We start from the raw sequence: 45,965 nt of genomic DNA on the forward strand, positions 1-45,965 counted from the left end.
AGATAGGTCAGAGGTGGAAGCATGGTGACATGTGGAGCTGACTGATACTAATCGATCGAGGACTTAACCACATTATTGGTGATTACTCGAATTCTTCTTCTTCAATCATTATCTAGTTTTGAGGGAACAAAAATTTCCTCTTGAAAAATTTTAAAATAAAGATATAATAAAATATGTCTTTAATAGTCTGGTGTTGATGGCGAGAAGGTCACACCCGTTCCCATACCGAACACGGAAGTTAAGCTTCTCAGCGCCGATGGTAGTTAGGGGCTGTCCCCTTGTGAGAGTAGGACAACGCCAGGCTGTAATTTTTATTACTATTCCGCAGTAGCTCAGTGGTAGAGCAACGAGCATATCTCCTAGATTATGCTACGAGTTGTACTCATCGAGCCGCTACTTGGATAAGCTTGCTGAGATGAGGACATTCGGCTTAGCTAGACAAGGTTGAGGAAACTTACCATATTATTCCGCAGTAGCTCAGTGGTAGAGCATTCGGCTGTTAACCGAACGGTCGTAGGTTCGAGTCCTACCTGCGGAGCCATTAGGAGAGCTGTCCGAGTGGCCGAAGGAGCACGATTGGAAATCGTGTAGGCGGGCAAAACCTGTCTCAAGGGTTCAAATCCCTTGCTCTCCGCCATTATGTTTTATAATATGGCCCATTGGTCAAGCGGTTAAGACACCGCCCTTTCACGGCGGTAACACGGGTTCGAATCCCGTATGGGTCACCAAGTTTTTTTTACGGAACGTAGTGGAGTAAAAAGAAACTTCCTTTAATCTTTTACGGAACATACTGTAGTAAAAGAAACAACCATATTCGGAGGATTAGCTCAGCTGGGAGAGCACCTGCCTTACAAGCAGGGGGTCGGCGGTTCGATCCCGTCATCCTCCACCAAAACTTTTTTGCGAAACGTAGTGAAGCAAAAAGAGTTTTCCTTAATTTTTTTACGAAACGTAGTGAAGTAAAAAGAATCTTCCTTATAACCTATGAAACATTATATTATTATCGCGGGGTGGAGCAGTCTGGTAGCTCGTCGGGCTCATAACCCGAAGGTCGCAGGTTCAAATCCTGTCCCCGCAATAATCCATCTTTAAGTGGTCCCGTGGTGTAGCGGTTAACATGCTTGCCTGTCACGCAGGAGATCGCGGGTTCGATTCCCGTCGGGACCGCCACTTATGGCTCAGTAGCTCAGTTGGTAGAGCAAAGGACTGAAAATCCTTGTGTCGGCGGTTCGATTCCGTCCTGAGCCACCATTTTAATTGTTTGCTCAGTGTAGTATGTATACTGGGATTTTATTATGCCGGTGTAGCTCAGTTGGTAGAGCACGTACGAATATGCTTCTCGATTTATCATCAGCATACTGACCGATAAGCTTCTAGATTTAACTTTCTGAGGTCAGGATGACGATAACTAACTTTGTAAATATACACTATCAAATTAAAATAATATTATGCCGGTGTAGCTCAGTTGGTAGAGCAACTGACTTGTAATCAGTAGGTCGTGGGTTCGACTCCTATCGCCGGCATTGTTAATTTATAAATATGTCATGTTACTAGCATGAATGAATATAATAAATTATCCGGAGGGGTAGCGAAGTGGCTAAACGCGGCGGACTGTAAATCCGCTCCTTAGGGTTCGGCGGTTCGAATCCGTCCCCCTCCACCATTATAGGGGTATAGTTTAAAGGTAGAACGAAGGTCTCCAAAACCTTTGGTGTGGGTTCGATTCCTACTACCCCTGCCAATTTAATATTATGGCGATTGTGGCGAAGTGGTTAACGCATCGGATTGTGGTTCCGACATTCGTGGGTTCGATTCCCATCAGTCGCCCCATATAAATGGGCTATAGCCAAGCGGTAAGGCATCGCACTTTGACTGCGACATGCGTTGGTTCGAATCCAGCTAGCCCAGCCATTTATGCGGAAGTAGTTCAGTGGTAGAACACCACCTTGCCAAGGTGGGGGTCGCGGGTTCGAATCCCGTCTTCCGCTCCAACGATTATGGCGGCATAGCCAAGTGGTAAGGCAGAGGTCTGCAAAACCTTTACCACCGGTTCGAATCCGGTTGCCGCCTCCATAATTTTGAATTAAGCTAGATTAGCCGGGGTGGCGGAACTGGCAGACGCACAGGACTTAAAATCCTGCGGTAGGTGACTACCGTACCGGTTCGATTCCGGTCCTCGGCACCATTATAAAACAAAATAGCTTAATTAGCCGGTGTGGCGGAATTGGCAGACGCGCACGACTCAAAATCGTGTTCTTTCGAGAGTGTCGGTTCGACCCCGACCACCGGTATTCAATTTTTATTTTGCGGGTGTAGTTTAATGGTAAAACCTCAGCCTTCCAAGCTGATGTCGTGGGTTCGATTCCCATCACCCGCTCCATACATAGGTATTAACGCAGTGTTTCGTTTCAGAAAGAACGAGGTATTGCGTTTTTTATTTATGCTTTTTTCATGATCTTATCTGGAACTAGGTTTGTAACTAGGCTTGTAACAAGCTTAAACTAACAACAAATGAACTTATTAAAGGTGAAAAAAGCGCTTCTATATTAGACCTATGTGTTATTGAGAGAAATAAAGAAAGAAAAGAGATGTTTTTATTAACATCCCCTGATTTCATAATGTGCTTCCCCACCATGAATTTGAATAAACATATTCATTAAAGATTCCACCATCTTACTGGCACTTTCTTTGTTCATAGAGGGTCTTAAATATACGACATGTATAGCGTTTTTAGTGCTTTCTGTTACAGCTGTTCTTACAGAGTCGACAAAAGGACTTCCAAATGCTCCGTTCTTATCAGAAGAAACGATAAGGTTATGTAATGAGTTTTGTCTGCCGTTTAAACCTGTGTACTCCTCAAGTTCTTCACCAATCTTTATTTCCACATTTCCATCCATTTTTTCAAGGTCATATATTCCCAGTGGGATTTCATATTCTAATGAAAAAAAGTTGTTCAAATCTATAGCGCTATTTACCGATTGCAAATAGTTTTGTTTCTTAACTCTTCTATATAGGGCTTCAGCTGAATGACGGTAACGGTTTGGATCTTTACCAATCGTTTTAAAAATAGTTCTCCATTCCTTTATACCGTCTAAATCGGTTACACTTTTATCTTCCAGTTCGAAAAATAAAGATTCCTGAAACAGTTGAAGTCTTCCTTTTAACATTTGTGGGGAAGGTCCAACATCAATATGTTTATATTGAATAGTACCTATTTTAAAATCAGGTATAAGTGAACATAATTGTGTAGATAACTGAATTTCCAAGCATTCCACCTCCAAAAAGTCTTGAAAATAGTTTATCATATTAAGCAGTGTTTTCTAAATTTAATAGATTGACTTTATATATAACCAAACGGTAAAGGGGGGAACTAATATGAATGTAAAAGAGCTCAAAAAGGATATTATTGCTTACAGTAAAACAATTGGGATTGATAAGATTGGTTTCACTACAGCATCCACTTTTGATGAAATGAAAAATAGGCTATTGCAGCAACGAGAACTTGATTATCAATCGGGTTTTGAAGAGCCTGATATTGAGAAGAGAGTTAACCCAGCCTTATTAATGGACGAGCCGCGCTCTATTATTTCCATAGCTCTTGCCTACCCATCTAAAATGAAAATAAGGGTGGAAAGTAAAAAAGGAGAGAGAAGAGGAATTTTTTGTAGAGCTTCTTGGGGAACAGACTATCATGTTGTATTAAGAGACCGCTTAAAAAAGTTAGAGAATTATATTCTTAGCAAAGTTCCTGAGGCAAAATTTAAATCAATGGTGGATACAGGAGAGTTAGTTGATCGGGCTGTTGCTGAAAGAGCAGGGATTGGATGGTGTGGAAAGAACTGTGCGATTATCACACCTGAGTTTGGTTCATATGTATATTTAGGTGAGATGATAACAAATATTCCATTTCATTCAGACAAGCCCATCGAGAACCAATGTGGAGACTGTAATAAGTGTGTAGATGCTTGTCCTACAGGAGCTTTAGTTCAGGGAGGACAATTAGATTCTAATCGATGCATTGCTTTTTTAACACAAACAAAAGGGTTTCTTCCTGATCAATTTAGAGAGAAAATAGGGAACCGATTATATGGTTGTGATACGTGCCAAACGGTCTGCCCAGAAAATAAAGGGAAGGACTTTCATATCCATGAAGAAATGGAGCCTAACCCTGAAATCGCAAAACCATTACTAAAACCGCTTCTTCATATCAGTAATCGGGAGTTTAAAGAAAAGTACGGACATGTTTCGGGCTCTTGGAGAGGAAAGAAACCTATCCAGAGGAACGCGATACTTGCGCTTGCACATTTCAAAGATGAAACAGCCGTAGGAGATTTGATCACCGTTATGAAAAATGACACTAGACCAGTGATAAGGGGAACAGCGGCATGGGCTCTTGGAAAGATTGGTGGAGAGGAAGCCATGAATGCTTTACAAAAAGCTCAAATAAACGAGTTGGATGAAGATGTGATTGAAGAAATAAATAAAGGTTTAAACTTTTTTATGAAAAAAGAGAGCTAAAAAGCTCTCTTTTTTGATTTATTCTTGAGTTCCCTTTCATATGTATGAATGGAAAGGAGTGACTCTGAAGTGAGGAAACAATTACAAGAACATCTAGAAAAAAGGGTACAGCAGTGTGTGGCCTTAAATAGAGATCAAAATCCTGTTTGCTTGAAAATGGAAAAGAAAAAGGAATGCTTATCAAATAGAAGTGGAGAAATTGTAAAAGCTAAAGCATTAGGAAAAATCAAGAATAAACTAAATGACTCAGATGTTGAGAAGGTTTTTTATCATGTTCATTTTCAATACTTAATAAACCATAAAGGAAATATTTATATAGAGGAAGAAGTTGAAGAAAGAATAGCAGAGTTTTACAAAGGTGTATTGGTTGATGATGAAGAAATTAATGTATATGAATTAGATGGAACAAATGAAGCAACTGAAGAGGAATTTATAGAAGATACGAGTGAGAGAACCTCATATATGTATGATCGTTTAAAAGCAGTCAGATATGCAGAGCAATGGTGGAATAGCTATAACCCTGCTTTTAGAAAATTTGAGGTTGACTGTACCAATTATATTTCACAGTGTATTCATGCGGGTGGAGCTCCCATGATTGGGTATCCGAATAGAAGTAGTGGTTGGTGGATGAGACGTGATAATTGGGCTTATACGTGGACGGTGGCACACTCTCTAAGATGGTTTTTACCAAACTCTAAACAAGGTCTTAAAGGGAAGGAAGTAAGTAGCCCAAAGGAGCTCAAATTAGGTGATATTATTTGCTATGATTTTCAAGGGGATGGACGGTTTGATCATACTACCATTGTAACTGCGAAGGACGCTGACGGAATGCCACTAGTTAATGCACATACTACCAATAGTCGAATGAGGTATTGGGCATATGAAGACTCAACAGCTTATACTCCTAACATTAAATACAAATTCTTTCACATTTTAGACTCAACAACAGGGGTGAAGGGATCTACGTAGAACTGGAGGGAGTGACATAGATTCAGTAATATAGAGTTAATAGTGGTATAATAGCCAGAGATATTAGTTTTTTGAGGTGAAAACATGGCAGTACATGTAGTTTTATATCAACCAGAGATTCCGTCAAATACAGGGAATATCGCTCGTACTTGCGCTGGAACGGATACTAGCTTGCACTTAATTAGACCACTTGGATTTTCTACAGATGATAAAATGTTAAAAAGAGCAGGATTAGATTATTGGGAACATGTGAACATTAGTTACTATGATTCCTTAGATGAGTTTTATGAAAAAAATGCAGGTGGGGAATTCTTCTATCTAACAAAGTTTGGACAAAAAACTTATTCAACTTTTGACTATAGTGACAAAAATAAAGATTATTTTTTTATTTTTGGAAAAGAGACAACGGGGCTTCCAGTTGAGGTTAGAGAAAAAAATATAGATCGTGCTCTAAGAATTCCTATGACTGAAAATGTTCGATCTCTAAATCTTTCTAATACTGCCGCTATACTAATATATGAGGCATTAAGACAACAGGATTTCTTACATTTAAGTTAACATCCTAAATATACAAAAAAGCTGCTGAGTGTATCAGCAGCTTTTTTATCATTTAATTATTTATTCATACCTGGCTTATCGTTGTAACCTGCAGTAAAGATAGCAGCTAAGAATGCAACCATAACACCAACAATTAAAAGTGTACCCATCTATATGTAGCCTCCCTTTTAATAAAGTAGTCCCAGTTTTAATGCATATAAACTTATTATAGCCTATTAATTTAAATGTGTGAATGAAAAGTGTGGATAATTTTTTACAATAATATTTTTAATTAATTCCAATTTATTATGAGAGTCTCTTCCCTGAAAGCAAAGTCATTATTTCTATGTAGTAATAAAGTTTGCTTTTTAAGAAGTTTGAAAAAAAGGACAAACCGGGCAACCTTTGTTTCTGCATGTTCACTTGCCCAAGCGCATAGATTATATTAATCGTCTCTGACAAAGCTACAGGGGAGGTCCTTATGGATATTTTAAAAAAGATTGAGATGCACAGATATGAGGAAGAGAAGTTAAAATGGGAAGGTACTTTTCGCGAGTATTTGGATATTATTAAGGAAAGACCAGAGGTTGCACAATCAGCACATTCACGAATTTATAATATGATTAAAGATGCGGGTGTTGAAAGAGACGGTGGAAAGAAGAGATACGAATTTTTTAGTAACCAACTCTATGGACTAGATGAAGCGTTAGAAAGATTAGTGGAAGAATATTTTCACCCAGCAGCTAAAAGGCTGGATGTTAGAAAAAGAATTCTTCTGTTAATGGGGCCTGTAAGTGGTGGTAAATCGACATTAGTTACGATGTTAAAGCGTGGGTTAGAAGCATATTCACATAGTGATAAAGGTGCTATTTATGCAATAAAAGGTTGCCCGATGCATGAAGATCCATTGCACTTAATTCCTCACCATTTAAGAAAAGACTTCTTCGATGAATATGGCATTCGAATCGAAGGTAATTTATCTCCTCTAAATACGATGCGTCTTGAAAAAGAATATCATGGACGAATTGAAGATGTAGTTATCGAAAGAATCTTCCTGTCTGAAGATAAAAGGACTGGGATTGGAACATTTAGTCCATCTGATCCGAAGTCACAAGATATTGCTGACTTAACAGGTAGTATTGATTTCTCCACCATTGCAGAGTATGGTTCTGAATCAGATCCACGTGCTTATCGTTTTGACGGAGAATTAAATAAAGCAAATCGTGGAATGATGGAATTCCAGGAAATGTTAAAATGTGATGAAAAATTCTTATGGCATTTATTATCACTAACACAAGAAGGAAACTTTAAAGCGGGTAGATTTGCATTAATCTCGGCAGATGAGCTAATCGTTGCTCATACAAACGAAACGGAATATCGTTCTTTTATTTCAAATAAAAAGAATGAAGCATTACATTCACGTATCATTGTTATGCCGATTCCATATAACTTAAAGGTAAGTGAAGAAGAGAAAATCTATCAAAAAATGATTAGTGAAAGTGATGTTTATGATGTTCATATTGCTCCACATACGTTAAAAGTAGCAGCGATGTTTACGATCCTCACAAGACTAAAAGAGCCGAAAAAGGGGGACATTGACTTAATTAAGAAAATGCGCTTGTATGATGGGGAAAGTGTAGAGGGGTATACTTCTGCTGATGTGGAAGAATTGAAGAAAGAATATGCTGATGAGGGAATGAGTGGAATTGATCCTCGTTACGTAATAAACCGAATTTCTTCAACTATCATTCGCAAGGAAATGTCCACGATTAATGCACTAGATGTGTTGAGGTCTTTAAAAGAAGGGCTAGATCAACATCCATCAATCACAGCAGAGCTGCGCGAGCGTTATTTAAACTATATTTCTCTTGCTCGTAAGGAATACGATGATCTTGCGAAAAAAGAAGTTCAAAAAGCATTTGTATATTCTTACGAGGAGTCTGCGAAAACATTAATGGATAACTATCTAGATAATGTTGAGGCTTTCTGTAATAAAGCAAAACTTCGAGATGTATTAACAGGTGAGGAAATCAATCCGGATGAAAAACTGATGCGTTCGATCGAAGAACAAATTGGTATTTCAGAAAATGCGAAAAAAGCATTCCGTGAAGAAATTTTGATTCGAATTTCTGCTTATGCTAGAAAAGGGAAGAGATTCGATTACAATTCACATGATCGTCTACGTGAAGCCATTCAGAAGAAATTATTTGCAGATTTAAAAGATGTAGTGAAGATTACTACATCTACGAAGACCCCAGATGAACAACAGTTGAAGAAAGTTAATGAAGTAGTTGCAAGGTTGATTGATGAGCACGGATACAACTCAACTTCTGCAAATGAGCTATTACGCTATGTTGGAAGTTTATTAAATCGATAATCTCAAGATGGGCTGGCAGCTTAGCTGTCAGTCTTTTTTGTAAAAGTAATTAGGTGTGTTCGCAAAAATATATGTTTTTTCGCAAAATTATTTCTGTTATCGCAAAAATAATTTATTTTTCGCAAGATTATTTCTGTTATCGCAAAAATATTAGTATTTTCGCAAAAATAACCTAAACCTGGCACTCTTCTATGAAGATTTTTAAGGTACCAGTAGAGAATTTCCATTTAGTCTATAAATTTTTCAACCAAAGTGGACATGTTTATGTGTCACTCTCCTAGGGTAATACATTATTGAGGTGATAGAAATGAAAAAAGCAGAGTTAGATAAGAATCATACTCCCCAAAATAGTTCAATGGCAGTTAACATCGAAGAGATGAAAGACCTCGGTAAACAAATGGAGAACCTACGTACAAATAGAGAGTTATTAGAAGATAAGAAAAAACCAGATCCCGCTCAGGATCAAAAATAACCTTCACCACATGGTGGAGGTTATTTTTTTTACTAGGCTCCTAGAACCGATTGACGATATTACTCTCGTATTGTAAAAAATTTTTAATCTATTAACTATCATATTCTCCTTTCACTTTTAATAGTCATAGTAGTAGAAGTCTTGAGAGGAGAGAGTAGGTTGAAAAAATTAGTTTGGTTTATACTTGCTGTATTTACACTACTTATAATCATTAAGGATGGCGAAGCGTTAGCAGTAGAAAACAATAACAACAACGATAAACAAGCGCTTTCATTCCATAAAGATTTAGAATTGGTTGATGACCATATTTCTTATATACCAATCTGGTCATTTGTTGATGCTATAGATGCAGAATTAGTGATTTCGCAAAAAACAAAGAGTGTAAAATTACAAATTGATTCAAACTGGTTGTTATTTTCAACGGAGGAAGAAAGAGTAGAGACTTCTGATGGAAGAACACTATCAAATAAACTTTTATACAAAGATGAAAACATATATCTCCCTTTGCAATTTGTTTCAGATTACTTCGGATATAAAGCAACATTCATGACCCAAGAAAAAAACAATAATGATAAAAAAGTTATTGAGGAAAGAGATTACATACAGATTGAAAAAGAAGTGAGTAAACCTGAAAGGAAAGAGAAAGTAAAGGTAGAAGAACAGAAACCTGTCGTCTATTTAACCTTTGACGATGGACCTAATGAGCATATTGTTCCTATCCTAGATACATTGAAGGAAAAGCAAGCCAAAGGTACATTTTTTATGTTAGAACCATTAATGAAGAAGTATAGCAATGAGGTTATAAGATTAGTAAATGAGGGACATTATCCGGCCCTTCATAGTGTAACGCATGATAAAGACAAACTTTATTTAGGAGATCCTTTAAATGTAGCTAAAGAGATGGAAAAAACACGTAAAACTTTACTTGAAATTACGGGTGTTGACTCTACATTAACTAGAGTACCTTATGGAAGTAAACCGTTTATGAAGGACTCACTAAGAGATGGATTAGTAACGAAGGGGTTTCAAATGTGGGATTGGAATTTAGACACATTTGATTGGAAATATCAAAGTTCAAATCCACAAATGATTTTTCAAAATGTAAAAAATGGGGTAAAAGCTTTAAAAGGAAGTAAGGAACCATTAGTCATACTAATGCATGTTAATAAAGGGACAGCTGCCGTGCTGCCTGATATCATTGACTACTTGCATGGTCAAGGCTATGAGTGTGCACCTTACAATCCAAATTCCCATTTTATGATGAACTTCTGGAATGACGAAAGATTATAATAAGCCTTATTTAAAACAGGCTTGTCCATTTATAGGCTTCTGTCTAATTGTCAAAATTATTTGTAAATTATTTTGATTTTCTGCATAGGATAGAGTAATCAACGATTCAGTTGTGTTTTAAACACTCGGGATATTGTATGTAACAAAAGTTTAAAGTGTGCAAAAAAATTTTAAGGAGGGGTTAAAAATGACAGATGTCAATAACCATCAGTTTGTGATTTCGAGAGAAGATTGGTCCCTCCACCGCAAAGGCCACGATGACCAGCAGCGCCATCAAGAGAAAGTTCAGGAAGCGATTCGAAATAATTTACCTGACTTAATCACGGAAGAAAATATTATATTATCAAACGGTCGAGAAGTGGTAAAGATTCCGATTCGTTCACTGGATGAATACAAAATTAGGTATAACTATGATAAAAACAAACATGTTGGCCAAGGGGATGGAGAAAGCCAAGTTGGAGATGTTGTTGCTAGGGATGGTTCTAGCGGTCAAAAAGGACCAGGAAAAGGTCAAGGAGCCGGAGACCAAGCAGGTGAGGACTACTTTGAAGCAGAGGTATCCTTAATGGAAATTGAAGAAGCCTTATTTAAGGAATTAGAACTACCAAATTTAAAACGTAAAGAGCGAGATGAAAATGTAGTAGAAGATATTGAATTTAATGATATTCGGAAAACAGGCTTAATGGGTAATATTGATAAGAAGAGAACCATGATGACCGCTTTTAAGCGAAATGCAATGTCCGGAAAGGCAAGCTTTCATCCAATTTATAAGGAAGATTTAAAGTTTAAGACGTGGAACGAAATTGTAAAGCCAGACTCAAAAGCGGTTGTACTTGCCATGATGGATACAAGTGGATCCATGGGAATCTGGGAAAAATATATGGCTCGAAGCTTTTTCTTCTGGATGACTAGATTCTTAAGAACGAAATATGAAACGGTTGAAATTGAATTTATTGCCCATCACACAGAAGCGAAAGTGGTGTCAGAAGAGGACTTCTTCTCAAAAGGTGAGAGCGGTGGTACGATATGTTCATCCGCCTATCGAAAAGCTTTAGAACTCATTGACCAAAAATATGATCCAAGTAGGTTTAATATTTATCCTTTCCATTTTTCAGATGGAGATAATTTAACATCTGATAATGCCCGATGTGTAAAACTCGTTGAAGAATTAATGAAAGTATCCAATATTTTTGGATATGGAGAAGTGAATCAGTATAACCGCCACTCGACCCTCATGTCCGCGTATAAAAACATCAAACATGAAGACTTCAGATATTATATCCTCAAGCAAAAAGCTGATGTATTCCATGCGATGAGAAGCTTTTTTAGAAAAGAAGAGAATAAAATGTATGCATAAAAAGGAGAGGGCTTTTACCTCTCTTTTTCTTGTGCCCAATTTTAACACTACCTCCCTCTTAAATGCCTGAATTTTTTGACTAATAATATTAACTAATTTATATTTAAATTAATCCAATGGATTTACTTAGAATTTATAAAAAGGTGGTTTTTATGGGAAATAAACCAAAAGAAATTTCTAAAGATGGTAATTTTATAAGGCAAACCAATCATTTTACAACTCCTTTTGGTAAATCCCCGGAGGAGCTTCCGATAGAAGCTGGGAAGTATCGACTTATATGGTGTGCAGCATGTCCATGGGCACATCGTACAGTAATTGTTCTGAATATCCTTGGACTTGATAATGCGATAAGTTTAGGAAAGGTAAGCCCACTACGTCCAAGAGTAGGAAGAGTTGATTGGGAATTTGCATTAGATGCCGGAAATGTTGACCCAATACTTGGGGTACAGTATGTAAGCGAATTGTATCTCGCAGCCGATTCCGAATATGCTGCGAGACCAACTGTACCTGTAATGGTAGACATAGCGACTAGAAAAGCAGTAAATAACGACTATTTCAGGCTTACGAATTATTTTGAAACGGTATGGGGGCCACTTCATAAAGAGGATGCGCCGAATTTGTATCCCGAACACTTACAACAAGATATTGATAAGATGAATGAAGTCATATTTCATGAAGTTAACAATGGTGTTTATAAATGTGGATTCGCCCACTCGCAGGAAGCTTATGAGTCAGCCTATGATACACTTTTTACAAGATTGGACCAGCTAGAAGAACACCTTTCTACACGACGTTTCTTATTTGGAGATTATATAACTGACTCTGATGTTCGATTATTTACAACATTAGTACGTTTCGATGCAGCTTATTACACAGCATTTAATACAAACCGCACTCTAATTCGAGAATTTCCAAATCTTTGGGGATATGTTCGGGACTTATACCAAACTCCTGGTTTCAGGGATACAACTGATTTTGATGCCATAAAGAAACATTATCATTTATCTATTACTATTAACCCCGAAAAAGCAGAACTATCTATTTTACCTAAGGGGCCAGATGAATCTAATTGGGAAACTCATCATAACAGAGAGAGTGTAAGCGGAAAAGAAGAAAAATTCCTTTATACCAAATAGGAGGTGGTTCTATGAAAATACGAAATGCAGTAAAAGAAGAAATACTCTTTATCCGGAAACAACGTATACGTGCATATAATGATCATGAGAAATTGGTACCGGAAGATCATTTTAAAGCATTGCAGAAAGCAATATCATCTGATGCAGATATCCAAGCAGGGGTGGAGCTGATTGTTGCAGAGGAGGGTGGAATTATACTTGGAAGTGTAGCACTAGTTCCACCAAATAGTGATGCTTATGAAGGATTTTTGGATGAGTTAAATCACGCCGAAATTCGTTTACTCGCCGTAGACCCAGAAGCACGTGGAAAAGGGGTTGGAAAGGCTCTAGTCAATGAGTGTATTCAAAGAACAAAACAAAAAAATCAAACAGCTATTGGATTACACACGGGAGAATTTATGAGTAGTGCCATAGTATTATATGAGAGTTTAGGATTTGTACGTTGTCCAGAATACGACTTTGAACCTGCAAACGATGGAATAATTGTAAAAGCGTTTAAACTCGAACTAACATAGATAGATTTTTAAGATTGGAATGCAATATAAGTTCCCGCAAGGTATATCTAAAGAATACCGTATTAATTTGTTTCTAAAAGTTTTAAAATGCATAAAAAAGAGAGGGTGATCCTCTCTTTTTTGCTTTTATTCCTTCTTATCCTTAATTGGAATAAAGTTTAGAATTTCCTTCGTCTCGAAGCTATCGATGAGCCTGTTTTGCCAATCGTAATAATCAATTCTTTCTTCTAGTTTCTTAATATCCATAAGAGCATGCTCGCGGATATCTTCAGGAATGTTTGGATCTGCAATAAGTTCCTTTAAATTGGCCATGGATTTTTCCATTGCACTGCTATTCATCGTAATAGCTGTACGCCATTTTATCGTAAAGAAATCAAAAAAACACTGATACCAGTCTTCTTTTATTGTATATAAATCCTTCCTTTCACCCTTTACCCAGACCTTTTCCACCATATTCAAATCAAGTAAGCTTCTTACTGAGGTGCTCATACTTGTTTTACTCATTCCGAGTTCTTCTTTCATTTCATCAAGTGTAAGCGGTTTATCTGAAAAAAAAAGGAGACCATATAGACGTCCAGCAGAAGGAGTGATTCCATAAAGGTTCATATTTTGAGCAATTGCATCTATAACCATCGTTCTAGTTCTTTCTAATATTTCATTTTCTTTCATTCATATCACATCCAATAAAAGTTGTTATCACTGTTCAGATTCTAGACTACATATTCATTAAAGAAATGTAAAGTACCTTCATATGAAGGAATAAGGAGTAATTGGGAGGATTATTAAGGAAATCTTCTGTATATTTTGTACAGTAAATTCTGTACGTATTATACAAACGAATAAGACTGAATATGCGGTTTGAACCGAAATAAATAATAAGTCTATAATTAAAAGGTCAGAAGTGACAAATTAAAAGAGGTGAAAGAATGGAAGAAAACTTTATAAAGATTAAAGTCAATGATGTTACCAAAATATTTGGTAAGTCTCCTAAAAAGGCTTTGCAGCTCATTAAGGAAGGGAAATCAAAAGAGCAAATATTAAAAGAAACAGGTTCAACAGTTGGTGTGAATCAAGCATCTTTTGAAGTAAGAGCTGGCGAAATTTTCGTCATTATGGGTTTATCGGGGAGTGGTAAATCCACCTTAGTCAGATTACTTAATCGACTGATTGAGCCTACATCTGGTCAAGTTCAAATTGATGGAAAAGATGTAGTGAAGATGAATAAGGAAGAATTAAGGGAAGTAAGAAGGAAGAAAATTAGCATGGTCTTCCAAAAATTTGCCTTATTTCCACATAAAACAGTACTTGAAAACACCGAGTACGGTTTGGAAATTCAGGGTGTTGAAAAGAGTGAAAGAAGTAAGAAAGCTTTGGAAGCGTTAGAATTAGTAGGCTTAAAGGGGTATGAAAATCAGTACCCAAGTCAATTAAGTGGTGGAATGCAACAACGAGTGGGATTAGCGAGAGCGCTGGCAAATGATCCTGATGTACTTTTAATGGATGAAGCATTTAGCGCATTGGATCCATTGATTCGAAAAGACATGCAGGATGAGTTGCTAGAATTACAATCTACCATGGAAAAAACGATTGTATTTATTACCCATGATTTAGACGAAGCCCTTCGAATTGGTGACCGAATTGCGCTTATGAGGGATGGAAACATCGTACAAATAGGTACACCTGAAGAAATATTGATGAATCCTTCAAATGAATATGTTGAGAGATTCGTAGAGGATGTTGATCTTTCTAAGGTACTTACTGCTGGGCATGTTATGAAGCGTGCTGAAACGGTTCAAATAGATAAGGGTCCACGTGTCGCACTCAAATTAATGAAGGATTTGGGGATTTCTTCTATATATGTTGTGGACAAACAGCAAAATCTTCTTGGTGCAATTACTGCAAAAGATGCTTCAAAAGCAGCTGAATCAAATCATCCGTTAGAGCTTTACATAGATAAGGATATTAATGTGGTTGGAACAGAAACGTTATTAATTGATTTATTTGAAAAAGTTTCCACTTCAAACATCCCTGTAGCAGTTACAGATGAAAAGAGACGATTAAAAGGAATCTTAATTAAAGGAGCTGTAATCGGTGCTCTTACGGGTAACGAGCAATATATAAATGAGGTTGCTGAACCTGAGGCAGTAGCAGCTAAGGAGGTGTTGTAAATGGATGGGATTTTACCGAAGCTTCCTTTAGCCAGTTGGATAGATGTGTTAGTTGATTGGATGACTAAAACCTTCGAGGGATTGTTTGATGGTATATCTGCTGGCGTTGAATTCTTTGTTGAAGGAATTGTTTCTGGATTTGGCTTTATACCTTCTTTTCTATTCATTATTCTCGTAAGTTTACTAGCTTGGAAGATTTGTAATTGGAGAATTGCTTTATTTTCATTACTAGGTTTGTTTCTAATTGATAATTTAGGATATTGGGAAGAAATGTTAGAAACGCTGGCTCTTGTATTGACGGCGGTGTTGATTTCCATATTAATTGGGATTCCAGTTGGGATATGGGCATCACAAAGTGAAAGAGCAAGACAAGTAGTTATACCTATACTTGATTTCATGCAAACCATGCCAGCTTTTGTTTACTTACTACCGGCAATCTTTTTCTTTAGTATTGGGGTGGTACCAGGGGTGATTGCATCTGTTATTTTTGCGATGCCGCCAACCATTCGTTTAACCATTCTTGGAATAAAACAGGTACCAGCAGATTTAATTGAGGCAACCGAAGCATTTGGCTCTACAACCAAGCAAAAACTATTAAAGGTACAACTGCCACTTGCTATGCCAACTATTATGGCAGGGATTAATCAAAGCATCATGTTAGCTTTATCGATGGTGGTAATAGCATCTATGGTTGGGGCTCCAGGACTAGGTACAGAGGTATACCGTGCCGTTACGCAAATTAAAACAGGGGTTGGGTTTGAGGCTGGTTTAGCAATAGTTGTTATTGCTATTTTACTAGATCGCATCACTCAAAATATTGGTAAGAAAAGAGAAGGGGGAACATTTTAATGTTGAAAAAATTAGTAGGGGTAACAACAGCATTGGCACTAACTTTTAGTTTAGCCGCTTGTGGTGGAGAGCAAACAGGAGGTTCATCTGATTCTGTAGGTAAACAAGTTGATTACAAAATTGTAGGCATTGACCCAGGCGCAGGATTAATGAAATTAACGATTGATGAGGTTTTACCTGAATACGGACTTGATGATTGGAAAGTAGTAGAGGGTTCAGGTGCTGCTATGGCGGCCGCTTTGAAAAAAGCATATGACAAGGAGGAACCGATCATTGTAACGGGTTGGAGCCCACATTGGAAGTTTGCAAGCTATGACTTAAAATACTTAGAAGATCCAAAAGGTATTTATGGTGGAGCCGAGGATGTTAACACGATTGTTCGTCAAGGTTTAAAGGAAGATCATCCTGATGCATTTAAGCTTTTAGATCAATTCAAATGGGAGCCAGAACATATAGAAACAGTGATGAATTTAATTCAAGAAGGAAAAGAGCCAGCTGAGGCAGCATCTATGTGGGTAAGCGAAAATGAAGAGCTAGTTAATACTTGGACTGAAGGGGTTAACAAGGTTAACGGAGAAGAATTTAAGATGCTTTATGTTGCATGGGATGATGTAATCGCTAGCTCACATGTTGTACAAAATGTACTTGAAAGCATTGGATATGAAGTAGATTTAATTCAAGTTGATGCAGGGCCAATGTGGGCTGGTGTAGCAGACGGTAGTGGTGATGCAATGGTAGGTGCATGGTTGCCAACAACACACGCTGATTACTATGCTGAATACGAAGGAAAGTTTGAAGACTTAGGTGCAAACCTTACTGGAACGAAATTAGGATTAGTCGTACCAGCATACATGGATATTGACTCAATTGAAGATTTAAAAGAATAAATGTAAAAAATACCGAAAAGAAAAGATAGCTAGAGCCATAGCTATCTTTTCTTTTTAAACAAACAAGTGTTTTCAGTTGTCTACTACTTAAGAGTACATCTTCAATTTATTGTGATAACGTCCTATTGGTATCACAGAAGGAGAATCCGAAACAGGATCGTTTATTACCGTACAATGAAGCCCAAAAATTTCTTCAATCAATTTGCTAGTAATCACCTTTGAGGGCTCACCATCTGCAACAAGCTTCCCTTTATGAAGAGCAAAAATATGGTCCGCATATCGGGCGGACAAGTTAATATCATGGAGAACCATGACGATGGTAGTTCCGTGTTTACGGTTAAGGTCTGTTAGCAAATCGAGAATTTCTACTTGATAGGTGATATCTAAATAGGTGGTGGGTTCATCAAGAAATAATATATCTGTTTGTTGCGCGAGAGCCATGGCAATCCATACACGCTGTCTTTGACCGCCTGAAAGCTCATCAATATTACGGTCAGCAAATTCTGTTATGTTCATCATATCCATAGCCTCGGCAACAGCTTCGTAATCCTTTTTTGACCAACCCTTTAAAAATGTTTGATGTGGATATCTTCCTCGTCCAACTAAATCTGCAACCGATATTCCTTCAGGCACAATAGGGGATTGTGGCAAAAGCCCCAACACACGGGCTAACTTTTTTGGTGGAATCTTATTAATGGGTATTCCATCCAACGTAACCTGCCCAGAAGTAGGTTTAATAAGTCTAGCCATCGTTTTTAGAAGGGTAGATTTCCCGCATCCATTAGCACCAATAATAATGCTTATTTTATTATTTGGAATAGTAATACTAACATCATGCAGAATGGTTCTATGATCATAACCAGCAGTAATAGCTTCGGTTTGAATAGTATGCGATTTTTTCATTATAAATCTCCCTTTCGGTTCATCCGGATTAGCAAGTAGATTAGATATGGTGCACCAAGGATACCAGTGATTACACCTACAGGGTATCTTGCAACGAATGCGAATTGTCCAATAAGATCTGAAGCTAAGACTAATATGATTCCAACAAGTCCTGCTGGAATAATACCTGAAAATCCAACACCCACTAGTCTTTTTGCGATAGGTCCAGAAAGGAATGCGACAAAGGCGATGGGTCCTGTTGTAGCAGTAGCTAGCGCAATGATCAGTACAGAAGTGATGATGAGCACAAGTCTCGTCTTATCTGTGTCGACTCCTAGTGAAGTGGCTGCTTGCTCTCCAAGTTCTAGCATGTCTAATCGTTTCCCGAATGAGATGATGACAGGAGAAAGAATTAGAACGGTAATGATAAGAGGATAAAGATTCTCCATTTTAGCTCCGTTTAGACTTCCGCTTAACCATCTCATTGCAGTAGGGAGATCGTGTTGCTGTCCAATCAGTAATAAATAAGAAATAGTAGCATCTAGCATGGCTTGAATTCCAATTCCAATTAATATTAATCTACCAATGGAAAAAGAAGTTCTCTTTGACAATAGAAAAATTAATAACACTGTAGCAAGTCCACCAACAATGGAAGCAGTGGAAACAACCGTGTTACTTGCATGAAGAACAATGATACAAAAAACAGCGGCTGCACTTGAACCGGCTGTTATCCCAATGACATTCGGATTTGCTAAAGGATTTCGTAACATGGTCTGAAATACATGACCAGCCACTCCGAATGCAAATCCAGCGAAAACACCTGCGATCATTCTCGGCATACGGATTGTCCCAACTGCAAATGATGCACCTTTTACATCCTCTCCTAGCAGAACACGTAGGACATCCTGTACAGGATAAATCATGTTTCCTAGCATAAGCATAGCACAGCAAAGAGCTATGGCAATGACCACAAGCAAAGAGCTCACGAATATATAACGACGACTTCTCTTTTTTCTACCTACCATAATTAGATTCATAGATTCATTTATCATAGCGCACGCATTTTCGCTTTCATAGTTAGTAAGATGAGAATAGGGGCACCAATAAAGGCTGTAACGATACCTACTTCTAGTTCACCAGGGCTACCAATAAGCCTACCGCAAATATCTGATAATGTTAAAATAATGGCACCAGAAAGAGCCGACATCGGAATAATATAACGTAAATCAGGGCCAATCATCAGTCGTATAATATGTGTAGCTAACAAACCTATAAAACCAATAGGACCAGCTAGTGCTGTCGCTGCACCACACAACAAAACTCCGCCAAAGGCTGCAATCAGTCTAAGTGTACCCGTACGCACTCCCAAACCTGTTGCCACTTCATCACCTAATGCTAATGCATTCAGTGCTGGAGAAGTTAAGAATGCAATAAGAATACCGACAATAAGAAAAGGAAGAAAAGTAGAAATAGAGCTCCAGTTTCCAGATCCAACACTACCTACCTGCCAAAAGCGAAATTGGTCCATAACGTTAGAACGGGGAATCATAATGGCGACTACTAGAGATGATAATGCTGCGCTAGTAGCGGCACCCGCTAAAACGAGTTTAAGGGGGGTGGCACCGCCACTCCCCATAGAACCAATTCCGAATACAAAAATGGCAGTTAAAATTGCTCCCGCTAATGCAAGCCAAATATATTGACTAGCAGAACTGATATTTAAAAAGGAAATTCCACAGACTACAAATAGAGCTGCCCCTGTGTTTACTCCTAATATACTAGGGTCTGCAATGGGATTGCGTGTAACAGATTGCATAAGCGCACCAGACACTCCCAATGCAGCACCACACATAAGACTAAATAAAGTTCTAGTAATTCTTTGGCGAACAACATTTGATTCGTGAGACTGTACATCGGGGGAGAACAACCCATTCATGAGGTCAGTCCACCCAATGGTACGAGAACCAAAGGCAAGAGAAGCCAATACACAAATACCGAGTAAGATAAGCAGGAGTGTAAGAACTCCTATAAAATTCTTCGGTATGAGTAACTGCTTATTTTCTAAAACGGATACTTTATTCATTATTTTAGCTTGCTAACAGCTTCTGAAATTAAGTTTAGATACTCATCAATTGAATAGGCAATTGATAGAGGATTTGGATTCCCAGCTGCTGCAAGTGGAGTGTTATTTCCAATAATAGCAACAGATCCATTTTGAATTGCTGGTACTTTTCCAAGGATTGGATCAGCTTGAAGTGCTTTTAATGTATTCTCATCTCCATATGAGATTAATACTTCGACATCTTTAAGAGCATCTGCATTTTCAGCACTTAATTCAATATAGAAACTATTTGGATCTGCGATATGAGTCTTCAGGCTTTCAGGGTATTCCATACCTAGCTCACTAAGGAACTCTCCACGAGGATCTGCAGGAGTGTATACATAAAACTTAGACAAATCTGCAGCATTAATCATAGCAAAAGCAGCTTTTTTGTCTTTAATTTCAGAGAATTCATTTGCTTTTTCCTGAATTAATTTCTCTGTATCAGCAATAAGTTGTTTACCTTCTGCTTCCATTCCCATACCTATGGAATTAAATTTAATTTGGTCGCGCCATGAAGTTACCCAAGGGCCAGTTTCATATGCTACAACTGGAGCAATTTGACTTAAGGTATCATAGTCTTCTTGAGTGATTCCTGAGTATGCCGCAAGGATGACATCTGGATTAGCATCTGAGATAGCTTCGAAATCTAAACCATCAGTATCTTGAAAAATATTCGGTTTTTCTTCACCAAGTTCTTTTAATTTCTCCGCCGTCCAAGGTAACATACCGCTATCATCTTGAACTCCAAAGTTTGCAGCTGAGAAGCCTACAGGTACAACATCTAGTGCTAGAACAACGTCATGGTTTGCCCATGAGACAGTAACAATGCGTTCAGGTTTTTCTTCAATAATCGTTTCGCCAAAAGCATGCTTAATTTTAATAGGATATTGTGTTTTTGCTTCTTGTGAATCAGCTGTTTCCGTATTAGATGTTTCGGTCGAAGCTGTTTCAGACTTTGATTGCTGATTTGAGCAACCAACTAGTGCAATTATCAGCAAAGCAATGAGAAGTGTTGTGATTAATGATATTTTTTGTTTTGCCTTCATGTGTGTAACCATCCTTATCAAAAGTTTGTTTGATAATAATTCTCATTATCATTAACGTTAATATATATCCATTTTGATGAGGTTGTCAATAAGTTATTTTTCTGTAAGTAGCAGTAAACAACTAAAGAAATATACAGTGCCTTTTTAGTAACCTAGGAACCTGGCCAATGTAAAACTATTAGATATTGACAGATAACACGATCCATTTTATAAGCGTGCCTCTTAAAATATGGCTCTTTTCTAAAACTTTGTTGCTTCTCACGTATATAAATCTGTCTATAAAATATACATGCTATCTTGGGCTTTAGAGGTTATAAGTTTTAGAAAAAGCCTTACCATCTAACTTTGTAGCACACTTTAATTATTAAAGGGTAAAAATCGGCACTTGGATTTTTACAAAAACAAGAATCATTACGAAAACAGCCTAAAAATATTTATTGAAAAAATTATTAAAGCAGAGTATTCTTATTGATAATGATAATCAATTGCGTTTTATGCGCAAGGGAGAGTGCAATTATGAGTGTAGACTTATATGATGTAACGGTTATAGGAGGGGGACCAGCGGGCTTATATTCCACTTTTTATAGTGGCTTAAGAGAAATGAAAACAAAGCTAATTGAATTTCAGCCTCAATTAGGTGGAAAAGTGCACGTGTACCCTGAAAAAATGATTTGGGACATAGGTGGGATTACTCCAACACCTGGAGCAAAACTAATTGAAAAAATTGTTCAACAAGGGCTTACTTTTAACCCGACAGTCGTGTTAAATGAAAAAGTTGAGTCAATATCTAAAAATGAGGCAGGTCACTTCGTCTTGAAATCAGCTTCTGGACGAGAACATTTTTCTAAAACAGTCATTGTAGCTGTAGGAAGCGGAATCCTGAATCCTCAAAAATTGAATATTGAGGGTGCTGAAAGATTTGAAGTATCTAACCTAAACTATACTGTAAAATCATTAAAACAGTTTGTAGATAAGACAGTCATTATCTCAGGTGGTGGGAATACGGCCATTGATTGGGCGAACGAACTAGAACCCATTGCAAAAAAAGTCTATTTAACTTATAGAAAAGGTACCTTAGGAGGGCATGAAGCTCAAGTTACACAGTTAATGAACAGTTCAGCTAAATGTCTCTTCCATACTAGTATTACGAAACTAATTGCTGGTGACAATCATGAAGTGATTGAACAGGTAGAACTTACGAATCACGAAACAGGTGAAGTCACTTATTTATCTATTGATGAAGTCGTTATTAATCATGGATATGAACAAGACACAAGTCTACTGAAGAATAGTGTATTAAACATAAAGATGGAAGATGATTTTTATATTTCAGGAAGCTCTACCTGTCGAACTTCCGTTGAAGGGCTATACGCTGCTGGTGACATCGTTAAATATGAGGGGAAAGTCCATTTAATTGCAGGTGCTTTTCAGGATGCAGCTAATGCAGTCAATCAAGCAAAACAGTATATTCAACCAAACTCTGAAAAATTTGCAATGGTTTCTTCACACAATGAAGTTTTCAAGACTAGAAATAAACAGCTTGTTAAAGAATTAATAAAGACAGCAGAAATAAAATAGGAGAAATTCTCTTAAAATATCAGGCTTTTTATTTAGGATTGATATTTTATTCTTACGTAGGGAGGAAGTCAAGCCTGCTACGACTTTTCGTCTACTGGTCCGAACCTTCCTCTATTTTCTCTAGGAGTCAAGTAATCAATGGTTCAATATTGTAAATATAAATTCTTGCAAGCTTAGTAAAAAAAACGGAAAATTTAAACCGGGGCATTTACTGATTTTAATACACTATGAGCAACTTCATAACAATCAACTAACTCTTCTCGACTTACAGCTTTTGGATTATGTTCAAATGTCACATGAAATGTATTATTCTTTTTAGCTATGTAAGATAAATAACTAAGAGAATTACCGTAATTTTCAAGCTCTTCATGGCTTGGCAACACTGGAAGATGTCGTTGGGTTTCTTCCCCAAAGCGAACGTTGCTGTAGTGTACTAAATATACATACTTATATATTTGATCTAACCAAGCATAGGGGTTGAAATCAGGAAAAGTTCTCTTATTATGTTCCATTCTTTGAGTGTCTATAACTAAACCTATATCTGGATATTCTTTGAACATTTGATTAAAAATCTCTTCGTACTCTCCAAAAAAGTCATACTCTAAAACGATTCTCTGATTGTGCTTATTTTGAAGATTTGCTATATCTTGAAATAAACGCTCACTAATATAAGTGAAATTATGTCCACCAATCTTTTCAGAGTAATAATATGCATGTGGAGGAGGCCCATTCCAGTAGCGTCTATCAACCACTGGTGAATATATAGGAGGAAAAGGATAGTGTAACAATAGATAATCAGCTCCATACTCGGAAGCAATGGCCACCTGCTCTTCCACACTCTTTATTGCTTTTGAATATACATCATCATCTAGTGAGGTTACTTCTGGAATAGTTTTGTCTTTTCCAAAAACAGGAGTGTGGATGCCGAATTGTATGTTCTTGTTACTACAAAACAATGCGACTCTTTCTAATTCATCTCGATCTTCATATTGGCTAATTTCAAGGCCGTTTATTAACTCATGATGGTATAAATCCCAATCCTTTTCGCTAAATTGATACCACATTCCCATCTGTAATCTTCTCATTTAATGATTGCTCCTATTCTCTTCCTAATATTGAAATTGCCACAATTATTATCAAGTAATCTAATTCTTTAGTATTTCTCTAATTCTATTAACCTTATAACGCTATTCATAAAAAGATTCGTTCACCAGTATATGTTCCTCTTTATAGTTATTTATATCTTTTACTTCCAAGAACTTTAGCATATTTTTAAAGTAATTTATATTATCATCTTTAATTTCAGACAGCCTATTTATGTCACCTTTATCTAAAGGATAAATGAAAACAGGCACATCTCCTTGGCTTGCCAGCATTTCCTTCAATTTCTGCAGCTTCTTTAAGTCACCGCTTGTTTCAATCCAATGTGATTTCCCATCAATTAGACAAGCAATCTTTATTTCAAATGTAGTATCCCTTCTACCCACACGATAACTAGGAACAAAAGCTATCTCATCCATCTCTTTCCATTCTATGAATTTAGGAATAATCTGAAAATAAGGACTTGCTTTTACACCATCAAGAGTTACTAAATAATAATTAAAAAACAACAAAACCCAAGCCATAAATGGGACGGTCATCAATAATAAAAATCGTTTTCCGCCTTTTACAAAATAGAGGCAAGCAAAAAACCAGAAGATGATAAACATCATAACTAATATCGAAACGCTAAACTCAGTAGCAAAAGCAATCGCATCATCAGTACTAAAAAGCCATTCTTTTATAACCATCGGGCCGACAAAAAAGAAGGCGAGTAAGCATATACCTACGATGATTAATGTAATAAAACCAACACAGCTAGTAAATGTACTCATTGGAGATGTTTGCTTTTCTTCATAGGTTATTGATTTCTTTTCTTTTCTTATATTAAGATTCATTTGACACCTCGTAGTTAGCGATATAGAAAGGCAATATTAGTATATTCGACACTTTTTGCATTCTTCCTTTATATGGATGTCGGTTGCAAGTATATTAATAAACTCTCAAATAATAATTCCATTTAACATTTAAAAAGTTCAGTGGTTCTTTCTATTATTCTGCTATATTAGGTATAATAAAAGGAAGGAGAATGGGACTCATCCTTTTCGAAAGTTTGGATTAATTTAATGATAGTTTTATATAATCGATAGTTTTACTAAACAACAAGCTGCTAACTAAAAGGCGGGAGAAAATTGAAAAATTGGTTAAAACAATCGTATGCTCAAAAAATAATGGCAATTGGCATACTGATTTTAGCTCTATACTTATTAAGGCATGTCATTAATCTCATTTTACTGACATTTATCTTCACCTATTTATTTCACACTATTTATTCGGTCCTAGGAAATCGAACAAACATTTATCCGAAGTTTGCCTTACTCCTTGTTTACGGGACATTTGTTTCTCTTATAGGATTTATTGGATATAAATATGCTCCCATCATTGTGAAACAAATTGGAGATATATTTATGCAAATATCGGATTTCCGCCTTACAGACTATGAAGAAAACATTCATCCTACCCTTTACGAGGCTTTGGTGGGATTAGATATTGGTCACTATGTAAGGGAACTGGGCAATAAGGTTTTAACAAGTATTGCGGGTATAAGCAGTTTTGTTTTACAAGTTTTGATTGCATTGGTTCTTAGTTTCTTTTTCATTCTGGATAAAGAAAGAATACTGTTATTCTTAAAAAAGTTTGAATTTAGTAAGGTAGATTTTCTCTATAAATACTACAAGGAATTTGGCCAAAACTTCCTCAACACTTTTGGTAAAGTGGTACAGGTACAAATCATTATTGCAGCAGCTAACGCTGTATTATCTTTTATCGGGCTATGGATTATTGGATTTCCTCAGTTGTTAGGTCTAACGATAATGATCTTCTTTTTAGGGCTTATTCCCGTCGCTGGGGTCATTATTTCCCTTGTTCCTTTATCCATTATTGCTTTCCAAATTGGCGGTGTTGTTAAGGTTCTCCACGTATTGGTTATGGTAATGGTTGTGCATGCAGTGGAAAACTATTTTTTAAATCCAAAGTTGTATTCTCTCAAAATGAAACTTCCGATTTTCTTTACTTTTGCTATTTTAATTATTTCTGAACACATAATGGGTGTTTGGGGGTTGTTATTAGGAATTCCATTATTCATGTTTGCACTAGACATGTTGAAGGTACCAACCGAAGGAAAAGACGAATAGTTTCTCATAGAATTAATCATGAAAAAGAAGACCTTCTCAAAAGCGTACTAATGTTTTTGAGAGGGTCTTCTTCATTAGATATCTGCTAACCACTATAAATGAAAAACATATAATATTAAGCTAAATTATTTTCCAAGCCTTTTGTAACATGTTTTTTCTTCTTTTCAAACGCAAGATGAAAGAATATGGCACCTATAAAAGAGCCAAACGCAGAGATGAGGCAAAGGTAAAGGTAGCCTTGATAATCTCCTACTATTGACACAATATACATAGCAACTGGTCCTAGTAAACTAATAGTTAATGAATGAACCATAAATCCTAAGCTATTGGTTAAACCTCTTACCTCAGGTGTCACTTTTTCCATCATGAGCTTCGATACGATTGGTGTCAGTCCAAAATTTGCTGATCTGAATATGATAAAGGCAATGATTGCAGTCCATAAATTTTGTGATAAACCTAGAATAATAACAGCCGGGATAGATAATAGATTATAAAGGGAAACGGTTTTTACTTCAGAAATTTGATTAGTAATTTTAGGATTAATAGACATAAAAATTACAGTAGCAAGCGTGCCAGCAGCTAAAACGATACTGATATTAGATGTCGATAAATCAAACTTATCCAAAAAGAAAAGATTGATAAACGGAGCAATGATTCCCAAACTAACACCAGCAAGAACTTTTGAAAAGCTAAATTTCACAATAGGCATGAGTGATTTTGGATCACTTTTAACCAAAGTTACAAATGAACGATGGGATTTTTCCTCCTTCTCTGGTACATTCCTTCTTTTAATAAAAAATAACGGGATCGTACATAAAATCAATAAAATAACGGTTATGGAAAGGGTGAAACGAAGGCTAGTTGTTTCGGAAAAATGGAAGATAGCTTGAATATTGTCTGAGATTATTCCGCCAAGTAAGGTTCCTAAAAATGTAAAAAATGTTCCAGTGCTAAAGGCAAATGTGAATAAATCCTTCCTTTCGATCTCATTGGAATACTCTGTTAGCAATGGAACGAAGGTAACGATAGATGAAGCATTTCCTAAACCAATTAAGAATCCCCATACTAAAAGTTCATCAGGAGTATTGGCAAATAAATTTCCAATAAGGGCAATAATGAAGATGCCTACCCCGACTAATACACCTTTTTTAGAACCTAAACGGTCAGAAAATAAGCCAGCTGGAATATAAATAATGGCCTGGGCAAAAAAGTTAAGTCCTAAAATCTTTCCAATCATGATTTCATCAAAAACGATGCTTTGTAAATATAGGTTATACAAAACTAAGTGAATCCCTAAACCTAAACAAAACGTAATATTCCAGATAAGAATGGATTGAATATTTTTTGAATAGGTCCGATATTGAGTCAGCAGTGTAAAAGCCTTCATTGATAATTCTCCTTTGTTGTAATTAATTTACATATTATCTTCGATGTAATACCATAACAAGTAGGCACTTTTTTGTTCGTTTCCATAAAAGGAGGGGAATTTTGTGAGAAAAAAAATGTATAATTGTCCCGTTGAACTTACGGTTGAAGTAATGGGAGGAAAATGGAAGTCCAGAATCCTTTGGCATATTAATAAAAAGCCTTATCGTTACGGAGAATTACGTAAATTAATACCTAACATCACACAAAAAATGCTTACTCAAGCCTTAAGAGAGCTAGAAGAGGACGGTTTAATTGTACGAAAGGTTTTTGAGGGTAACGTCTTGAAGGTTGAATACTCTTTAACAGAATATGGCCAAACAACTACTCCATTGTTAGAGTTAATGAGTCAATGGGGGAAAAATCATAAACACAGAATAGACAGGTTAAAAGCAGAAGAGAACAAGGTTGAAATACATACCATTAATAAAAAATAGATTCATTACCAGTTTATTTGTATCAATATTTATTTGGATTTATATCCTAAAGTTTAAAAGGGAGTGCTTATCGCACAATCCCTTTTTTAATTGTTTAAAAGAAATTATAATTCTTCGCATTGTGGATAACTCTTTAACAATGATTGTCCACGTCCAGCTCCAGCGCCTAGCCCCTCGAGGGAATAAATTAATAGCCATTTATTTCTCGGTCAAATAACCTTCAACCCTAAAAGTCGAAAAGCAGACTTTTAGGGTTGAAGAACATTTGCTTGTCGGGGCTGACCGAGGCGCTTGCGCTTTTGTTCTGGAAAATAAAAAAATCTTCCAATGCGGAAGATCATATCATCTTAAATTGGGAAATCCTTGCTGGCGCAGAGCCTCATAAACCAATATAGCTGCTGTATTGGAAAGGTTAAGTGAACGAACATTATTATTCATTGGTATGCGCAAAAAGTGATCTTTATTTTTATATAATAAGTCTTTTGGTAAGCCGGTTGTCTCTTTTCCAAACATAAAATAATGTTCCTTCGATTGATCACTAAAATCAAGATTTGAATGTGTATTTTCACCAAAGGTCTCTATGTAGTAAAACTCACCTTGATTTTTTGAAAAAAAGTCGTCCAATGAGTCATAATACGTTATGTTTACGGAATCCCAGAAATCTAACCCTGCTCTTTTGATCATTTCTTCATCTGTAGAAAAGCCAAGTGGCCGGATTAAATGTAAGGCTGTATCCGTTGCTGCACAAGTGAGTGCAATGTTTCCAGTATTAGCAGGAATATCAGGTTGATAAAGAACAACGTGTATCGCCAAGAATGGTCACCTCTGTCGTAATTTTTTCACCAAATTATAGCATATAGAATGTGCAGATTAGTATTTATAGTCCTATCTTTCTTGCTAAATCGATGCAATTTTTATGTTAAATAAAGAAACATATATTCCTTTTTAAAGAAATGTGCTTGTTTGTGGTAAACTTGTCATAGTATCATTAGTTGTTATTATTGAATGATCGATTTCTACTTAATAAAAGGGTGAATTAATATTGAAGCTTAATAAAGCATTACCTATACTATTTGCAATAATGTTTCTTGTCATGGTTGGCTTTGGAATCATAATCCCGGTAATTCCATTTTATGCAGAAGAGTTAGGTGCTTCGCCTACTGAACTTGGTTTACTAATGGCCATCTATTCTTTAATGCAATTTATTTTTGCTCCTATGTGGGGACGTCTTTCTGATCGAATTGGTCGTAAACCAGTTATAATGATTGGTATTATTGGACTTTCTCTATCATTTTTTATTATGGCCTTTTCTTCACAATTATGGATGCTATTTGTTGCAAGGGTCATTGGTGGATTTTTATCAGCTGCTAATATGCCAACTGTAATGGCTTACGTTGCTGACATTACATCAGAAGAAGACCGTAGTAAAGGTATGGGGATTATTGGGGCGGCTACTGGACTTGGGTTTATTTTTGGACCAGCCATTGGTGGAGTGTTTACAAACATTAGCTTACATACTCCTTTTTACATAGCGGGGACCTTATCTCTTATTACGTTATTATTTGTATTTTTTGTACTGAAGGAATCTTTACATACTTCTAAAAGTAATGTTAGCTTGAAAGATAAACTGTCATTGGGTAAAGCAGTTCGTGAGCCATTATCGATGTTATATTTTTTACAGTTTTTTATCTCGCTATCTTTATCTGGATTAGAAGCAACCTTTGCCTATTTTGCAGCAAAAAAAGCGGGAATGGATTCCATTTCATTAGGTTATATCTTTATGATTATGGGACTAGCTAGTGCGTTTGTTCAAGGTTCAATGGGGAAATTAACGAAAAGATTTGGAGAAGCTGCTATTATCCAGGCTGGTATTCTCATTTCAGCGGCTGGTTTCGGTCTCATCCTTTTAATTGAAAACTTTACTACTGCCGCCATTTTCTTAGCTATTTTTGGTGTCGGTAATGGTGTTATTCGACCTAGTGTTTCCTCTATATTAACAAAGAGATCAAAAGCAGGTCACGGAGTTACGACTGGATACTTATCTTCATTTGATTCTCTAGGGAGAATAATAGGCCCGATATTAGGAGGCTATCTGTATTCCATTACAATTGGATTACCTTATATATCGGGTATTTTCTTATCCCTGTTTGCATTTATCCTATTTAAAGTCTACACTTCGAAATCATACCGAGGATCTTTATCTTAAGTATGTTATTGTTTCAAGGCGCATTGATACTAATGTCAATGCGTCTTTTATTTCCTTTTTTACGCTCTTTATATACCCTGTATGGTATAATGGTAACTAATGACGTTACTTAAATGAACAATACGTATATAAATGAAAGACTATAGGGGTGGGTAAAAGATGTCAGATAAAATTGATGATGCCAAAAGTAACGAGAATCCGCATTCAATTTTCCACAGATATATCAATTCAGTAGGAGAACAGCGATCTTTATATAAACGGACGTTGTTTATCGTTGTACTTTCACAAATCTTTGGTGGAGCAGGTTTAGCGGCAGGAATAACGGTAGGCGCTCTTTTAGCACAAGATATGCTAGGAACCGATAGTTTTACAGGGATTCCTACTGCTTTATTTACACTTGGTTCGGCAGGAGCAGCACTTCTTGTTGGAAGGCTTTCTCAACGTTTTGGTCGGCGTATAGGATTAGCAACGGGATTTCTAATAGGTGGTATAGGGGCAATAGGCGTAATCCTATCAGCTGTAACTAATAATATTTTTCTTCTGTTCGCTTCTTTACTCATTTATGGAGCAGGGTCTGCAACAAATTTACAGGCACGCTATGCAGGTACCGACTTAGCAGAAACGAGTCAGCGAGCAACAGCCATTAGTATTGCGATGGTCTCTACAACACTTGGTGCTGTTGCTGGTCCTAACTTGGTTAAGGTGATGGGGAGGTTTGCAACTGAGTTGGGGCTTCCTGCTTTATCTGGACCATTCATTTTAGCCGCTGCCACATATATCCTTGCAGGTTTAGTCATTCTATTTCTTTTAAGGCCTGATCCTCTTATTGTTGCTAGAGCAATTGCAAAGGATGAGAGAGATAAAAATAAGCATCTTTTGAATAATAAAACAGATTCATATTCCATAGATAGACGAGGAATTATACTTGCCGCTGTATTAATGATATTAACTCAATTGGTGATGGTCGCTATAATGACAATGACCCCCGTTCATATGGGGAAACACGGACATGGTTTGAGTGAAGTGGGTATGGTTATAGGATTCCATATAGGTGCGATGTACCTTCCATCCCTTCTAACTGGAATTCTAGTGGATAAGCTAGGGCGTACTTTTATGGCAATAGCTTCTGGAGTCACGCTACTTGCCTCAGGTATTTTGGCCGCCTTTGCACCTGGACATTCCATGATTTTAATCACCTTAGCACTCATTTTACTAGGTCTTGGTTGGAATTTTGGTTTAATAAGTGGAACTGCTATTCTAGTGGATTCTACTAATGTGTCTAACCGGGCAAAAGTGCAAGGAAAAGTGGATGTTTTAGTTGCTTTATCTGGAGCATCTGGCGGAGCGTTATCAGGAATGGTCGTAGCTCACTCTAGCTATGCAACTCTCTCACTTGCTGGAGGTTTTCTGTCTCTTTTGTTAATACCAGTGGTAGTGTGGTCCTTATACAAAACTAATCAGGAAGAAGTTAGTCCCACCTGATATTGAATAAAGTATTAAAATAGAAAAGCGGTCCCTGAGGGGCCGCTTTTTAAATAGGAATATGGAAACTTGTAAATCCTTTAATTATATGAGGTTTTATAAGATTCTCTATGGTGGTGAACATACAAGTTGAATTATTTTATAAAATTTCTTATCTGATAATTATAGATTAACTGATCCAGTTCCGTGCTCGCTTTAATGGTCTCCCTATGATTAAATCCTTTATTTAAACCAATTTTAATCATTTTTTGCTTCATATTTTCTATTTGATTTAACAGTTCACGTTGTAGTACATCCGTATGCTGTAATATGTTTACTTGTTCCGTTTTCACCATATGATAAACCTCTCCTGAGAGTATTGTTATAAACAGTATTATGTAAAATTTATTTTAAAATTTAAAGAGGTTCGACAAAGGTTGTCAAAAACATACAATAATAGGCATTATATACTTAAAAAAACGGAGCAGCCTCTAATTAATCATTCTAATGAACATCACATGTTTGAGTGACAAGCATGGTTTGATATAAAATGACACTAGGAAAAATATTGAAGGAGGTCGATTTAGTGACATACATATTATTACTTGTGGGCTTTGCCTTATTAATTAAAGGTGCTGATTACTTTGTAGAAGGCGCATCTAAAATTGCCCAATCCCTTAGAGTCTCTCCATTACTGATTGGGTTAACAATTGTTGCCTTCGGTACGAGCTCACCGGAAGCAACAGTCAGTATTATTGCTGCTTTAGAGGAAAATGCAGGAGTAGCAATTGGAAATGTAGTTGGAAGTAACATATTTAATATTACATTTGTTGTAGGTATCGCTGCATTTTTAAATCCATTAAAGGTTGAAAGTGAAACGATCAGAAAAGAAATTCCGTTTACGTTACTAGCTAGTGTGGCATTACTTGTTTTAATAAGTGATGTTAGCTTAGAGATGCTAAGTGATAACTTTATAACTAGAAGTGACGGTTTGGTTTTATTACTTTTCTTTGCCATCTTTTTATACTACATATTTGAAGTTGCAAGAAATAGTCGAGAACAAGCAAAAGGGAAAGATGAATCTGTTGCTACAGAGGGAATTTCAAAGGGGAAAAATATTCTTTTTACATTAGGAGGATTAGCAGCGATTATTTTTGGTGGAGACATGGTTGTAGATAATGCTAGAGAAATTGCATTATCTTTTGGGATGAGTGAAACCTTGGTTGGTTTAACGATTGTAGCCATCGGTACATCTTTACCTGAATTAATTACCTCCATTACAGCAGCTATTAAAAAAGAAAGTGAAATTGCTCTAGGGAATATTGTCGGAAGTAACATATTTAATATTCTCTTTGTATTAGGTTCAGCCTCTGTTATATCGCCACTCGCTGTCGATAGTGCAATTCTTACTGACGTATTACTAATGATTGGTTTGACAGTTGTTCTGTTATTCTTTTCAAGAACCCATTATAAAATTGGGAAGTCAGAGGGGATTATTTTAGCTGTAGCATATGTTCTATATATGGTTTATATTATTATAAGGAATTAAAACTGTAGAAGAGCTCGGATGATATTTACTTTCATCCGAGCTCTTGAATTAGTTTTCAATTTTTTTTACTTCAATATAATGAATCTGGTGACCTTCCATTTCGTGTACCTTAAATAGATAGCCTTCCGATTCAACCTCAGTACCTGTTTTTGCCTCAAAATTCTGAGTTAGTAACCAGCCACCGATAGTATCGACTTCTTCATCAGATAAATAGGTTCCAAGTAAATTATTTACATCATCCACAAGTAGTTTAGCATCTAAAAGATAATGGTTATCTTTGATTTTACGAATTTCAGGTATTTCATCTTCGTCAAATTCATCTCGAATTTCACCAACAATTTCTTCAATGATATCTTCTACAGTAACTAAACCAGAAGTTCCACCATATTCATCCATTAATATAGCTATATGTGTGCGCTCCTTTTGCATTTTAACTAACAAGTCATGGATAGGAATCGTTTCAATAACCCTAATGACTGGGTTTACGTAAGGGCTTAATATAATATTTTGTTCTTTAGTTTTATTAAATAGGTTATCAGTTAGAAATTCTTTTACGTTAATGAAACCTAAAATGTTATCTTTATCACCGTCTACCAAAGGATAACGAGTGTAGTTTTCAGTTTTAATTATATTCATAATGTCATCAAGAGTTTCGTCTACGGATATAGTGATAATCTCTGTACGTGGCACCATGATTTCTTTTGCTATTCTCTCATCAAATTCAAAAATGTTATTCATGTACTTTAGTTCATTTTTATTAATTTCGCCACTTTTATAGCTTTCAGATAAGAGAATACGTAACTCTTCTTCAGAGTGAGCCATTTCATGTTCAGAAGCCGGTTTTAAACCAAAGATTTTTAATAAAACTCGGGCAGATCCGTTTAGTACCCAAATAAAAGGATACATTAACCGGTAAAACCAGATAATTGGGACGGCAAATAATAGTGTAACAGCCTCAGCTTTTTGAATAGCCACCGTTTTGGGAGCAAGTTCACCAACTACAACGTGTAGAAAAGTTACTAAGGAAAAGGCAATACCAAATGATAATATGCTAGTTACTGATTCATTTATATTAAAGTTTTCTAGCAAAGGCAGTAATAACTTTTCAACAGTAGGTTTTCCTAGCCATCCAAGTCCTAAAGCAGTGACAGTGATACCTAATTGACAGGCTGACAAATATTCATCTAACTGAGTAACAACTTTCTTGGCGGAAATAGCACCCTTTTTTCCTTCTGCAATGAGTTGATCAATTCTAGAAACACGGACTTTAACAATAGCAAATTCGGTTGCTACGAAAAATCCAGTTAAAGCTATTAAAAGAACAATTAAAAATAGATTTATAGTGGTCAATAAGTAGCCTTACTAAGTAAGGCGTACACCTCCTGATAGAATATTGTAGATTGATACATTAACCAAGTAATAATAATAGTGATTGAATTAAAGTAAGACTCTCGTGTGAAACATTCTTTTTGATAAATTCTTGGTTTTTTAAATCACTTTTATCTAAGTTTTCTAATAGTTTTGAAACATCTTTTTCTAATCCCTGAATTCTAAGCCTAAGCTCTAATACATCAATCTCTTCCGTATCTTTTTCAAGTAACATTTTCTTAATATCTTCTAAAGACATACCTTCATTTTTGGATTTCTCTATTAATCTTAATCTCTCGACAGATTCAGAGTTATAGTAACGATAATTAGAAGAGGAACGTTCTGCTTCTAGTAATCCAAGATTTGTATAATAGTCTACAGTTCTCTTGGTAACATTAGCTTTCTCTGCAAGCTCTCCAATTTTTAGTTTAACTGTCCCAACGTAATCACTCCAAACTGTAACGTGATGGTTATATTATATTATTTTCATATATAACTAACAACAATAATGCTTATAATTCGACGGAAAACTATTACAACTAGAATTAGTATGAAATGATTATTTTATTAAAAAATGTTATTCTAAATAATGGTCATAAAAGCTTTCGCTAAAAGAGCAGTGTCTTTATAATCAGAAAAAGTAGGTGTACATATTGGCAAAACAACATAAAAAAGAAAGTCTCATCCATATTATCTATCGTTATATCATGATTTTCTTTGGGGCTGGTTTAGCAGCCGTTTCCATTGAGTTATTTTTAATTCCAAATTCAGTTATTGATGGTGGGATTATTGGTATCTCTCTTATTCTAAATCATTTAACAGGAATAGGGTTTGGAATCCTTGTCATAATTATAAATCTCCCGTTTTTGTATGCAGGCTATAAACACATTGGACGAAACTTTTTTATTTCCTCTTTATTTGCAGTAATAGCTCTTGCTGTGGTGGAAACCTTATTGCACCAATTTGGGCCAGCTACAAACGAACCGTTATTAGCAACGGTGTTTGGGGGCTTAATTTTAGGAGCGGGTGTAGGAATTGTCATTCGCCATGGTGGTGCTCTTGATGGTTCTGAAATACTTGGAATCTTATTTACGAAAAAGCTACCTTTCTCTGTTGGAGAGTTTGTCATGTTTTTTAATGTCTTTGTATTTGCATGGGCAGGCTTTGTACTAGGTTGGGAACAAGCCATGCTTTCTGTAATTACTTATTATATCGCTTTTAAAACGATTGATTTGGTCATACAGGGACTTGACGAGACAAAGGCTGTCATCATTGTATCTGATCATTATGATGAATTATCTGACGCTATTTCACAAAGGTTAGGTAGGGGAGTAACGAAGCTTAAAGGGAAAGGTGGATATAAGGATCAAGACAAAGATGTATTATATGTAGTTGTAACGAGATTAGAGGTTACAAAGTTAAAAAATATTGTCCATGAAATTGATCCAAGAGCATTTACTACTATTATGAGCACGCAAGAAGCTCATGGTGGACAATTTAAATCAGCAATTCATTAATTTTGGTACGGTCATTATCCTAACTAGAAATGAAAAAAAGGCTATCATAGGAGATAGCCTTTTTCTAATTTGCGGTTTCATGTTCTTTCATTTTATTTAGAATTTCCTTGAGTTTAGGTTTACTCTCACGAGAGGTTAAGATATATAAAATATCTCCTTCATGAATAACGGTATTCCCTTTCGGAGTAACTAATTGGTCTTTTCTGATGATGGCATTTATTAAAGCACTGCTCGGAAGTTTAATGTCCACAATCTTTTTATCTGCAATTATATTGTCTGCGGAAACGATAAATTCTATTATTTCCGCATTTGCCTTTCCAATAGAAACTAATTCTAACGTATGCATGGGTGTTACTTTTTCAGGTCCTGTTAACCCTAAGCGTCCAGCTAGGTAAGGAATAGAAGTACCTTGCAACAATGCAGATAGTAAGACAACGAAGAACACTACATTAAAAAAGATTTGACTATTTTCTAGTCCTGCAATCATCGGAAAAGTGGCCAACACAATGGGTACTGCTCCTCTTAATCCAGCCCAGGATAAAAAGATTTTTTCTTTAGTATTGAACCCCATCTTAATGGTCGAGAGGAAGACTGCAATAGGACGAGCGATAAATATTAAGATTAACGCTAACAAAAGCCCGCTTATAACCACATCAAAAGTAAATAATTGTGAAGGAAAAACTAACAGTCCTAAAATGACGAACATCAAGATTTGCATCATCCATGCAAAACCTTCATTAAATTTAAATATAGAGTGACGATAGGTTAAATCTGAGTTTCCGATAATAAGTGCGGCTACATATACCGCTAAAAGGCCACTTGCATTAATTAGGTCAGTCAATCCATAGGTTAGCAAAGCAAAGGCCAAAGCAAATACAGGATAGAGCCCACTAGAATCCAAATTTATTTTATTAATAGCAAAAGTAGCAAGTTTTCCAAATAGTAAACCAATTAACAAACCAATAATCATTTGCCAGAAGAAAGATAGAACTAGTAAAAGAATATTGTTATCGTCAATTGTAATGAGTTGAATGAAAGTAATAGTCAAAAAGACCGCCATGGGATCATTCGTACCAGACTCCGCTTCTAATGTAGAGCCTAATCTCGGTCGAATATTTTGACCTTTTAAAATAGCAAACACAGCAGCTGCATCAGTTGAACCAACAATGGAACCAAAGAGAATAGCTTCAAACCATGTGACATCAAGTATTAATTTAGCTGCAATTGCCACGATTGCAGTTGTTATGAAAACCCCTACAGTTGCTAGTGATAAGGAAGGGACTATTACAGGCTTTACGGTCGTCCACTTTGTTTGAAGACCACCCTCAAACAATATGATGACGAGTGCGATCACACCAATTAACTGTGCAAAATGGGCATTATCAAAATAAATAAACCCCAGACCATCACTTCCAACAATCATACCTACAGCTATAAACAACACAAGGGCCGGTACGCCAATACGAGAAGAAAATTTTGTAGATAGAACACCAAGAATTAAAAGAAATGAACCCAGTAATATGAAATAGTCAATGTTAAACATGATATTCCCCCCTTACAAGTCTACGTCTATTTCTGTTTTTATCTTATCCTTTTTATCAATACCTAGGTATTTAAGGGTTTCGGATGGAGAGGCATGATTAAAAAGCTTCTGTAACAAGGAAATTGCCACGCCTCTTTTATATGCATGATAACCAAAGGTCTTCCTCATCGATTGTGTTCCAATATTGCCTACAACACCCACTGTTTCAGCTGCTTTACTAATAATTCTGTAAGCTTGCTGTCTAGTAATCGCTTTATCTGTTTTACTTGACTTGAATAAAAAATCATCCATTTTATACTCAGTGCTTTCTAGATAGGATGTGATGGCTTTTTGGACATTTTTATTAAGGTAGATAAAGGTGGTCCCTTTTGCTTCGGAGTGTAGTTCGTAGAATGCATTAATCTTATGATCTTTGTTTAAAATATCTTCTATCTTTATAGTAAGAATTTCACTAATTTTTAAGCCAGTATTAATACCAAAAACAAATAATAAATAATCACGTTTTGAAGATTTTTTAAGAAGTTGTTTCATTGCTTGTATGCTTTGTTTATCGTATATGGCATCTACATGTTCCATTAGAATATCACCTCAATACAATGTTACATAATCTTATTATATCATATAGTTATGTAACATCAAATATTCCGACTTTTAATAGAACAAAAGGTTTTTTCAAGTAAATGTATAGTTTTGTGTTTATTGACAATAGGGGATAAATGTTTTATTATTATCTCGAATTCAAGATATTTTAATTAAGAGTATACTTCAGTTTTTCACAGCTTATACAGTAATAGTATATATGCTAAAGATAGAAGAAGATGAAGGAAATGAATGTAAAGGGGGAATATATTAATGAGCAAGAATACAATGGGTATTCATCATATAACAGCAATTGTTGGTCATCCACAGGAAAATGTAAATTTTTATGCAGGTGTTTTAGGATTACGATTAGTCAAACAAACGGTTAACTTTGATGACCCTGGAACTTATCACCTTTATTTCGGAAATCAAAGTGGGAAGCCAGGTACAATTATAACGTTCTTTCCTTGGACTGGCGCGAGAAAAGGTATTATTGGAGACGGACAGGTTGGAGTTACTTCTTATGTTGTGCCAAAAGGAGCTATGTCATTTTGGGAAAAACGATTAAATACATTTAACGTTCCTTTTAAAAAGTTGAATAGATTTGATGAGGATTATTTAAGCTTTGAAGATCCCCATGGTCTACAATTAGAAATAGTTGAGAGAGAGTACGGAGAGGATAGTAATTGGAGCTTTGGCGGAGTAACTGCAGATGTTGCCATAAAAGGTTTTGGGGGCGCTACATTGTTATCTGTTCAACCAGACAAAACAGCTCTATTACTAGAAGAAGTAATGGGACTGAAACGCGTTGGGGAAGAAGGAGATATAGTGCGATATCAATCTTCAGCTGATATAGGTAATATTATCGACCTAAAGAAAACCTCAGTTGGTAGGGGACAAATGGGAGTAGGAACAGTTCATCATATCGCATGGCGAGCAAGCGATGATGAAGATCAGCTAGATTGGAAACGACATATTGAAAGTTATGGGTATGGAGTTACCCCTGTTCAGGATCGAAACTACTTTAACGCGATTTACTTTAGAGAGCATGGGGAAATACTATTTGAAATTGCTACTGACCCTCCAGGCTTCATTCATGATGAATCAGAGGATACGATGGGAAAGAATCTTATGTTACCTACTCGGTATGAGAAGCATAGAGAACAAATAGAGCAAATTCTGATTCCAATACAAGTTAAGGAACTCTAAGTAGATTATTTGATACCAAGAAAGGAGTTGTTTTTGATTATGCAGCATATTTTTCAAAAAGGTAAGAATTCATCTAAACCCACACTGCTGTTATTACATGGTACGGGCGGTAATGAATTAGATTTATTACCACTGGCGAAAAGAATTGATGATGAGGCATCTGTACTAAGTGTTCGCGGAAATGTATTAGAAAATGGTATGCCTCGTTTTTTTCGAAGATTAGCTGAAGGAATATTTGATGAGGAAGATCTAATTTTTCGCACAAAGGAGTTAAATAACTTCTTAGATGAGGCATCGGAAAAATATGAATTTGATCGTAACAATATTTTGGCAGTAGGTTATTCCAATGGTGCAAATATTGCTGGTAGCCTATTATTCCATTTTGAGAATGCCTTAAAAGGGGCTATTTTACATCACCCTATGGTGCCGATTTCTGGTATAGAGCTTCCTGATCTAGCAGGAACAAGTGTATTTATTACAGCAGGAACAAATGACCCCATTTGTTCTCCGCTAGAATCAGCTGAACTGGAGTCATTGCTAGAAAGAGCAAATGCAAAAGTTGAAACTCACTGGGAGAGCAACGGTCATCAGTTAACAGCCTCTGAGGTGGAAGCTGCTGTCCAGTGGTACCGTGAAACCTTTTTAAAAGTGTAAAAAACTCTCGTTTAGCGGGAGTTTTTTCTAGTTCTATGACATTACTCTCAAACTCGTACTGAAGATTTCGATGTTGTATAATAAGGACATATCAAAATGGTATAGTTTTGTTCATTAAAAAGTATTGAAGTTAAGGCACATTTCATATTTAATATAGGATGTAGATTCAAAGTTGAAAGTGAGTGTTCAAAATGGGCCGTAAGTGGAACAATATTAAGGAAAAAAAAGCGTCAAAGGATGCAAATACTAGTAGACTATACTCAAAATTTGCCCTTGAAATTTATGTAGTTGCTAAACAAGGTGAAGCTGATCCAGAACTTAATCAGGCTTTAAAATTTGTTATAGAACGTGCAAAAACTTATAACGTACCTCGCGTCATTATTGACCGTGCAATCGATAAAGCAAAAGGTGGTTCAGATGAGAACTACTCTGAGCTTCGTTATGAAGGATTTGGACCAAGTGGATCGATGATTATCGTTGATGCCTTAACCAACAACGTAAACCGTACAGCATCTAACGTTCGAGCTGCTTTTGGTAAAAATGGTGGGAATATGGGTGTGAGCGGATCGGTTTCCTACATGTTTGATGCAACAGCAGTTATTGGTATTGAAGGGAAAAACTCTGAAGAAGTTCTTGAACTTCTAATGGAAGCAGACGTAGATGTACGCGATATCATAGAGGAAGAAGAAGCTGTTATCGTTTATGCCGAACCTGACCAATTTCATGCGGTTCAAGAAGCATTTAAAAATGCTGGAATTACAGAGTTCACTGTTGCAGAGCTAACGATGCTCGCTCAAAATGATGTAACTCTTGCTGAAGATGCACAAGCACAATTCGAGAAACTTATAGATGCACTAGAAGATTTAGAGGATGTTCAGCGTATTTATCATAATGTTGACCTTGGTGAGTAGGATATTTAAGAAACGGCCTTCATAAGGAAGGTCGTTTTTCTTTAGTAATAATTTACTTTTTTTTACAAATGCTATTAGTAATTAAATGAAACCAAGGGGTTAATCATGAATATTCTAGTAGCAATTTTACTTTTAGCGGCATCTTTTATATGGGGAAATTGGAGTAGATGGAGAGAACTTCTACCAACCTTTTACTATTTATCTTTTATGAATTTATTTTATGAGTTTATCGGAAATGAATATAAACACTTGTGGAAACTGGAAAGTAATATTACAAACGAATTTTTAACAATCTGTATATATAACTTTATCGTTTATCCATGTATTATTGTCTTATTTTTTGGCAATCTTCCAACGGAAAAGGCAAAGACTATCATCTCTCTCATAAAATGGATTATCGTTTCAGTTATTATAGAATATATCGCTTTAAAGCTAGGGTATATCAAGTATTTAAATGGCTGGAATGTATATTGGACATGCTTCTTTTGGGCAACCATGTATCCGATGTTAATTTTACATAATCGGAAACCATTAGCAGCAATTGGCTTATCTTTTGTATTTATTGCTTTTTATCTATATATCTTTGACTACCATATATTTACTAAAGCTTAACTGCTATACAATCTGACCCTTAATTAATTTTCAAAACTATCCCTTTTGGTTTGATATCATTCCCTTTATATTATTAGTAATAATACATACAGGAGGGGAACGTTTTTGGAAATTAGAAGGGCCACCCAGGAAGAACTTGATTTAGTAGTAGAACTATTTGATGGTTATAGAACTTTCTATAACCAACCTTATGATAAAGAAGGAGCTAGAAAGTTTATTTATGACCGGATGCTGAATAATGAATCAATGATTTTTCTTGCTTTTGAAGAAGATGAAGCAATTGGATTTACACAATTATATCCTACCTTTTCATCTGTCAGCATGAGAAAGTCATTAATATTAAACGATTTATATGTAAAAACAAATGCTCGTCGGAAGGGTGTCGGAGAAGCATTGATTAATAAAGCTTTTGAATACGCCAAAGAAATAGGGGCTAAGGGAGTGCTGTTGGAAACAGGTAGAGAAAATACAAAGGCACAAGCTCTTTATGAAAAAATGGGTTTTACCCTTGAAGATAATCACTTTTATTATTTTACGTTATGAGAAGAATTCGGTTCTTCTCTTTTTTCTTGCTCTTTTCTAAAACTGTGAAATAACTTTTTACTATATTTTCTATAGAATCTTTATTCAAAAAAATGTAAACTAAGCATTAGAAAATTAAAGGAAAACTGGTTAGCAGTAAACTTGATTTAGAAATATATTATAAAGGGTTGTATAAATGGAAAAGAGGAGAAATAGAAAGAGAAAAAGAAATAGAAGGTTTAATTCAATATTTTTTATGAGTATTTTGTTTTTACTATCGCTATCCTTATTCACATACTTAGCTTTTACTCTTCCAAAGGAAATTAAATCTCGTTCAGATGAGGTAAGTGTAGCTTCAGAGAATAAGAAGACACAAGAAGACAGCCAAAGAAAACGAAAAGAAGATAAAGCTGTCAAAGAAGATAAAGCTTTATCAAAAGACAAAGAAAAAAAGGGTAACGAAAAGCAATCGGATAAAAAAGTAAAAGCAAAAGAGGACAGTAAGGACCACTTACCAATTGAGTTAGTGTTTGTGGGAGATTTATTAATGGATTGGTCAACTAAGATTACAATGGACTCAAAAGGTGTTGATTATCCTTTTGTACATGTTAAAGAAGCTATTTCGAAAGCTGACTTAGCAATAGCAAATCTTGAAAATCCTCTTACCACAAGAAATGAATCCTTTAAAGATAAAAATCAGCTATATAATTTCCAGGCAAAGCCGGAGCATATAAAAGGGGTTATTAATACCGGATTTGATTTAGTCTCCCTTGCAAATAATCATGCCCTAGATTACGGGGAAGAAGGTCTATTGGACACATTCGCTACATTGGAACATCATAAGTTAGATTACATCGGAGCAGGCAGAACAATGGAAGAAGCTTTCCAAACAAAAGAGTATGTTATTAAAGGGAAAAAAATTAGAATTATGGCAGCATCACGTTTTGTTCCTGCTGTAAGTTGGTATACATTTGCTCCTGGGACGAAGGCAGGACTAGCGGGTGCTTATGATTTAGAATATTTAGTTAAAAAAGTAGCCGAAGAAAAGGTCGATACAGATTATCTGTTTTTATTTATCCATTGGGGTATTGAAAAAACATTTACACCAGCCGATTATCAAAAAATTTATGTACAGAGGTTGGTTGAGGCAGGTGTTGACGGGATCATAGGTAGTCATCCCCATGTGTTACAAGGTTTTGAGTATTATAATAATGTACCGATTGCTTATTCTTTGGGGAATTTCCTTTTTCCTAATTATGTTAAAGGGGATACTGCGGAAACGGGTTTACTAACTTTAACCATACAAGAAGGCAATGTAAACATGGCATTTAAGCCATACTATATAAAAGATGACCAAATAACACCTTTATCCTTAGAAGAAGAAAAGAAAATATTAAATAAATTAGCTAGTGTTTCTTACAATGTACAAATGAATGGCTATGATATCCAGAGAGTAAATGAATAAAAGGGGACAGTTCTCTTTAGAATACTAAAGTAGGACTGTTCTCTTTTTTATAGGGAAAATGCGCTCAAAAGGAGGAAGAACTTTGGAAAACGGTAAGGATATGGAGTACGGGAAGGATTATAAGTATATTCCAGCAACCTCTGTTGGTAGCGGTGTCGGTATTGCCGTTATGCCGGACATTTACAGCTATACCATTCAAATTGTAAATATTGCACTTGTAGGAAACCCCGAGAGTGGTGAGTTTGTTTTAGTTGATGCAGGAATGCCGGGTTCAGCTGATGAGATTATAAGTCTTACTGAATCTCGATTTGGTTCGGACAGCCGCCCAAAAGCCATTGTATTAACTCACGGTCATTTTGACCACGTTGGAGCCATTATTGAACTAGTTGAACATTGGAATGTACCAGTGTATGCACATGAGCTAGAGTTGCCATTTTTAACTGGAAAAAGTAGTTATCCAGAACCTGATCCAACCGTGGAAGGTGGGATGGTTGCTAAAATGTCTCCTATGTTTCCTAATGAGCCCGTAAATTTAGGAAGCCATGTACAAAGTTTTCCTAAGGATGGAAGTATACCGGGTATGCCAGGATGGCGTTTTATTCATACTCCTGGACACTCCCCTGGACATGTTTCTTTCTACAGAGAAAGTGATGGAGCATTAATTGCAGGAGATGCATTTGTGACGGTGAAGCAAGAATATCTTTATAAAGTGTTAACTCAAGAACAAGAAATCAGTGGGCCGCCAAGATATTTAACAACAGATTGGAAAGCTGCAAAACAATCCGTGCAAGAACTTCAAAAACTAAATCCATCCATTGCTGTAACAGGTCATGGACTCCCTATGACTGGAGAGTTATTAAGAGATAATCTGCAGAAACTGGTAAATAACTTTGAAGAGATCGCTGTACCTGATTATGGTAAGTATATTAATTGACGAATGTTGGGGAGGAAACATGAAAAGGTGTTTCCTCTTATTTTTATCGCAGAAGTATTATAAAATTTAAAAGAGTTTGATATAATTGATAAATATATTTTACTAGAACGCTTAATTTAATCTGGATACTACCCAAACCATTCGGAGGCATCAATCATGTTACTTTATAATTGATTAAATCATCCAAATCAGCTAATAAAATGATAGGAGTTGATCATGATGATTTATAAAGTGAATGTTGAAGGTATTACAGCAGAAATGTTAGAGGGATTTTTTGTTGGATGGCCAAATCCACCAAGCCCTGAAACACATTTAAAGTTATTGATAAAAAGTGATAAAGTAGTCCTTGCTTTTGATGTGGAAAAGAATAGAGTAGTAGGTTTTATTACGGCCATAAGTGATGGAGTACTGTCAGCATATATTCCTTTTCTAGAAGTATTACCTGAATATCAAAATGATGGGATTGGAAAAATACTAGTCGAGAAAATGCTCCAAGAACTTGAGAATATTTACATGATAGACATCATGTGTGACGAAGGTTTACAGGCTTATTATCAAAAATTTGGAATGATAAAATCAACCGGGGTGGTTTTTCGAAACTACGATAAGCAATCAGGCATATAAAAGTAGAGAGGCTAGTCATTATGACTACGCCTCTTTCTTTTAGGATAAAAGGGGTTAATCATGCTATCCTTATAGCAAAGGAAAAGAAACTATTATTGGAGGTTCTTCAGGAGTGAAAGAACAAAGAACAGCACTTATCTTAGGAGCTACAGGCTTAATCGGATCCGAGCTACTCACCATTTTATTAAACTCAAAAGAGTATTCACAAGTGACCATTATTGTTCGTCGTAAAATCCAAAATCATCATGCTAAATTAAAGCAGGTTGAGATTAGTGACTTTGAGCAATTAAGTAATCATAGTGATCTATTTAAAGTAACGGATGTATATAGTTGCCTCGGAACTACAATTAAAAAAGCAAAGTCAAAAGAGAATTTCAAAAAAGTTGATTATGATTATACATTATTAGCGGCAGAACTAGCTTCCGAAAATCATGTTGATAACTTTTTAACCGTGACTGCATTAGGCTCCAACCCGAATTCAATGTTTTTCTACAATCAAGTTAAAGGAAATGTTGAAAGAGATTTAAAGAAAATACCTCTTTCATGTGTACACATCTTCCAACCTTCTTTACTACTAGGCAACAGAAATGAGTATAGAGCAGGAGAGAAGATGGCTGAGAAAGTGAGTTCAGCATTGCCTTTTCTCTTCAGTGGACCATTAAAAAAATACAAGCCAATTGAAGGGAAGACAGTAGCTGAAAGTATATATAAGAAGGCTTTACAAAACCAAAAGGGATTCTTTATCCATGCTTCAGATTCTTTATATTGAAATAAATAGAATAACTTAGATTTATTTCCTAAAAAACACAATAAAACTACTTATTATAAAGCACTTAGTTGATTGGAGGGGAAGGCACTTGACTCCTGCGGGATGCAGAGGAAAGGTCGAGACCCCACAGACGGAACGGCGAGTTATCATGAACGAAACTAGCTCCTTACTCGTAAATTCGTAGGTTAATTTGGTAAGAATGTTTATTGATAAAACAAACCAAATCAGAGCTACATTACGGAAGGAGCTAGTTATTATGAAG

At 36.0% G+C, this 45,965-nt stretch carries 43 protein-coding genes, 17 tRNA genes, 1 rRNA gene and 1 pseudogene; 46 read left to right on the forward strand and 16 right to left on the reverse strand.

The features are described from left to right. Positions 1 to 186: 186 nt before the first annotated feature. The 18 genes from rrf (at position 187) to SM124_RS22450 (ending at position 2,380) form a co-directional block, all read left to right on the forward strand. Positions 187 to 303, forward strand: a 5S ribosomal RNA gene (rrf, locus tag SM124_RS22365). 163 nt (positions 304 to 466) lie between these two features. Then, positions 467 to 541 (forward strand) — tRNA-Asn (locus tag SM124_RS22370). A gap of 3 nt (positions 542 to 544) precedes the next feature. Then, positions 545 to 637 (forward strand) — tRNA-Ser (locus tag SM124_RS22375). 16 nt (positions 638 to 653) lie between these two features. Next, a tRNA-Glu gene (locus SM124_RS22380) sits at positions 654 to 728 on the forward strand. Between the two features lie 88 nt (positions 729 to 816). Next, a tRNA-Val gene (locus tag SM124_RS22385) sits at positions 817 to 892 on the forward strand. A gap of 112 nt (positions 893 to 1,004) precedes the next feature. Beyond that, positions 1,005 to 1,078, forward strand: a tRNA-Met gene (locus SM124_RS22390). A gap of 16 nt (positions 1,079 to 1,094) precedes the next feature. After that, positions 1,095 to 1,170 (forward strand) — tRNA-Asp (locus tag SM124_RS22395). A gap of 5 nt (positions 1,171 to 1,175) precedes the next feature. Next, a tRNA-Phe gene (locus SM124_RS22400) sits at positions 1,176 to 1,251 on the forward strand. Between the two features lie 199 nt (positions 1,252 to 1,450). Next, positions 1,451 to 1,523 (forward strand) — tRNA-Thr (locus tag SM124_RS22405). Between the two features lie 56 nt (positions 1,524 to 1,579). Beyond that, a tRNA-Tyr gene (locus tag SM124_RS22410) sits at positions 1,580 to 1,663 on the forward strand. Positions 1,664 to 1,667: 4 nt separating this feature from the next. Continuing rightward, positions 1,668 to 1,741, forward strand: a tRNA-Trp gene (locus tag SM124_RS22415). 13 nt (positions 1,742 to 1,754) lie between these two features. Continuing rightward, positions 1,755 to 1,830, forward strand: a tRNA-His gene (locus tag SM124_RS22420). 6 nt (positions 1,831 to 1,836) lie between these two features. Continuing rightward, positions 1,837 to 1,911, forward strand: a tRNA-Gln gene (locus SM124_RS22425). Positions 1,912 to 1,916: 5 nt separating this feature from the next. Continuing rightward, positions 1,917 to 1,991: transfer RNA gene (locus SM124_RS22430), tRNA-Gly, on the forward strand. An 8-nt stretch (positions 1,992 to 1,999) separates the two neighbouring features. Beyond that, a tRNA-Cys gene (locus SM124_RS22435) sits at positions 2,000 to 2,073 on the forward strand. Between the two features lie 23 nt (positions 2,074 to 2,096). Continuing rightward, positions 2,097 to 2,185, forward strand: a tRNA-Leu gene (locus SM124_RS22440). Positions 2,186 to 2,209: 24 nt separating this feature from the next. Continuing rightward, positions 2,210 to 2,291: transfer RNA gene (locus SM124_RS22445), tRNA-Leu, on the forward strand. Between the two features lie 15 nt (positions 2,292 to 2,306). Next, positions 2,307 to 2,380: transfer RNA gene (locus tag SM124_RS22450), tRNA-Gly, on the forward strand. A 217-nt stretch (positions 2,381 to 2,597) separates the two neighbouring features. Here SM124_RS22450 and SM124_RS22455 read toward each other — a convergent pair. Beyond that, positions 2,598 to 3,266 (reverse strand): B3/B4 domain-containing protein, encoded by a 669-nt coding sequence (locus SM124_RS22455; protein WP_322448732.1) that lies wholly within the window; start codon positions 3,264 to 3,266, stop codon positions 2,598 to 2,600. Positions 3,267 to 3,375: 109 nt separating this feature from the next. Here SM124_RS22455 and queG point away from each other — a divergent pair, with 109 nt between their 5' ends. The 9 genes from queG to SM124_RS22500 all read left to right on the forward strand — a co-directional run bounded on the left by queG (position 3,376) and on the right by SM124_RS22500 (position 13,171). Further along, entirely contained in the window at positions 3,376 to 4,518 is a 1,143-nt protein-coding gene (gene queG / locus SM124_RS22460; RefSeq protein ID WP_322448733.1) for a tRNA epoxyqueuosine(34) reductase QueG, read from the forward strand. 69 nt (positions 4,519 to 4,587) lie between these two features. Continuing rightward, positions 4,588 to 5,487: an amidase domain-containing protein gene (locus SM124_RS22465; protein ID WP_322448734.1), complete on the forward strand. Its 900-nt coding sequence runs from the start codon at positions 4,588 to 4,590 to the stop codon at positions 5,485 to 5,487. 84 nt (positions 5,488 to 5,571) lie between these two features. Then, entirely contained in the window at positions 5,572 to 6,045 is a 474-nt protein-coding gene (trmL, locus tag SM124_RS22470) for a tRNA (uridine(34)/cytosine(34)/5-carboxymethylaminomethyluridine(34)-2'-O)-methyltransferase TrmL (RefSeq protein WP_322448735.1), read from the forward strand. A 460-nt stretch (positions 6,046 to 6,505) separates the two neighbouring features. Further along, positions 6,506 to 8,401 carry a PrkA family serine protein kinase gene (locus SM124_RS22475; protein WP_322448736.1) on the forward strand — a complete coding sequence of 632 codons (1,896 nt, stop codon included), beginning with the start codon at positions 6,506 to 6,508 and terminating at the stop codon, positions 8,399 to 8,401. A 307-nt stretch (positions 8,402 to 8,708) separates the two neighbouring features. After that, positions 8,709 to 8,873, forward strand: coding sequence for a hypothetical protein (locus tag SM124_RS22480; RefSeq protein ID WP_322448737.1), 165 nt, complete (start codon positions 8,709 to 8,711; stop codon positions 8,871 to 8,873). Positions 8,874 to 9,032: 159 nt separating this feature from the next. Then, on the forward strand, positions 9,033 to 10,163 hold the full coding sequence (locus SM124_RS22485; RefSeq protein ID WP_322448738.1) for a polysaccharide deacetylase family protein: 1,131 nt from the start codon (positions 9,033 to 9,035) through the stop codon (positions 10,161 to 10,163). 187 nt (positions 10,164 to 10,350) lie between these two features. Then, on the forward strand, positions 10,351 to 11,520 hold the full coding sequence (gene yhbH / locus SM124_RS22490; RefSeq protein WP_322448739.1) for a sporulation protein YhbH: 1,170 nt from the start codon (positions 10,351 to 10,353) through the stop codon (positions 11,518 to 11,520). Positions 11,521 to 11,672: 152 nt separating this feature from the next. Then, positions 11,673 to 12,656 carry a glutathione S-transferase family protein gene (locus SM124_RS22495; protein WP_322448740.1) on the forward strand — a complete coding sequence of 328 codons (984 nt, stop codon included), beginning with the start codon at positions 11,673 to 11,675 and terminating at the stop codon, positions 12,654 to 12,656. Between the two features lie 11 nt (positions 12,657 to 12,667). After that, positions 12,668 to 13,171: a GNAT family N-acetyltransferase gene (locus SM124_RS22500; protein ID WP_322448741.1), complete on the forward strand. Its 504-nt coding sequence runs from the start codon at positions 12,668 to 12,670 to the stop codon at positions 13,169 to 13,171. Between the two features lie 126 nt (positions 13,172 to 13,297). Here the strand turns inward: SM124_RS22500 and SM124_RS22505 are convergent, their stop codons facing one another. Next, positions 13,298 to 13,840, reverse strand: coding sequence for a GbsR/MarR family transcriptional regulator (locus SM124_RS22505; RefSeq protein WP_322448742.1), 543 nt, complete (start codon positions 13,838 to 13,840; stop codon positions 13,298 to 13,300). 257 nt (positions 13,841 to 14,097) lie between these two features. Here SM124_RS22505 and proV point away from each other — a divergent pair, with 257 nt between their 5' ends. The 3 genes from proV to SM124_RS22520 are packed head-to-tail and all read left to right on the forward strand — an operon-like array spanning position 14,098 to position 17,075. Then, positions 14,098 to 15,339, forward strand: coding sequence for a glycine betaine/L-proline ABC transporter ATP-binding protein ProV (gene proV / locus SM124_RS22510; protein ID WP_322448743.1), 1,242 nt, complete (start codon positions 14,098 to 14,100; stop codon positions 15,337 to 15,339). After that, complete coding sequence (locus tag SM124_RS22515; protein ID WP_322448744.1) at positions 15,340 to 16,188, forward strand: ABC transporter permease; 849 nt, start codon at positions 15,340 to 15,342, stop codon at positions 16,186 to 16,188. Next, positions 16,188 to 17,075 carry a glycine betaine ABC transporter substrate-binding protein gene (locus SM124_RS22520; RefSeq protein ID WP_322448745.1) on the forward strand — a complete coding sequence of 296 codons (888 nt, stop codon included), beginning with the start codon at positions 16,188 to 16,190 and terminating at the stop codon, positions 17,073 to 17,075. Before SM124_RS22515 ends, SM124_RS22520 begins: the two co-directional genes overlap by 1 nt. An 87-nt stretch (positions 17,076 to 17,162) precedes the next feature. Here the strand turns inward: SM124_RS22520 and SM124_RS22525 are convergent, their stop codons facing one another. Genes SM124_RS22525 through SM124_RS22540 form a run of 4 tightly spaced genes read right to left on the reverse strand, consistent with a single transcriptional unit; the run spans position 17,163 to position 21,107 of the window. After that, entirely contained in the window at positions 17,163 to 17,978 is an 816-nt protein-coding gene (locus SM124_RS22525; RefSeq protein ID WP_322448746.1) for an ABC transporter ATP-binding protein, read from the reverse strand. Next, positions 17,978 to 19,009 (reverse strand): FecCD family ABC transporter permease, encoded by a 1,032-nt coding sequence (locus SM124_RS22530; RefSeq protein WP_322448747.1) that lies wholly within the window; start codon positions 19,007 to 19,009, stop codon positions 17,978 to 17,980. Before SM124_RS22530 ends, SM124_RS22525 begins: the two co-directional genes overlap by 1 nt. Further along, on the reverse strand, positions 19,006 to 20,040 hold the full coding sequence (locus tag SM124_RS22535) for a FecCD family ABC transporter permease (protein ID WP_322448748.1): 1,035 nt from the start codon (positions 20,038 to 20,040) through the stop codon (positions 19,006 to 19,008). Before SM124_RS22535 ends, SM124_RS22530 begins: the two co-directional genes overlap by 4 nt. Next, positions 20,040 to 21,107 (reverse strand): iron-siderophore ABC transporter substrate-binding protein, encoded by a 1,068-nt coding sequence (locus tag SM124_RS22540; RefSeq protein WP_322448749.1) that lies wholly within the window; start codon positions 21,105 to 21,107, stop codon positions 20,040 to 20,042. The genes SM124_RS22535 and SM124_RS22540 overlap by 1 nt, the downstream gene beginning before the upstream one ends. A 516-nt stretch (positions 21,108 to 21,623) precedes the next feature. Here SM124_RS22540 and SM124_RS22545 point away from each other — a divergent pair. Beyond that, a complete protein-coding gene (locus SM124_RS22545; RefSeq protein ID WP_407691440.1) occupies positions 21,624 to 22,685 on the forward strand; it encodes an NAD(P)/FAD-dependent oxidoreductase in 1,062 nt (353 codons plus the stop codon). 194 nt (positions 22,686 to 22,879) lie between these two features. Here SM124_RS22545 and SM124_RS22550 read toward each other — a convergent pair whose 3' ends face one another. After that, positions 22,880 to 23,770 carry an apurinic/apyrimidinic endonuclease family protein gene (locus SM124_RS22550; RefSeq protein WP_322448750.1) on the reverse strand — a complete coding sequence of 297 codons (891 nt, stop codon included), beginning with the start codon at positions 23,768 to 23,770 and terminating at the stop codon, positions 22,880 to 22,882. Positions 23,771 to 23,872: 102 nt separating this feature from the next. Beyond that, positions 23,873 to 24,622: a hypothetical protein gene (locus SM124_RS22555; protein ID WP_322448751.1), complete on the reverse strand. Its 750-nt coding sequence runs from the start codon at positions 24,620 to 24,622 to the stop codon at positions 23,873 to 23,875. A gap of 294 nt (positions 24,623 to 24,916) precedes the next feature. On the opposite strand from SM124_RS22555, the gene SM124_RS22560 reads away from it, so the two are divergent. Beyond that, positions 24,917 to 25,918, forward strand: a complete 1,002-nt coding sequence (locus SM124_RS22560) for an AI-2E family transporter (RefSeq protein ID WP_322448752.1) — start codon at positions 24,917 to 24,919, stop codon at positions 25,916 to 25,918. 115 nt (positions 25,919 to 26,033) lie between these two features. Here SM124_RS22560 and SM124_RS22565 read toward each other — a convergent pair whose 3' ends face one another. Continuing rightward, positions 26,034 to 27,305 (reverse strand): MFS transporter, encoded by a 1,272-nt coding sequence (locus SM124_RS22565; protein WP_322448753.1) that lies wholly within the window; start codon positions 27,303 to 27,305, stop codon positions 26,034 to 26,036. A gap of 115 nt (positions 27,306 to 27,420) precedes the next feature. Here SM124_RS22565 and SM124_RS22570 point away from each other — a divergent pair, with 115 nt between their 5' ends. Beyond that, a complete protein-coding gene (locus tag SM124_RS22570) occupies positions 27,421 to 27,780 on the forward strand; it encodes a winged helix-turn-helix transcriptional regulator (RefSeq protein ID WP_322448769.1) in 360 nt (119 codons plus the stop codon). Between the two features lie 342 nt (positions 27,781 to 28,122). Here SM124_RS22570 and trmL (SM124_RS22575) read toward each other — a convergent pair whose 3' ends face one another. Next, on the reverse strand, positions 28,123 to 28,593 hold the full coding sequence (gene trmL, locus SM124_RS22575; protein ID WP_322448754.1) for a tRNA (uridine(34)/cytosine(34)/5-carboxymethylaminomethyluridine(34)-2'-O)-methyltransferase TrmL: 471 nt from the start codon (positions 28,591 to 28,593) through the stop codon (positions 28,123 to 28,125). A 229-nt stretch (positions 28,594 to 28,822) separates the two neighbouring features. Here trmL (SM124_RS22575) and SM124_RS22580 point away from each other — a divergent pair, with 229 nt between their 5' ends. Then, positions 28,823 to 29,986, forward strand: a complete 1,164-nt coding sequence (locus SM124_RS22580; RefSeq protein WP_322448755.1) for an MFS transporter — start codon at positions 28,823 to 28,825, stop codon at positions 29,984 to 29,986. Positions 29,987 to 30,145: 159 nt separating this feature from the next. Beyond that, the gene (locus SM124_RS22585) at positions 30,146 to 31,468 is read left to right on the forward strand and encodes an MFS transporter (RefSeq protein ID WP_322448756.1); all 1,323 of its coding nucleotides are present in this window, start codon (positions 30,146 to 30,148) and stop codon (positions 31,466 to 31,468) included. A 134-nt stretch (positions 31,469 to 31,602) separates the two neighbouring features. Here SM124_RS22585 and SM124_RS22590 read toward each other — a convergent pair whose 3' ends face one another. Beyond that, a complete protein-coding gene (locus SM124_RS22590; RefSeq protein ID WP_322448757.1) occupies positions 31,603 to 31,803 on the reverse strand; it encodes an aspartyl-phosphate phosphatase Spo0E family protein in 201 nt (66 codons plus the stop codon). A gap of 230 nt (positions 31,804 to 32,033) precedes the next feature. Here SM124_RS22590 and SM124_RS22595 point away from each other — a divergent pair, with 230 nt between their 5' ends. Further along, positions 32,034 to 32,996, forward strand: a complete 963-nt coding sequence (locus SM124_RS22595; protein WP_322448758.1) for a calcium/sodium antiporter — start codon at positions 32,034 to 32,036, stop codon at positions 32,994 to 32,996. Between the two features lie 48 nt (positions 32,997 to 33,044). Here the strand turns inward: SM124_RS22595 and SM124_RS22600 are convergent, their stop codons facing one another. The 3 genes and pseudogenes from SM124_RS22600 to SM124_RS24140 all read right to left on the reverse strand — a co-directional run. Next, positions 33,045 to 34,346 carry a hemolysin family protein gene (locus SM124_RS22600; RefSeq protein WP_322448759.1) on the reverse strand — a complete coding sequence of 434 codons (1,302 nt, stop codon included), beginning with the start codon at positions 34,344 to 34,346 and terminating at the stop codon, positions 33,045 to 33,047. A 58-nt stretch (positions 34,347 to 34,404) separates the two neighbouring features. Beyond that, on the reverse strand, positions 34,405 to 34,623 hold the full coding sequence (locus SM124_RS24135) for a hypothetical protein (RefSeq protein WP_407691441.1): 219 nt from the start codon (positions 34,621 to 34,623) through the stop codon (positions 34,405 to 34,407). Positions 34,624 to 34,650: 27 nt separating this feature from the next. Next, a pseudogene (locus SM124_RS24140) lies at positions 34,651 to 34,785 on the reverse strand (MerR family DNA-binding transcriptional regulator); the annotation flags it as partial. A 229-nt stretch (positions 34,786 to 35,014) separates the two neighbouring features. On the opposite strand from SM124_RS24140, the gene SM124_RS22610 reads away from it, so the two are divergent. After that, a complete protein-coding gene (locus SM124_RS22610) occupies positions 35,015 to 35,881 on the forward strand; it encodes a YitT family protein (protein ID WP_322448771.1) in 867 nt (288 codons plus the stop codon). Between the two features lie 64 nt (positions 35,882 to 35,945). Here SM124_RS22610 and SM124_RS22615 read toward each other — a convergent pair whose 3' ends face one another. Then, positions 35,946 to 37,424, reverse strand: a complete 1,479-nt coding sequence (locus SM124_RS22615) for a potassium/proton antiporter (RefSeq protein WP_322448760.1) — start codon at positions 37,422 to 37,424, stop codon at positions 35,946 to 35,948. 12 nt (positions 37,425 to 37,436) lie between these two features. Further along, complete coding sequence (locus SM124_RS22620; RefSeq protein ID WP_322448761.1) at positions 37,437 to 38,000, reverse strand: tyrosine-type recombinase/integrase; 564 nt, start codon at positions 37,998 to 38,000, stop codon at positions 37,437 to 37,439. 276 nt (positions 38,001 to 38,276) lie between these two features. Here SM124_RS22620 and SM124_RS22625 point away from each other — a divergent pair, with 276 nt between their 5' ends. From SM124_RS22625 to SM124_RS22665, 9 genes are all read left to right on the forward strand, one after another. Next, on the forward strand, positions 38,277 to 39,212 hold the full coding sequence (locus SM124_RS22625; RefSeq protein ID WP_322448762.1) for a ring-cleaving dioxygenase: 936 nt from the start codon (positions 38,277 to 38,279) through the stop codon (positions 39,210 to 39,212). Positions 39,213 to 39,248: 36 nt separating this feature from the next. Continuing rightward, on the forward strand, positions 39,249 to 39,866 hold the full coding sequence (locus SM124_RS22630; protein ID WP_322448772.1) for an alpha/beta hydrolase: 618 nt from the start codon (positions 39,249 to 39,251) through the stop codon (positions 39,864 to 39,866). A 191-nt stretch (positions 39,867 to 40,057) separates the two neighbouring features. Next, positions 40,058 to 40,777 carry a YebC/PmpR family DNA-binding transcriptional regulator gene (locus SM124_RS22635; RefSeq protein ID WP_322448763.1) on the forward strand — a complete coding sequence of 240 codons (720 nt, stop codon included), beginning with the start codon at positions 40,058 to 40,060 and terminating at the stop codon, positions 40,775 to 40,777. A 105-nt stretch (positions 40,778 to 40,882) separates the two neighbouring features. After that, a complete protein-coding gene (locus SM124_RS22640) occupies positions 40,883 to 41,389 on the forward strand; it encodes a CBO0543 family protein (RefSeq protein ID WP_322448764.1) in 507 nt (168 codons plus the stop codon). Positions 41,390 to 41,494: 105 nt separating this feature from the next. After that, positions 41,495 to 41,932, forward strand: a complete 438-nt coding sequence (locus SM124_RS22645; RefSeq protein ID WP_322448765.1) for a GNAT family N-acetyltransferase — start codon at positions 41,495 to 41,497, stop codon at positions 41,930 to 41,932. Between the two features lie 175 nt (positions 41,933 to 42,107). After that, positions 42,108 to 43,376, forward strand: a complete 1,269-nt coding sequence (locus SM124_RS22650) for a CapA family protein (protein ID WP_322448766.1) — start codon at positions 42,108 to 42,110, stop codon at positions 43,374 to 43,376. A gap of 100 nt (positions 43,377 to 43,476) precedes the next feature. Next, positions 43,477 to 44,310, forward strand: a complete 834-nt coding sequence (locus tag SM124_RS22655) for an MBL fold metallo-hydrolase (protein ID WP_322448773.1) — start codon at positions 43,477 to 43,479, stop codon at positions 44,308 to 44,310. 219 nt (positions 44,311 to 44,529) lie between these two features. Further along, positions 44,530 to 44,934 (forward strand): GNAT family N-acetyltransferase, encoded by a 405-nt coding sequence (locus SM124_RS22660; RefSeq protein ID WP_322448774.1) that lies wholly within the window; start codon positions 44,530 to 44,532, stop codon positions 44,932 to 44,934. 112 nt (positions 44,935 to 45,046) lie between these two features. After that, positions 45,047 to 45,703: an NAD-dependent epimerase/dehydratase family protein gene (locus SM124_RS22665; protein WP_322448767.1), complete on the forward strand. Its 657-nt coding sequence runs from the start codon at positions 45,047 to 45,049 to the stop codon at positions 45,701 to 45,703. The last annotated feature ends 262 nt before the right edge of the window (positions 45,704 to 45,965 follow it).

The sequence above is a fragment of the Robertmurraya mangrovi genome (assembly GCF_034427655.1).
Taxonomy (GTDB): Bacteria; Bacillota; Bacilli; order Bacillales; family Cytobacillaceae; genus Robertmurraya_A; species Robertmurraya_A mangrovi.

Excerpts from the sequence above, each read along its gene's own strand:
- queG (WP_322448733.1), top strand. The coding sequence starts at position 3,376 with ATGAATGTAAAAGAGCTCAAAAAGGATATTATTGCTTACAGTAAAACA.
- trmL (WP_322448735.1), top strand. The coding sequence starts at position 5,572 with ATGGCAGTACATGTAGTTTTATATCAACCAGAGATTCCGTCAAATACA.
- SM124_RS22475 (WP_322448736.1), top strand. The coding sequence starts at position 6,506 with ATGGATATTTTAAAAAAGATTGAGATGCACAGATATGAGGAAGAGAAG.
- SM124_RS22480 (WP_322448737.1), top strand. The coding sequence starts at position 8,709 with ATGAAAAAAGCAGAGTTAGATAAGAATCATACTCCCCAAAATAGTTCA.
- yhbH (WP_322448739.1), top strand. The coding sequence starts at position 10,351 with ATGACAGATGTCAATAACCATCAGTTTGTGATTTCGAGAGAAGATTGG.
- SM124_RS22495 (WP_322448740.1), top strand. The coding sequence starts at position 11,673 with ATGGGAAATAAACCAAAAGAAATTTCTAAAGATGGTAATTTTATAAGG.
- SM124_RS22500 (WP_322448741.1), top strand. The coding sequence starts at position 12,668 with ATGAAAATACGAAATGCAGTAAAAGAAGAAATACTCTTTATCCGGAAA.
- SM124_RS22505 (WP_322448742.1), bottom strand. The coding sequence starts at position 13,840 with ATGAAAGAAAATGAAATATTAGAAAGAACTAGAACGATGGTTATAGAT.
- proV (WP_322448743.1), top strand. The coding sequence starts at position 14,098 with ATGGAAGAAAACTTTATAAAGATTAAAGTCAATGATGTTACCAAAATA.
- SM124_RS22515 (WP_322448744.1), top strand. The coding sequence starts at position 15,340 with ATGGATGGGATTTTACCGAAGCTTCCTTTAGCCAGTTGGATAGATGTG.
- SM124_RS22520 (WP_322448745.1), top strand. The coding sequence starts at position 16,188 with ATGTTGAAAAAATTAGTAGGGGTAACAACAGCATTGGCACTAACTTTT.
- SM124_RS22525 (WP_322448746.1), bottom strand. The coding sequence starts at position 17,978 with ATGAAAAAATCGCATACTATTCAAACCGAAGCTATTACTGCTGGTTAT.
- SM124_RS22530 (WP_322448747.1), bottom strand. The coding sequence starts at position 19,009 with ATGATAAATGAATCTATGAATCTAATTATGGTAGGTAGAAAAAAGAGA.
- SM124_RS22535 (WP_322448748.1), bottom strand. The coding sequence starts at position 20,040 with ATGAATAAAGTATCCGTTTTAGAAAATAAGCAGTTACTCATACCGAAG.
- SM124_RS22540 (WP_322448749.1), bottom strand. The coding sequence starts at position 21,107 with ATGAAGGCAAAACAAAAAATATCATTAATCACAACACTTCTCATTGCT.
- SM124_RS22545 (WP_407691440.1), top strand. The coding sequence starts at position 21,624 with ATGAGTGTAGACTTATATGATGTAACGGTTATAGGAGGGGGACCAGCG.
- SM124_RS22550 (WP_322448750.1), bottom strand. The coding sequence starts at position 23,770 with ATGAGAAGATTACAGATGGGAATGTGGTATCAATTTAGCGAAAAGGAT.
- SM124_RS22555 (WP_322448751.1), bottom strand. The coding sequence starts at position 24,622 with ATGAATCTTAATATAAGAAAAGAAAAGAAATCAATAACCTATGAAGAA.
- SM124_RS22565 (WP_322448753.1), bottom strand. The coding sequence starts at position 27,305 with ATGAAGGCTTTTACACTGCTGACTCAATATCGGACCTATTCAAAAAAT.
- SM124_RS22570 (WP_322448769.1), top strand. The coding sequence starts at position 27,421 with ATGTATAATTGTCCCGTTGAACTTACGGTTGAAGTAATGGGAGGAAAA.
- SM124_RS22585 (WP_322448756.1), top strand. The coding sequence starts at position 30,146 with ATGTCAGATAAAATTGATGATGCCAAAAGTAACGAGAATCCGCATTCA.
- SM124_RS22590 (WP_322448757.1), bottom strand. The coding sequence starts at position 31,803 with ATGGTGAAAACGGAACAAGTAAACATATTACAGCATACGGATGTACTA.
- SM124_RS24135 (WP_407691441.1), bottom strand. The coding sequence starts at position 34,623 with ATGTCTTTAGAAGATATTAAGAAAATGTTACTTGAAAAAGATACGGAA.
- SM124_RS22615 (WP_322448760.1), bottom strand. The coding sequence starts at position 37,424 with ATGTTTAACATTGACTATTTCATATTACTGGGTTCATTTCTTTTAATT.
- SM124_RS22620 (WP_322448761.1), bottom strand. The coding sequence starts at position 38,000 with ATGGAACATGTAGATGCCATATACGATAAACAAAGCATACAAGCAATG.
- SM124_RS22625 (WP_322448762.1), top strand. The coding sequence starts at position 38,277 with ATGAGCAAGAATACAATGGGTATTCATCATATAACAGCAATTGTTGGT.
- SM124_RS22635 (WP_322448763.1), top strand. The coding sequence starts at position 40,058 with ATGGGCCGTAAGTGGAACAATATTAAGGAAAAAAAAGCGTCAAAGGAT.
- SM124_RS22640 (WP_322448764.1), top strand. The coding sequence starts at position 40,883 with ATGAATATTCTAGTAGCAATTTTACTTTTAGCGGCATCTTTTATATGG.
- SM124_RS22650 (WP_322448766.1), top strand. The coding sequence starts at position 42,108 with ATGGAAAAGAGGAGAAATAGAAAGAGAAAAAGAAATAGAAGGTTTAAT.
- SM124_RS22655 (WP_322448773.1), top strand. The coding sequence starts at position 43,477 with ATGGAGTACGGGAAGGATTATAAGTATATTCCAGCAACCTCTGTTGGT.
- SM124_RS22660 (WP_322448774.1), top strand. The coding sequence starts at position 44,530 with ATGATTTATAAAGTGAATGTTGAAGGTATTACAGCAGAAATGTTAGAG.